This is a genomic window from Neisseria sp. P0001.S007 (assembly GCF_051963655.1).
Lineage (GTDB): Bacteria > Pseudomonadota > Gammaproteobacteria > Burkholderiales > Neisseriaceae > Neisseria > Neisseria subflava_A.
This window is the reverse complement of record NZ_JBQCUB010000001.1, coordinates 1-57,671: the sequence shown is the minus strand read 5'-3', so window position 1 is coordinate 57,671 and position 57,671 is coordinate 1. Positions and strand designations below refer to the sequence as shown.

Here is a 57,671-nt window from a genome sequence, read left to right as displayed (position 1 = left end):
ACGGTTTCATCTTTGCTGTCGTGAATATGGTTGAAAATCAGGCTGTGCAACCGGATGCCGTATTGTTTTAGCGCAGCGAAGCTGAGCAGGGTGTGGTTGATACTGCCAAGCCGTCCGCTGGTAACGAGGATGACGGGATAAGCCTGTTGCTGAATATAATCAATGGTTAACAGGTTTTCCGTCAGCGGAACCATCAATCCGCCCGCGCCTTCGACCAACACGATTTCATATTGCGCCGCCAGTTGCTGCGTGGCGGTACGGATTTTGTCCAAGTCCAAAGCCCTGCCGTCAAGACGGGCGGCGAGATGGGGCGAGGCTGGATAGCTGAAGATTTCGGGCATGGTCAGCCCTTGTTTGTCGGCTTCCTGCATGGGTATGCCCATGATTTTGCGGTGGACGGCGATGTCCTCAGCGATGTTTTGGCAACCGGTTTGCACGGGCTTTTGCGTGATCACGCTTCTGCCCTGCTGCAATAATTGTTTTGCCAACATGCCGGTGGCGACGGTTTTGCCGATGTCCGTATCAATGCCGCTGACGAAGTAAACGCCTTTCATTTGCTGTGTTCCTTCAAAATTTGTACGGTTTTGTCGGCAAGTTCGGTCAAGAGGTCGTCTGAAATAATGTAAGGTGGCATGAGATACACCAGCCTGCCGAAGGGGCGCACCCAAATGCCCTGCGCCACGCAATCCGCTTGAAAACGCACCATATCTACGCCTTTTTCCAGCTCAATTACCCCGATGGCACCCAAAATGCGCACATCTTTCACGCCGCGAATGTCCCATGCAGCTTTCAGACGGCCTTTTAAGATACTTTCAATGCGCCAGATATTTGCCTGCCAATCCTGAGACAAAAGCAGTTTGACCGAAGCGCAGGCAACGGCACATGCCAGCGGGTTTGCCATAAATGTCGGTCCGTGCATAAACACGCCCGCTTCGCCGCGCGAAATCGTTTCGGTGACTTTTTGCGAAGTGATTGCCGCCGCCAACGTCATATAGCCGCCGCTCAAGCCCTTGCCGATACACATAATATCCGGCACGACGTCCGCGTGTTCGCAGGCAAACATCTTACCCGTACGCCCGAATCCGGTGGCGATTTCGTCAAAAATCAACACGATATCAAATTCGTCGCACAAATCGCGCAAACCGCGAAGATACTGTGGATGATAAAAATACATACCGCCCGCGCCCTGCACGACCGGTTCCAAAATAAAGGCGGCGATATCCGCATGATGCGCTTCAAACAAGGCACGGACAGGCTGCAAATCGGCCTCGTCCCATTCATCGTCGAAACGGCTTTTCGGATTATCGACAAAATAACGCTGCGGCAACGCGCTGCCGAAAATATGGTGCATCCCCGTTTCCGGATCGCAGACGGACATCGCGTTCCAAGTATCGCCGTGATACCCGCGTCGTACCGTCGCAATATTCTGCTTCGCGGTCAAACCCCGCGCCTGCTGGTATTGCACCGCCATCTTCAGCGCAACTTCCACCGAAACCGAACCTGAATCCGCATAAAAAATACGGTCCAGCCCCTGTGGCAAAATCCCGACCAACAACTTGCCCAGCGCCACCGCAGGCTCATGCGTCAAACCACCAAACATCACATGCGACATTTGTTTAATCTGCGCCTCAACCGCCTGATTCAAAACGGGATGATTGTAGCCGTGTATTGCACACCACCAAGACGACATCCCATCAATCAGCCGCGTACCATCCGCCAATTCGATGTGTACACCCTCCGCTCGGTGCACCGGATAAACAGGCAACGGATCGGTCATGGAAGTATAGGGATGGAGCAGGTGGGCGCGGTCGAAATCGAGCAGGGAGGAATGTTCAGACATGTTTAAAACAATGGTTTGATCAGTTTCATTATTATATAACATATTTCCTATTTCAGACGGCACGTCTTCCGTACTGCATTAACGCCAATCCGCCCACCGCCGCCAAACAGCCGGCAACTAAGGAAACATGTAATGCCTCACCCAAAAACCAAGCGGAACACAAAATACCGAATACTGGCACCAAAGTAATGTACGCCGCCGCGCTGCCTGCGCCCAAAGTCTTTACACCTTCAAAATACCACGCATAGCTCAAGACCGTTGCGCCGACAGACAGGCCAATCAAAGCGAACCAACCCCTGCCGTCCATTTCGGCAAGCATACCAAACGGCAGGCCGTCTGAAATCAGCGCAGGCGGCAGCAACATCATTGCACCCAGCCAAGCGGTGGCCACGGTGACCGTCAGCGCATCAATCCCCCGCAACACCGCCCTGCCTATCATCGTATAAGTGACCAAGCAGCAAAGGCTGCAAAACACCAGCACTTCGCCCCACCCTATGCCGCCGCCCGACAAAAATGCCGCAATCTCGCCATGCGTGACCGCCCATATCGAGCCTGCCACTGCCAACAACATGCCCGACACAATCTTGCCATTGAGTTTTTCACCAAACAGCAAAGCCGCAAAAAACATCGTCAGCACTGGATTGAACGTAACCAACACCGTCGCCCTTGAAGCAGGAAGCCGCTGCAAACCCAGCATAGACAATACGGTAAAACCAAATACGCCGAATGCCGCCGCCAGTGCCAATCCAAGCCATTGTTTACGCGACAAAACCGCCAAAGTACGCAATCGATACCGTGCAAACAGCCAGCCCAAAAGCAAAATTGCCGCCGTCAAAAAGCGCAGCATACCGCCCGTTAAAGGCGGCAACGCCTGTCCCAGCATCCGCCCCATCGGCCAAGATGCGCCCCAAAACGCCGCCATGCCCAATAGTTTTAGATGGATTGCAAAATGTTTCATGGTGATGGATAACTTGAATAATTGGTTTAGAAAGCGTACAAGATCGGTTTGGAAGGATAAATTTCCTTAGCCGCCGATACTTGATGGAGTTTGCGCGGATAAAATACTACGCTGATCATTATGGAAACAAAGGCCGTCTGAAAGACTGAAATCCAGCTTTTTCAGACGGCCTTTACTGCTCAATCAATAAGGCTTACAACTCAATGCCTTTGAGTTTCGCCACGGTATTGATGTCTTTATCGCCGCGACCGGAGAGGTTAACCAAAATCACTTGGTCTTTGCTCATTTTCGGTGCGTTTTTCACCGCCCAAGCAACGGCATGGCTGGATTCCAGGGCAGGAATAATACCCTCAAAACGGCAGAGCAAGTCAAAGGCTTCAAGTGCTTCGTCATCTTTGGCAACGGTGTATTCAACGCGGTTAATGTCGTTCAAATGGCTGTGTTCCGGGCCGATGCCTGGGTAATCCAAGCCTGCGGAAACAGAGTGCGTACCCAAGACCTGACCGTTTTCGTCCTGCATCAAATAGCTGCGGAAACCGTGCAATACGCCGATAGGGGCTTTGCTGGTAATCGGTGCGGCGTGATCAGGCGTATCCACACCCAAACCGCCGGCTTCTACGCCGACCAAACGTACGTTTTCTTCTTCAATATAGGGATAGAACAAACCGATGGCGTTGGAGCCGCCACCCACGCAGGCAACGGCAACATCAGGTTGGCGGCCGATGGCTTCCAACATTTGTTCTTTGGCTTCATTGCCGATCACGCATTGGAAGTCGCGCACCATTTCGGGATACGGCGCGGGACCGGCGGCGGTGCCGATGATGTAGAACGTGTCGTCCACGCGGGCCACCCATTCGCGCATGGCTTCGTTCATCGCGTCTTTCAAAGTGCGGCTGCCGCTGTCGACGCTGACCACGTTTGCACCCAATAATTTCATGCGGAACACATTCGGCATTTGACGTTGGATATCGTCTGCGCCCATGTACACGTCGCAAGTCATGCCGAAGCGTGCGGCAACAGTTGCCGAAGCCACGCCGTGCTGACCCGCGCCGGTTTCGGCAATCACTCGTTTTTTGCCCATGCGGCGGGCGAGCAATGCCTGACCGATGGTGTTGTTGACTTTGTGTGCGCCGGTGTGGTTCAAATCTTCACGCTTCAGCCAGATTTGTGCGCCGCCCAAATGCTCGGACAATCTCGCGGCATGGTAAACAGGGCTGGGACGGCCGACATAATGTTTCAAATCATGGCGGAACTCTTCCCAAAATGAAGGATCTTCTTTCGCTGCTTTATAGGCTTCTGCCAATTCTTGCAAAGCAGGAATCAGGGTTTCGGAAACGTACAGGCCGCCGTGTTCGCCGAAAAAGCCGTTCTCGTCGGGAGCGTGATAATTTTTCATGGGATTTTTCCTTGTTCGTTTTATGGTTTCAGACGGCCTGATTCAGTACAAGGCCGTCTGAAAGTAAAATTGTCAGCAATTATAGCCGTTTTCCATTCATCTTGTCGGCAACTAATTGAATAATAATATCAGCAGACAAAATAGGAATAACAGCGTACAGCTCGATGTTGCAACTAATGCCGTACCCAACGGAGGCGCGATATATTGTTCTTCGTTTTTACTTCTCAGGCATAGTTTTAATACCAACATCCCCAACCACAGTGCCAGCAACCACCAACCCAAAAAGTTAAGCACAAGCAAAGCAATAATCAACTCATTGGTATTTATAGTGCTTACGTTCAAAAATATCCAATTAAGGCCGTTAACAGACATAATGACTGCAGATATTTGTATCACATACAAAAGCGTTCCGCCCAACAATACCCTAATGTGCCATTTTTTGGCCTTCAGCCACACTGAAACGACATTAACAAGCCACCACAAAGCCATAAACGCCATTAAAGAAATTTCATAACGGTCCATCGCCTTACTCCTGAAAAACAGTCAATCCAGCCATTTCAAAAAAAGCCCGATACGCCGCTGCTTTTTTCGCCAAACTCAAAGGATAGGCACGCGAAGTCGAAGGCAGGCGCGTCAGGGTCAACTCACGTCCAGCATAGGGAAACGGCACTGTTTCTCCGGTCTTCGGCATTTTCATGCCGTAGCCCTGAATCTCCAATAAAACTTCGGTTGCCTTGCCGCCGGTGGTGCAAAGATGGCGGCACTCGGGAATTTGCGCCAATACTGCTGCCAAATCGACGGTTTCTATCACTTTTAAAAACTTATCCGAAGCATTGCCATGTTCGCGTATTGCCTTTAATACGGTCGGACAGGATGCAATCCCCTTCTCACTCAAAAACGCTTTGATTTTATCTGCATCAAACGCTTTTTCGCCTTGCTTTTGAAAATGCGCCGCATCGCCGAAAAACACCAGCCCGTACACACGCCACATATCGTTTTGAAAATTCGGATAATGAAACTGCATCGCGTGTTTTTCTTCTTTAGGCGGAAACGTCCCCATCATCATGACCGTTGCCTGCGGCGGCAACAAGGCTGCGAAGGGGTGGGATTCAACGATTGGCTCTTGCATATATGTATTCCGGTTGCTTTGAATTCAAACAAAATTTCAGACGGCCTTTACTGCCTGAATAAACGCCGCCATTTTCTCCCTGCTCTTAATTCCGCCGGAGATTTCCACGCCACCGGACACATCCACCGCCGCAGCGCCACTGATTTTTACCGCTTCGGCAACGTTTTCCGCGGTCAATCCGCCGGCAAGTATCCACGGTTTGCCGATATTGCCATGCAACATGGTCCAGTCGAAACTTTGTCCCGTACCGCCGTATTCGGTCGGATGATAGGCATCAAACAGCAAGGCGCGGGCATTCGGAAATTTGGCACAGGCCGTCTGAATATCGGCAGCGGACTGCACACGCACGGCCTTCAAATACGGGCGGTCAAACCGACGGCAAAAATCATCGTCTTCATCGCCGTGAAACTGAATCACATCTATCGGCACCTGACGCAAAATCTCGCGGATGGTTTGCTCGTTTTCATTCACAAACAAGGCCACCACCGATACAAACGGCGGCAGATTTTTCACAATCGCCTGCGCCTGCTCAATACTCACTGCCCGTTTACTCTTGACGTAAAACACCAGCCCAATGGCATCCGCGCCCAATTCGGCCGCGGCCAGCGCGTCTTCAGGTCGGGTAATGCCGCAAATTTTGGTGCGTATGGTATTCATGGGGATTGCCTTTTTAAACAGATGGGTCGGATATTATATAAGTTTAAGGCCGTCTGAACATGAAATATCAGGTTCAGACGGCCTTAAACTTTAAAACAACCATCAGCCGATATTACTAATAACTTTGTAATTATTACCCTATTTTTAAACTGCCTATTTTTTCATCACAATTAATTTATTCTTTATTATCAAATATCAAACCAAACTATCCACAATTGGATTCACACAAAATTTGGATAATGCCCGTCAATGAAAAATATTAAGGCCGTCTGAAAAGTCTTTCAGACGGCCTTTTAGCTTTTTTACTCAAACGGTTTCTTCTGCCAATAAAACTTATCCTTTTTCAGACGGCCTTGAAATATATCGCCCTGTCCCAAAGCAAACACCAACGCGCCTGACAAATCCGTTCTCAACAAAGTAATGCCGTGCGCACGGACACGATTTTGTACGGCAACAGTCGGATGTTTGTAGGCATTGGCATAGCCGCTGGATGCCACGGCATATTGCGGCGAAACCGTATGCAAAAAGCTGCCCGACGAAGCCGTGCTGCTGCCGTGATGTCCCAATACCAACACTTGACTATACAGCGCATTGCCGTATTTCTCAATCAAACCGGCCTCGCCCTTCACGCTCAAATCGCCGGTTACCAACAAGGCTTTGCCGTTTGCCACGACACGCAATACGCAGCTTTGGTCATTATCTTCCTTGCCGGAATTTTCAGACGGCCTGAGCAACTCGAAATCTACGCCGTCCCATTGCCATTTGTCTTCTTGGCAAAACTCTGCATTCGGATAAAACTCAGGTTGTCCGGCAAGCAATTTATCGGTACCGACAGCCGCTACACTTTGAAAACCGCCGTCATGGTCAATATCATGGTGCGACAAAATCAGGCTGTCCAAACGGCGCACACCCATCGCATTCAAACTCGGCACAATACCTGTTTGCGCCACTTGCTCCGTTCCCGTATCAAACAAAAGATTGCGGTTGCGCGTTTGTATCAACACCGACAAACCTTGCCCTGCATCCATCACTGTAACTCTTGCCACTCCCTCCTCCAGCTTGGCAGGACGGTAAAACACAAAACCCAATAAAGCCAGACATGCCCAAGGTTTTAAGCCCATTCCTTTAGGTAGCAATAACAGCAAAGCTGCCATCATCGCCAACACCAGCAAAGGCACGGGCGCCGCTGCAACGGCAAATTCAGGCGATACCGTAGCCAGCCATAGCAAACCGCGTAAAGTATATTCCGCCAAAAATGCCGCTACCAACTGGACAAGTTCAAACGGGAAAACCGAACCCAGCAAAGCCAACGGCGTCAACACCCAAGAAAACCAAGGAATAGCCAGCGCATTAACCAACGGACTGAGCAAAGGTAACGAAGCAAACAAATAGCCCAGCAATACCACCGACAACACCGTTGCCGCCCATTGTCCCCGTACAGCCAACCGCCAGCCCGACTCTTTCAGACGGCCTGATGAAGTCCAAATCAAAGCAGCAACCAAACCGAAAGACAGCCAAGTTCCCACGCCCAATACTGCCAACGGGTCCAACAGCAAAACAACGGCCAAAGCCTGCCACCACGCCGTCCAGCCCGAGCCGCTACTGCCGCGCCACCATGCCCACGCAAACGCAGCCAACATCAACACACTGCGTTGCGTCGGTACAGAAAAACCTGCCAAAAGCGCATAAAACAAAGCACCGGCAACACCGCCGGCCAATATCCACACACGCGGTTTCGCCGGAATCCACGGCAAATAACGGAAAATTCGCTTAATCAGCCAGGCAAACAATACCGCCACCATCGTCACATGCAAGCCCGAAATACTGACCAAGTGTGTCAGCCCCAAAGGGCGGAATGCCTGCCACAAAGGCGGCCTCAACGCCGATTGCTCGCCAATACTCAAAGCACGCATCAGCCCTATGCCGTCTGAAAACTCAGGATATTTGTCCCCTGTTCTCTGCCAACTCCGGCTTACCGCATCACGCATATTAGCCAAACCGAAACCGCCGCCTTGCCGCACGAGTTTCCTGTCGCGCCCCAAAGTACCCATGCCGTCGATACCATTGGCCAAAGCCCATGTTTCACGATTCAACCCGCGCACATTTACTTCACCGATCACCGGCTTTACCCGCGCCGATACAGACCACCGACTGCCTACCGCCCAATCACGCCGCTGATAATCCGACAACATCAAATCAAAAGCCTGCCCACGATCATCCCAAGCCCTTGCCGTAAACTGCACACGCCGTCCATCATCACGCGGCATATCTGCCACTTCAACCGTCAAAACTTTAGCCGATACCTCCCCCACAGGCCATTGCTTAGACAAAGCCAGTTGAGTTTTCCACACGCCAAACGCCATGCCCACACAAACGGCCAGCACCAACCAAGCCACAGCAAATCTTCGACACAACGCAAGCGCGCCAATAATTACAGCCAACCAAACCCACCATGGCGGCAAAAACGGCAACGCAAATGAAAGCACTACACCCACCACCCAAGCAGGCAACACAAACCGCCACGCCATGACCGTTTTCCCTTAAATTATGATTATTAGATATATAATAATAAATGCTTTTAGTAGATTATGACAAATGCCAACCAGCATTAGCAGATAAAAAAAGAGGTTCAAATCATTTCAAAACCGATAAACGCAAAAAAGCGCAATCTGAAACAGATTGCGCTTTTTTATAAACTGGCACGCCCACGGGGAATCGAACCCCGGTTACCGCCGTGAAAGGGCGATGTCCTAACCGCTAGACGATGGGCGCAGATAAATCTTGTGGCGCACCCGGAGCGATTCGAACGCCCGACCCTCTGGTTCGTAGCCAGATACTCTATCCAACTGAGCTACGGGTGCATCAAGAAAGATTTGGATTATAAAGAGAGGGCTATTTACTGTCAAGCGTTTTATTTGGAAAACTTGCAGACAGCGTGTAAAATGCGCATTTGCTATTGAATTTACAGAGAATAAAATGTCAGATTTCGCACGCTGGCCGCTCTTATCCGAAGCATTTTCCCGTTTGGGACGGCCTGTGGTCGTGGTGGATTTGGAGACGACCGGTGGAAATTTCTATCAAGACAGGATAACGGAAGTCGCCCTTGTTCGTTTTGATCAAGGACGCGCCACACATTACGAGCAATTGGTTAATCCTTGCCGCAGCATTCCCGAATTTGTTGCCAGGCTGACCGGAATTCATGATGAAACGGTGAAAAACGCGCCTGTCTTTACCGATATTGCAGCCGATTTGTTGCCGCTATTGCAAGGTGCAGTGGTTGTTGCCCACAACAGCCGCTTTGACTACACCTTCCTACGCCACGAGTTTGCCCGTATCCATACTGACTTTGCCGCACCCTCGCTCTGTACGGTTCAACTGTCTCGTCGCCTGTATCCTGAGTTTTACAAACACAGCCTCGACAGCATTATCGAACGCACCGGCATTCAGACGGCCAACCGCCACCGCGCCATGACCGATGTTGCCGCATTATGTGATTATCTCGAATTAAGTCTGGCAGAAAAAAATCATCAACAATGGGACGAACACGTCCGTGTATTGATGAATCCGAAAATGTTGCCCACTTGGCTGCCTGATTCGCTTGCCCAACAGCTCTATGCCCTGCCCGACAGTTACGGCGTATTGGTTTGGTTTGACCATTTCGGCAAAGCCCAAGCCATTGAAGCACATGAACGCACATACAGTGAAACCGCTACCCTGCTGCACAGCAAAAAACTGCCGCCGCACATCAAAGCCGCAGCCTTCATCCGTTTTATTCCGGCAGTCGGGCAGCTCCATACATTATGGCTCAAAGCCCAAACCATGCAGGAATACCAACTGATGCCGTCTGAAAAGTCCACATCGTTTTCCACCGTCCGCTTTATTGCTGACGAACACGGCAGCCTTCAAGCACGCATTGTCTTGTTAAACAGCGGCACCAGAAATTGGCGTCCATACGGTTTGTTTGCCCACAAAAAAGCAGCCAAACGCGCCTTGACGCAATGGTCGCAAGAACACAGGCTCTGCCCGGATTCGCTCAACATTTTGCCGACCAGCTACGCAAAGGGCGAACCCTGCCCAGTTGAGGCCGTCGGAAAATGCAACGGCAACTGTCGCCAGCCAAATGGTATCAAACATCAAAACCAACGCATTACCGAGCTGGCCGCCCTACTCCCTGTAACCGATTGGGGTAAAGCGCACGAAATTGAAATTACCGAAACCGACCCCCTGACCGGAAACAGCATTACCCTGCTCTGCGCCGGCGGCGCGTTGGCATTGCCTGATGGAAGCTGGTATTTCGACAGCAGTCTGCCTCTCGTGATTAAAAACAAATTCAGGCAAGACAAAGAAAATATCCGTTTGATTGCTTAAAACAAGGCCGTCTGAAAACCAAATTTTCAGACGACCTATTGTGAATAACTTTCCGCTTTATTCTCAAAATAAAACTCTGCCTAAATTTTAATCAGAACTTATTTTTATAATAGCAATCAAATACTAAACCGATTTATACACAAGCTGTTCACACAATTTTCAATGAAAGCTGTGTATACCCAGCCCAACGAGTAAACCATGAACAACCCTGAAATCATCTTCTTTGACATCGACGACACCCTCTACCGCAAATACACGGATACCCTGCGTCCCTCAGTTGCCCAAGCCATGCGCGCATTAAAAGCCAAAGGCATTTTGACTGCCATTGCCACCGGCCGTCCAGAAGCCGCCATTCCCGCCAAAGTCAAAGCCTTGATTCAAGAATGCGGTATCGACATGCTCGTTACCATCAACGGCCAATATATTTCCTTTCGCGGCAAACCCCTGCAAAGTTACCCCTTGGATATTGCCGACATCGAAACCGCCATCAACCTGCTTGAACAACACAAAATAGACTACGCCTTTGTCAACAACCAAGAAATTGCCGTTTCCTCCCATTCGCCGCGCGTTGTCGAAGGCTTATCGCATATCCTGCCCAACTTTTTAACCGACAAAGAATATTTCCGCAAACAACCTGTCTATCAAATGTTGGTCTTTGTGGATAAGGAAGAAGAAAAAATCCTGCACCCACTAACCCAGCAACAAGGCTTCAAATCCGTTCGCTGGCATGAATATGCTGTGGATCTGCTGCGCAAAGAAGGTTCAAAAGCACGCGGCATCGCCCACGCAGTGGAAAAACTGGGCATTGATATGAGCAAAGTAATGGCATTCGGTGACAGCTTCAACGACTTGGAAATGCTGTCAACCGTCGGCTTTGGTGTTGCCATGGGCAATGGCGAAGAAGCTGCCAAAGCGGCCGCACAATTCGTCTGCCCAAGTGTCGATGAAGACGGCGTATTGCGCGGCTTGCAAGAATTGGGCATCATTTAAAACATCAAATCAAAAGGCCGTCTGAACATTTTCAGACGGCCTTGTTCTACCTATAAACTTCTTGCCTACTTCGGCAATACCAAAAAGCTAATCAGCAACTCTTTAAATACGAATCCAAACACACCCAAGCCCAAAACCAAGAAGAGCATGGCGATGCCGAATTTGCCGGCTTTGGATTCTTTACCCAAGTTCCAAACAATAAAGCCCAAAAAGATAATCAGGCCGCTCAGTAGGATTTTCATTGCCCATGAGGCGAATTCTGCTTCAGTCATATTCTTTCCTTGTATGGTTCAGATGTGTGTCCGTAAATTTCAGACGGCCTTACCGCAACAGGCCGTCTGAAATATCTTTTTTGAACTTATTTGTTCAAGACTTGTTTCAAATCTTCAATCAAATCGTCAACGTATTCCAAGCCGACAGACAGACGCACCAAGCCCGGGCGGATATTGGCGGCAAGTTTTTCTTCAGGCTGCATACGGCCGTGGGTCGTTGTCCACGGATGAGTGATGGTTGAGCGCACGTCGCCGAGGTTGGCAGTACGGGAGAAAAGCTCGACGCCATCCACGATTTTCCATGCTTCTTCTTGGTCTGCAACTTCAAAACCTACCACAATACCGCCGCCATTTTGCTGTTTGCGGATCAGTTCGGCTTGCGGATGGTCGGGCAAACCGGTGTAGTACACAGCTTGGACTTGCGGCTGCTCTTTCAACCATTGTGCAATTTTCAGCGCATTGTCGTATTGTTTTTCCATACGCAGCGACAGAGTTTCCACACCGCTCAACAGCTGCCATGCGTTAAACGGAGACATCGCCAAACCGCAAGAGTTGCAATACATGGCAACTTGTGTCATCAATTCTTCCGAACCGGCCAACACGCCGCCCATCACGCGGCCGTGACCGTCAATCGCTTTGGTTGCGGAAGAAACAGAAATATCCGCACCGTGTTTCAAAGGCTGCGAACCGGCTGGCGACAAGAGGCTATTGTCCACCACCAAAAGCGCGCCGATGCTGTGCGCCAGTTCAGCCAGCGCTTCCAAATCGGCAACTTCGCCCAAAGGGTTGGACGGAGTTTCCAAGAAAAACAGTTTGGTATTGGGCTTGATTGCCGCTTTCCATTCATCTACATCAACCGGCGATACATGGCTGACTTCGATGCCGAACTTGGTAACGATGTTGTTGATGAAACCGACGGTCGTGCCGAACAGGCTGCGGCTGGAAACAACGTGGTCGCCTGCTTGCAAGAAGGTAAAAAACGCCGCCTGAATTGCAGACATACCGGTCGAAGTGGCTACCGCGCGCTCTGCGCCTTCCAATGCGGCAATGCGTTTTTCAAAAGCGGCAGTAGTCGGATTGGCTGTACGGGTATAGGTAAAGCCTTTAATTTTTTTGGAAAACAAATCTGCCGCATGTTGCGCGCTTTCCCACATGAAGCTGCTGGTCAAAAACAGCGCCTGATTGTGTTCGCGATATTCGGTCTGCTCTTTGCCGCCCCGGATGGCCAGCGTTTGCGGATGAAGTTTTTTGTTCATTTATTCTCCAATCTACTGTGTATTCCAATGGACGGAACAATATTTTCCGTCTGTTTAACTTGTTAACATTTTGCGCCGATTTCTACCATCTTTCAAGCCGAAGGCCGTGTTTCGGGCCGTCTGAAAAAACAGGAAAACCGTTTTTACTGATAAAGGCGGCCATCGTGTTTCAACCAGCCGTCAGTATGCCGGCCTGACGGGTCATGGTGCGTCCAATGGATAACGCCGCCCTGCTCTGACCATTCGTATTCGCCGTAAAATGCTACTTTATCGCCTTTTTCCAACCCCTTAATCTTATCGGCAAGGTCGATATTGTGTGCCACCAAAAGCGTCTGGCCGCTGGAGAGCTTCAAGATAAAGCGTTGGTGGCGCGTGCCTTTGTTATCATCCGGCAGGGTTTTCCATACCGTGCCCTCGCCCTCAACCTGAATATCGCTTTGTTCGTTTTCAAACGCCTGTTTCAAAACCGCTTCGGCTGATTCCTTGTCCGAACCGATTTGCTGCTGAGCCGTATCGGCGTTTTTTCTACCCGAATTATTTTGTTTTTGAACGGCTTCTATTTTCTGCCGATCCTGCGATTGTAGCGGCTGCTTGTTTTGCATTTTTTGATAGGCAAATACGGCAACCAGAGCAATCAGCAATACAATGATTTTGTTTTTATTCATAACAATCTCAAAAAAAATGCCCGATTCTGCATCGGGCATATCAACTATTTAGAAAGGATATTTATCACGAAAACGTGAGCCGCTATTATACACGCTTCGTAAAATTTTAAGGGAAATTTACGCCGAAGGCCGTCTGAAACTTTTCAGACGGCCTGGATACTCAACGGCGGTATTTCATTTCAGTCTTCATATCGTCCAAAATACGTTTGACGTTATGTTCCAATACATCTTCCACCAAGCCCGGCGCCTGCTCGTTCAGCATTTGCTGCAACTGGTAAGTGAACAAGGCCATTTGTTTTTGTACGGCAATCCGAATCATGCCGTTGACCGCATCAGCCACATGGGGACGCAAACGCTTAATCAGACGCTCGGTCAAATCTTTTTCAGAAACGCAGAATACTTGCCGACGGCCGATCGCTTGCGGGTTCAATACATTGATATGGACATTGATGGCCGGTTCTTGTTCAAGGCCGTCTGAAACCGCCTCTTCAGCCGCTTCCGCATCATCATTTTCCGGTTTTTCAGTTTCTTCCACTTCAGGCACATCAAAATCTACGGCACCTGATTTCGGATTCAGTCTGACGGTACGCGTTGATTCAATGTGACGCTCTGAAGCCGCGGCCTGCAATGCCGATTGCGCGCTCAACCAGTTGTCCTGCAAAACCACCATCGCATCGGTTTCCACTGCTTCGCCCTCGTCGGCAAGGGCAGTATTGTGTTCCAACTGCCAGCGGTACAAATACTCTTCCAATACTTTTTCACGATTGTCGGCATCCAATTTATATTCTTTTTTAGACACGGTTTTGGGCGCAGCATCGACAGCTTCGTCCGATTTTTTGACCAATGGCGCATGAGTCGGCGCGGTATTGAATTGTCGTGCCTGACGCAATCTTTCCAGGCGTTTTTCCCAATTCAGGTCTTCTTCCTCGAGGACTGCGGGGTCAAGACGGTTGTTTTCCATAATAATCTCGTTTTTTCATTTTTATTGTGAACCGCATTCAAACCTAAAATCACTTGAAATACGGCCGATGGTTGGACATATCCGGCAAGCCGGCGCAAGCGTCACATTTTAATATTAATTCGCTATATAATCACTATTTTATTTAATACTCAAGGATACATCATGAGCAGCATCGAACAACGCCTCGAATATCTGGAAGAGGCCAACGACGCTTTGCGTATGCAAAACCACGTCCTCGCCACCGCACTCAAAGGCCTTATCCGCTCCCTGCCCCCCGACATGGCTAACGATGCCGTAGAATCCATCCAGCTTGCCTTTGAAGACGCGTTGGCGGAATTGAGCTATGAAGACAGCCCGCACACCGACCTCTTCCATGACGTAACCTACGCATTTTTCCGAGAAAAAGACCACTGATTTCGGCTAGTTTGTTCACAAAATTATGCTAAACTAAGATTTTATCCGTTAACATTTTATTAAGAAAGCACATATCATGAACATAAAAAAATGGCTGGCCACCGCCCTCGCTTGTTCCGCCCTTGCCCTGACTGCCTGCGGCGGTCAAAGCAACAATGCCTCTGCTCCTGCCGATAAAGTGTACCGTGTCGGCTCCAACGCCGAGTTTGCCCCATTCGAATCTTTGGATTCTGCCGGCAAAGTAGAAGGTTTTGACGTAGATTTGATGAATGCCATGGCTAAAGCCGGCAACTTCAAAGTCGAATTCAAACACCAGCCATGGGAAAGCCTCTTCCCTTCTCTGAACAACGGCGACGTGGACATCGTAATGTCCGGCGTAACCATCACTGACGACCGCAAACAAAGCATGCTCTTCAGCGATCCATACTTTGAAATCACCCAAGTTGTCCTCGTTCCAAAAGGCAAAAAAGTGGCTTCTTCCGAAGACCTGAAAAACATGGCCAAAGTCGGCGTGGTAACCGGCTACACCGGCGACTTCTCCGTTTCCAAACTCTTGGGCAACGACAATCCGAAAATCGCCCGCTTTGAAAGCGTTCCCCTGATTATCAAAGAATTGGAAAACGGCGGTCTGGATTCAGTAGTCAGCGACAGCGCGGTTATTGCCAACTATGTGAAAAACAACCCAACCAAAGGCTTGGATTTCATTTCCCTGCCCGACTTCACCATCGAAAACTACGGTATCGCTGCACGCAAAGGCGACGAAGCAACCATCAAAATGTTGAACGATGCGCTGAAAAAAGTACGCGAAAGTGGCGAATACGACAAAATTTACGCCAAATACTTTGCTAAAGAAGGCGAAAAAACCGAAGCAGCCAAATAATCCGGTTTGACTTCCTAAACTCAAGGCCGTCTGAAAATTTTTCAGACGGCCTTTAATCTGGTTAACGCCATTAAACGCAATCATCCCTTATAATCCGCTTGTTTTTATATTTCAAATAAAAGACACGCCACGATCAAACCTATCATCCTCAGCCTCGCTGCCGCAACTGCTTTGGCCGCCTGTTCCACTTATGAAAAACAAGAATCTCCTAAGGTCGGAGCAGCCAATCCGGCTTCTGAATTCTGCATCAAACAAGGCGGAAAATCCGAAATCAAAAAAGATAAAGACGGTGGCGAATACAGCGTGTGCCACTTGCCTGACGGTACCGTTGTCGAAGAATGGGAACATTTCCGTCAACATAACAAATAATTACTCAATCATAGAAAAGGCCGTCTGAACCCTAGTTTCAGACGGCCTTTTCTTTTAAACAGCGATTATTTTACTTCCAATTTGGTCACGCCACCCATATACGGTTGCAACGCAGCAGGAACATTAATGCTGCCGTCGGCATTTTGATGGTTTTCCAAAACGGCCACCAAAGTACGGCCGACTGCCAAGCCTGAGCCGTTCAAAGTATGCACCAAACGGTTTTTACCGTTTTCATCTTTGAAACGCGCCTTCATGCGGCGAGCTTGGAAATCTTCGCAGTTGGAGCAGCTGGAAATTTCACGGTAGGTATTTTGCGCTGGAACCCAAACTTCCAAGTCGTAGGTTTTGGTTGCGCCGAAGCCCATGTCGCCGGTACACAAAGTGATCACGCGGTATGGCAGTTCCAACGCTTTCAAAATATTTTCAGCGTGGCCGACCATTTCTTCCAGCGCTTCGTATGATTTTTCCGGATGAACGATTTGCACCATTTCCACTTTGTCGAATTGGTGCTGGCGAATCAAACCGCGCACGTCTTTACCGTATGCGCCCGCTTCGGAGCGGAAACATGGGGAATGCGCAGTCAATTTCAACGGCAAATCACTGCCGGCCACGATGCTGTCGGCAACAGTATTAGTCAGCGTTACTTCGGCGGTCGGAATCAGATATTGCGTTTTCTTACTCTCATCACCGCCGCGGGTAACGTGGAACAAATCTTCTGCAAATTTAGGCAGTTGGCCTGTGCCCTGCAGGGTCAGATCATCTACAATGTAAGGCGTGTAATGTTCGGTATAGCCGTGTTTCAGCGTGTGCGTATCAAGCATGAATTGTGCCAGTGCGCGGTGCAGGCGGGCGATTTGACCTTTCATGACGGTAAAGCGCGCGCCGGAAAGTTTCGCACCGCCTTCGAAATCCAAGCCCAAAGGCTCGCCCAAATCAACATGGTCTTTGATTTCAAAGTCAAATTCGCGCGGCGTGCCAACTTTGCGGACCTCAACGTTTTCAGTTTCGTCTTTACCGACAGGCACACTTTCGTGCGGCAGGTTCGGAATGCTCAGCAGCCAAGCATCCAATTCTTTCTGAACGGCATCCAAATCAGCGGCAGCCTGCTCCAAATCCACTTTGATTTGGGCAACCTGATCCATCGCAGCTTGAGCCTCTTCGTGTTTGCCTTGACCTTTCAACGCACCGATTTGTTTGGAAATACTGTTGCGCGAAGCCTGCAACTCTTCTGTTTTCACTTGAACGGCTTTGCGTTGCTCTTCCAAAGCGTTGAAACGCGCGGTATCAAACTCATAACCGCGGGCGGCCAAACGTTCGGCGACTGCGGCGGTATTGCTGCGGAGCAATTGGATGTCTAACATTGTTTTCTCTCGTTAAGATTCAGAATGGCATTATTGTAAACCAATTTAAAGATATTTTCACAGCGACAGGCCGTCTGAAAACAAAAAACGCCCCTGCAAAAAGCAGGAGCGTTTTTTTAAGAATTCTGGCACGCCCACGGGGATTCGAACCCCGGTTGCCGCCGTGAAAGGGCAGTGTCCTAGGCCTCTAGACGATGGGCGCGTAACCGAAGCGCGAACTATACAGAAACCCTTTTCTTCTGTCAACGCCTTTACTACATTTTTAAAGATACTGCCGATTTCCGTATGTTATTTTCCCTGTATAATGCCGGTTTTAATAAAAAGGAAAACTCGCCATGTGGTTTAAGCAAATCAGTTTTTATCCGCTCAACAAAGACAAGTTGCCCGAATTGGAAGTCCTTGCCGACAAATTGGCGCAATCCGAATTTGCCCATTGTCAGGGTTTGGACTGGTTTAGCGAAGGCTTTGCCACGCCGGTTTCCTTTTCTCCCGAGCTGGTTTTCCCTGCCGATTACACTTGGCGCGTTGCTCTGAAAAAAGAAGAAAAAGTCCTGCCTGCCGGCGTGATCCGCGATATTTTGGATGAAAAGGTTTTGGAAATCCAAAACAACGAAGCGCGCAATGTCGGCCGCAAAGAAAAACAAGAGCTGAAAGAACAGATTACTGACGACCTGCTGCCCCGTGCCTTTACGCGCAGCAGACGCACACAGGCGATTTTCGACACGCGCCACGGGTATCTTTTGGTCAACAATGCCGCATCTGCCAAAGCGGAAAATATCCTGACCAAACTGCGCGAAGCCTTGGGCGGTTTGGAAGCAGCCCTGCCCAACACCAAACAATCGCCCTCCTCCCTGATGACCAGCTGGCTGCTGCAAGGCCATTGCGAAGGCGGTTTTGAATTAGACAGCGACTGCGAACTCAAAGGCGTAGGCGATGTTGTTCCGGTCGTCAAAGTTTCCAAACAAGACCTGACCGCCGATGAAGTGGTACAACACGTCAAAAATGGCAAAACCGTTACCCAGCTGGGCTTGGTATGGCGCGAACAAATCGCGTTCATCCTCACCCAAGACTTTACGCTCAAACGCATCCAGTATCTGGACGTTTTGCAAGAAGAAGCCGAAAGCAACGGCGACGATGCAGCCAGCCTCGCCTTTGCCTCACAAATCCTGATGACCGAAGCCATCAGCACCATGTTGGAAGAACTGGTTTCTTATTTAGGCGGCTGGCAAGAGTAATTTTTCAGACGGCCTTTCGATTGGGAATATCAAAGGCCGTCTGAAATATAAATAGAAGTATCAGAAAGGATGTCATGATGTTGGGCGCAGTCATTGGCGATATTGCCGGATCACGATTCGAGTTTGACAACTACCGTCACACCGATTTTGACATTTGCAGCCCCGACAGCAACTTTACCGATGACACGATTTGCACTGTTGCCATTGCCGACTGGGTTTTACAAGGCTGCAACGATCATTTGGCCTCTATTTTACAAGGCTGGTGCAGGGCATATCCCTGTCCAAAAGGCGCATATGGCGGCCGCTTCTCACAATGGATAGAATGGAAAGATCCAGAACCTTATAATAGCTGGGGCAACGGCTCGGCCATGCGTGTTTCTGCCGTTGGCTGGGCATTTGCCACATTGGAAGAAACCCTGCATTTTGCCGAACAATCCGCCGCCGTAACGCACAACCACCCGGAAGGCATTAAAGGTGCGCAAGCCGTAGCTGCCGCCATCTTTTGGGCGCGTACCGGTATGGGCAAAGCGCAAATCAAAGAAAACATTACGCAACAATTCGGCTATGATTTGAGCCAAAGTTGCGACCAAATCCGCCCGCATTATCATTTCAACGAAAGCTGTCAAGAAACCGTACCTCAAGCAGTTACCGCCTTTCTTGAAAGCGATGATTTTGAACACGCCATCCGACTAGCGGTTTCCCTAGGCGGCGACAGCGATACCTTGGCAGCCATTACCGGCAGTATTGCCGAAGCCTACCATGGTATCCCTGCATCCATGTGCGAACACGCTTTAGCCATATTGCCACGCCGTATTGCTGAAACCCTGCTGACTTTTGAATCCCAATATCAGGCCGTCTGAAACCGCCTGCAAAAAGGAATAAATGATGAAATACCTCGCCCTACTCCCTATCGCCTTAATGCTGGGTACGCCTGCCATTGCCGAAACCATCAATCCTTATCAGGAAAAAGGTTGCGCTTATGATGGCGATGTCGGCAAAGACGGCAAACCGTCCGGCAAAGGTACATGGAAATGCCAAGACGGCCGCAGCTATGTCGGCTCATTTAAAAACGGCAAATTTGACGGCAAAGGCGCATATACCGTTTCCGGGAACGGCGAAACCTTTATCGAACCTTTCTCCTCCAACAGCGCCAAATTACGCAATATGACGCTGGAGGGCGTGTTCAAAAAAGGCAGGGCGCACGGAAACTTTACCGCCTCCCAAAACGGCACACCCGTCTTCATCATGAAATGCGAAGACGGTATGATTAAAGAAGTCAAACTGGCTAAGAAATCTGCTTCCAAAACCAAATAAACAGACTTTCAGACGGCCTTATCCAGCTTTTAGGCCGTCTGAAACATCAATTAACAAGCCAGCCTAAAGGCTGTTGTATTGATTTCAAAGAATTTCCAAACAACCCTTACCCCAGGACAACCACCATGAGCATTAAATCCGACAAATGGATACGCCGCATGGCCGAAGAACACGGCATGATTGAGCCGTTCGAGCCCAATCAAATCAAAGAGGCCAACGGCCAACGCATCATTTCCTACGGCACATCCAGCTACGGCTACGACATCCGTTGTGCCAACGAATTTAAAATTTTTACCAATATCAACAGCACCATCGTCGACCCGAAAAACTTCGACCCGAAAAACTTCGTTACAGTCGAAGACGACTGCTGCATCATTCCGCCCAACTCCTTTGCACTGGCGCGCACAGTCGAATATTTCCGCATCCCGCGCAACGTCCTGACCGTCTGCCTGGGCAAATCCACCTACGCACGCTGCGGCATTATCGTCAACGTTACCCCATTCGAACCTGAGTGGGAAGGCTACGTTACGCTTGAGTTTTCCAACACCACCCCCCTGCCTGCCAAAATTTATGCAGGCGAAGGCGTGGCCCAAGTCTTGTTCTTTGAAAGCGATGAAGTCTGCGAAACTTCATACAAAGACCGCAACGGCAAATACATGGGACAAACCGGTGTTACCCTGCCTAAGACTTAATGTACAAAATAAAAAAAGGCCGTCTGAAGTTTCAGACGGCCTTTTATCATTTAATTTAGAAACGGCGTTTCAGCTTGCAAGCCTGCAAGATATGAACGGCGAGTTCTTCCACTGATTTATCCGTTGTATTGGTAAACGGTACTCCGTGGCGTTTGAACATATTTTGCGCATCGGCAATCTCGCTGCGGCAAGTATCGATTTTGGCATAGGTCGAGTTAGGACGGCGTTCATGACGGATAGCCTGCAGACGCTCAGGCTGAATGGTCAAGCCGAACAGCTTGTCTTTATAAGGCTTGACCATACGCGGCAAATCGGTCGATTCCAAATCATCGGGAATCAATGGATAGTTTGCGGCACGGATACCGTATTGCAGGGCCAGATAGAGACAGGTCGGCGTTTTGCCCGAACGGGACACGCCCATCAAAATCACATCCGCTTCCTGCAGGTTTTTATCGCTGACGCCGTCATCATGATTCAGTGAAAAATTGACCGCCTCCATACGCGCATCATAGCGTTGGGTATTGCCGATACTGTGGTGCCCCTGCTGGGCGGCAACCGCCTCCGTATTGAGTTCCTTTTCCAAAAGACCGAGAAAGGTTTCAAAGAAATTAATATGGAACGCATTGGCTTTCTTGATGATTTCACGGATTTCGTCATTGACCACACTGACAAAAGCAATCGGGCGCACGCCGAATTTTTCAGCTGACTGGTTGACTTTGTCTACAACAGCACGCGCTTTTTCAGGCGTATCGATAAACGGATAGGTATGGCGTTTGAACTCAACATTGCCAAATTGGTTCAGCAAGGCTTCACCGATATTTTCAGCGGTCAGGCCGGTTCGGTCGGAAATATAAAAGACTTGGCGTGGATCAGTCATAATGAATCCTCTTGAAGGTAACGTTTCAGACGGCAATCATAGCAGTTACAACCTTTGCAATAAAGCGATTCCCGACAAATTACACAGGATTACAACAAATTTGAACAATTTTTAAATTGGCACAAAATTTTATTTTTTTCTATTTTGTAGAATTTTATTCTAAAATTGTAAAATAAATCTTGTTTATCAAATTTATTAACTTATTTTGTTTTCCATATTTAACAAGAAGATAACACGTAAAAACATGAATCTGATATTCACATTTCAGAAGGCTACACGCCTGAAAAGCACAATATCACAGACGAATTTGTGATTTTTAAAAAGATAAAACACATGACAGCCATCAAACGAATGGCTACAATAAGCAGGCGGATTTGTTTCTTTTTTAACATTTTTTGGATTGGATTGGACACACAAATGGCCGAAAACTACGTTATTTGGTTTGAAAACCTGCGTATGACTGACGTTGAGCGAGTGGGCGGTAAAAATGCCTCTTTGGGCGAAATGATCAGCCAACTGACTGAAAAAGGCGTGCGCGTTCCCGGCGGTTTTGCAACCACAGCCGAAGCTTATCGTGCTTTCCTGGCTCACAATGGTCTGAGCGAGCGTATTTCCGAAGCCCTGAAACAACTGGATGTTGAAGACGTTGCCGAGTTGGCGCGCGTGGGTAAAGAAATCCGTCAATGGATTTTGAATACTCCGTTCCCTGACCAGCTGGATGCTGAAATCGAAACAGCTTGGAACAAAATGGTTGCCGATGCCGGCGGTGCGGACATTTCCGTTGCCGTACGTTCTTCCGCAACAGCAGAAGACCTGCCGGATGCTTCTTTCGCCGGCCAACAAGAAACCTTCCTGAATATCAACGGCTTGGATAACGTTAAAGAAGCAATGCACCATGTATTCGCTTCCCTGTACAACGACCGTGCCATTTCTTACCGTGTCCACAAAGGCTTCGAACACGACATCGTTGCCCTTTCTGCCGGCGTACAACGCATGGTGCGCTCTGACAGCGGTGCATCCGGTGTGATGTTTACCATCGATACCGAATCCGGTTATGACCAAGTCGTTTTCGTTACCTCTTCTTACGGCCTGGGCGAAAACGTCGTACAAGGCGCGGTAAACCCTGACGAATTCTATGTATTCAAACCTACTTTGAAAGCAGGCAAACCGGCTATCCTGCGCAAAACCATGGGTTCGAAACAAATCAAAATGATCTTTACCGACAAAGCCGAAGCCGGTAAATCTGTAACCAACGTTGATGTACCTGCAGAAGACCGTCAACGCTTCTCCATTACTGACGCCGAAGTAACCGAGTTGGCTCATTACGCGCTGACTATCGAAAAACACTACGGCCGCCCAATGGACATCGAATGGGGCCGCGACGGCTTGGATGGCAAACTCTACATCCTGCAAGCGCGTCCTGAAACCGTGAAATCTCAAGAAGACGGCAGCCGCAACCTGCGCCGCTTCTCTATCAACGGCGAAAAAGTTGTCTTGTGCGAAGGCCGAGCCATCGGTCAAAAAGTGGGCCAAGGTAAAGTTCGCTTGGTGAAAGATGCTTCCGAGATGGATTCCGTTGAAGCAGGCGACGTACTCGTTACCGACATGACCGACCCTGATTGGGAACCGGTAATGAAACGTGCTTCTGCCATCGTGACCAACCGTGGCGGCCGTACTTGCCACGCAGCGATTATCGCGCGTGAATTAGGTATTCCGGCTGTTGTAGGCTGCGGCGACGCAACCGATCTGCTTTCAGACGGCCAAGAAGTTACCGTATCTTGTGCCGAAGGCGATACCGGCTTCATCTACTCCGGCCTGTTGGACGTACAAATTACCGATGTTGCTTTGGACAACATGCCTAAAGCCCCTGTCAAAGTGATGATGAACGTTGGTAACCCTGAATTGGCATTCAGCTTCGCCAACCTGCCTAGCGAAGGCATCGGCTTGGCACGTATGGAATTCATCATCAACCGCCAAATCGGTATCCATCCTAAAGCCTTGTTGGAATTTGACAAACAAGACGACGAATTGAAAGCGGAAATTACCCGCCGCATCGCCGGCTATGCCTCCCCTGTCGACTTCTATGTCGATAAAATCGCAGAAGGCGTGGCAACTTTGGCTGCTTCGGTTTACCCACGCAAAACCATCGTCCGTATGTCTGACTTCAAATCCAACGAGTACGCCAACTTGGTGGGTGGCAGCATCTACGAACCGCACGAAGAAAACCCAATGTTGGGCTTCCGCGGCGCGGCGCGTTATGTCGCTGACAGCTTCAAAGACTGCTTCGCACTCGAGTGCAAAGCCTTGAAACGCGTCCGTGACGAAATGGGTCTGACCAACGTCGAAATCATGATTCCATTCGTCCGCACTTTGGGTGAAGCCGAAGCTGTTGTCAAAGCCCTGAAAGAAAACGGTTTGGAACGCGGCAAAAACGGCCTGCGCCTGATCATGATGTGCGAGTTGCCAAGCAACGCTGTATTGGCAGAACAATTCCTGCAATACTTCGACGGCTTCTCCATCGGCTCTAACGACATGACCCAGCTGACCCTCGGCCTCGACCGTGACAGTGGCTTGGTATCCGACTCCTTTGACGAACGCAATCCTGCCGTTAAAGTGATGTTGCACTTGGCAATCTCTGCCTGCCGCAAACAAAACAAATACGTCGGTATTTGCGGTCAAGGCCCGTCAGACCATCCGGACTTTGCCAAATGGCTGGTTCAAGAAGGTATCGAAAGCGTATCGCTCAACCCTGATACCGTGATTGAAACTTGGCTGTATCTGGCTAACGAATTGAACAAATAAGTTCGATGAGACAAAAATCCCCTGCCCGTTTATCTCGGCAGGGGATTTTTATTGCCTTATTCAATGCCGTCTGAAAGAACTTTCACGTTCTTTTACCTTTTCAAAAAAGTCCCTTTTCATCAAAAAGATATAAAAATATTCAACCATATCTACAAATTCTCAATGGTACTATATTGCCTTTCCGCATTTTATCCCATGCCTTTTGAGTGAACCTTTTTTCACTCTTCCTATCTATCATATACAGTATAACGATACATTTAGAAACAACCCATGAATACAACCTTTATTTCCACCTTTCAGACGGCCTTGAAACGTCTGGCACTCATCAGCACCATTGCCGTCTTAGCAGCCTGCGCCGGCAACAATACCTCTTCCAACCGCGCCGTACCCGACGGCTACTACAAAGTCCGCCCCGGCGATACCCTGACCCAAATCGCCAAACGCTACGGACAAAACGTCAATACACTGGTTGCATGGAACAATCTTCCCAACGCCTCACAAATCGAAGTCGGTCAAGTATTGCGCGTCCGCCGTCATGTTGCCTCCCGCAATACTGCTACGCAGCAACGCCAAGCAACCGCCGTTACCCCGATCAATCGGTTAAGCTTGCAATGGCCAACCGATAACGCCTCATCCTCCATTATCCAACGCTACAACGGCACAACCAGCAAAGGCATAGATATTGCAGGCACACAAGGCCAACAAATCCGTTCTGCCGCAGCCGGTACCGTTATCTACGTTGGCGAAGAAGTTCGCGGCTACGGCAAGCTGATTTTAATCAGCCACAACGACTACACCATTACCGCCTATGCCCACAACGACACGCTTTTGGTACAAAAAGATCAAAAAGTCCAAGCAGGCCAAGTTATCGCCACCATGGGTAGCAGCGATACAGACAGCGTCAAGCTTCATTTTGAAGTTCGTCTAAACGGCAAAGCAGTCGATCCTCTGCCTTATTTGACCAGAACAAATTAATGCCCAATCAAAAGGCCGTCTGAAATAACAGTATTTCAGACGGCCTTTTGATTATCTTGCTATAACAGCTATTTCAACAAAATCTTTTCCTATTTAACTTATGTTGATTGAGTGTAAACGCCGTTATACAATAACAACTCTTTTTAACATTCCATTTCAGGTACCCTACTATGTCTCCTAACCGTATCCTTGCAACCGCATTCTTGTTTGCATCTGCATTTGCCAGCGCGGATGTCCATATTGATGAAAGCATTCCTTACCGCGACAAAGAAGAAATCGATACCCGTATTGTTTCCGAGTGTTTAGAAGTGGGCAGCATCATGTCCAAATCTTTGCAAGAAACTGCAGCCAAAAGCGATGTAACGGTTGTCCGTGACGGTAAAAAACAAGGCACATACGCAGATATCGCCATTACTTCGGCCATGAGTGCAGGCAATGCCTTTATCGGTCACGCCAAAGGTATGGCTGTTTCAGCCACTTTGTATGTTGACGGTAAACAAGTTGGCAAAAAAACCTTTACCCGCAATTCTTCCGGCGGTATGTTTGGCGCTTATAAAAGCTCTTGTGCCGTCTTGAACCGTACTTCCAAAGTATTGGGTTCTGACATTGCCCAATGGGTTGTCCGCGAACAAAAAAACGCTCAAGATAAATAATTTATCGAACTAAAAAGGCCGTCTGAAAGTATTTTCAGACGGCCTTTTTTCATGCCTTCATTAACAACAGCGTCCGCCGTTGCTACCGCAACGGCGTTTGCGGCAGTAGTCTTGGAATTGCAGCTCGGTCATGACCGGCGCATTGGGATTATGTTTGCGCTGGCGGGCAACGTAGTTTTCATAATCTGGGACACCGGCCATCAAGTTTGCTGTCAACTTGATGGTTTTCCACCAAGATGCGAGCTTATGCTTCATGCTGAGCCTCCGGCTGTTTACCGTCGCGGTACACTGCTGGAATTTCTTTAGCAGTTGGCCAGCCGACTTTGCGGGCTTTCATGGCGGTACGGAAACCGTACACGGCTACAATCACGACAACTGCCAGGAACAAAGCGGTCAGACCGGCATTGATTTGGTCGTTGAAGATGATTTGTGACATTTCGCCAATGTCTTTAGCAGGAGCAAGGACTTCGCCTGAAGCCAAGGCATCGCGGTATTTGCCTGCGTGAGCCAAGAAGCTGACGCGCGGATCGCTGTGGAACAGTTTTTGCAAACCGGCATAGCAGGTTACAAACAATACGCCGAAAGCAGGAACCAAAGTTACCCAAACATAGCGGTCGCGTTTCATTTTCACCAATACAACGGTACACATAATCAACGCTACACCTGCAAGCATTTGGTTGGCGATACCGAACAACGGCCAGAGCGAGTTGATACCACCCAGAGGGTCGGTTACGCCGGTATAGAGGAAGTAACCCCACAATGCCACGGCAAAGAATGTTGCAACCAAGTTGGCAGGGATAGAGTCGGTATTACCGAATGGTTTGTAGAAGATACTGCCCAAGTCTTGAATCATGAAACGGGCAACGCGTGTACCTGCGTCAACCGCGGTCAAGATGAACAAGGCTTCAAACAGCAAGGCAAAGTGATACCAGAACGCCATCATGGCTTCGCCCGGAATCAGACGGCTCATGATGTGTGCCATACCGACTGCAAGGGTTGGTGCGCCACCTGCACGGGACAGAATGGTGTTTTCGCCCACTTCTTTAGCAGTATGTAACAGAGTTGCGGCATCAACAGAGAAATTCAGTTTAGTGGTGATGACTTCGGCAGCTGTGTTGGCATCTGTACCAATCAGCGCGGCCGGGCTGTTCATCGCGAAGTACACGCCTGGATCAAGCGAAGCGGCAGCAGCCAGAGCCATAATGGCCACAAAGCTTTCCATAATCATGCCACCGTAACCGATCATGCGGACGTGGGTTTCGTTTTCCACCATTTTTGGCGTAGTACCTGAAGAAATCAGCGCATGGAAGCCTGAAACCGCACCACAAGCGATGGTAATGAACAAGAATGGGAACAATGCACCAGAGAATACTGGGCCTGAACCGTCAATAAAGTGGGTAACTGCAGGCATTTGCAGAGTCGGGTTAACAATAACGATACCCAAAGCCAAAGCTGCAATCGTACCGATTTTCAGGAAGGTAGACAGATAGTCGCGCGGAGTCAGCAAGAGCCAAACCGGCAATACGGAAGCCACGAAACCGTAAATCATAATCGCCCAAGTCAGCTGAATGCCATCAAGGTCGAACCAATGGCCGAAGGAGCTGTGGGCAACATCTTCACCGTAAATCACAGCCAACATCAGCAAAATAAAGCCGACGATGGAAATCTCGCCAATTTTGCCCGGACGGATGTAACGGGTGTAGATACCCATAAACAGGGCAATCGGCATAGTCGCTGCGATGGTGAACGTACCCCAAGGGCTGTGAACCAATGCTTTCACAACGATCAGCGCCAACACCGCCATAATGATGACCATAATCATCAAAATACCGATGGATGCAATCACGCCTGGGACGGTACCGAGTTCTTGTTTCACGATATCGCCCAAAGATTTACCATCACGGCGCATAGAAACAAACAGTACCATCATATCCTGTACGGCACCGGCAAATACCACGCCGAAGATAATCCACAAAGTACCGGGCAGATAACCCATTTGAGCTGCCAATACAGGACCAACCAAAGGGCCTGCGCCGGCAATAGCGGCAAAGTGGTGGCCGAACAGTACGCCTTTATGTGTGGGAACATAGTCCAAGCCGTCATTGTGGCGTTCTGCCGGAGTCAGACGGTTAGGATCAAGCTGCATCACACGGTTGGCAATGTAAAGACTGTAGAAACGGTAGGCAATGCAGTATACCGAAATGGCGGCCGTAACCATCCAAATCGCACTGACTTGCTCGCCACGGCTGAGAGCTAAAGTAGTAAAGGAGGCCAAGCCTACCAAAACCACAATGCCCCAGATCAAAAATGATTTGAGCGATTTCATTGATTTATCCTTAAAACGTGATGCACTAAGGCTTGCTTTAGCGACAAACTGCCTTAATGCGCTTCAGAAAGACCAGTCATTATAGTCTTCATGATTTCATGAGTGAAATGTCATTTCAACCCCAATTCGACTGAAAACAAAATGATTAGTTCGTTCGTAAGGTTAACACAAACAGACAATATACCCTTCATTTTTTACTTCAAAACCAAATATTCCTTAACATATAGCAAACGAAAGGCCGTCTGAAAATCCAAATATTCAGTTTTCAGACGGCCTGACAAACGGTCAATGCTATAATCCGATATTCCCATTTCTCTATATTGCCATACCATGCAAAACAACGATTCCGAAACCATGCGCCTCTCCAAACGCATGGCGCAATTAGGCTTATGCTCGCGCCGCGAGGCAGACAGCTACATTGAGCAAGGCTGGGTCAAAGTAAACGGCCAAACCGCCGTACTCGGTCAAAAAGTAACCGAGCGCGACCGTATCGACCTCAACAAACAAGCCCATGAAAAACAAGCCGCGCGCGTAACCATCCTTCTGAACAAACCCGTCGGCTACGTCAGCGCGCAGGCAGAAAAAGGCTATAAATCCGCCGCCGAACTCATTACCGCCGAAAACCACTGGGAAGGCGACGACAGTCGTATCCCTTTCAGCGAAAAACACAAATTCGGCTTAGCCCCTGCCGGCCGCCTGGATATCGACTCCGTCGGATTGTTGGTACTCACTCAGGACGGCCGCATTGCCAAACAACTGATTGGCGAAAACAGCAGCAGCGAAAAAGAATACCTCGTCCGCGTCCGCGGCAAACTGGACGACAAAGGCCTTGCCCTGCTCAACCACGGCTTGAGTTTGGACGGAGAAAAATTGCGTCCCGCCAAAGTCGAATGGCAAAACGAAGACCAGTTGCGCTTTATTTTGCGACAAGGCAAAAAACGACAAATCCGCCGCATGTGCGAACTGGTCGGCCTGCGCGTCGTCGGTTTGAAACGCATCCGCATGGGCAAAGTCAAACTCGGCAGACTGCCACCGGGCAAATGGCGTTATTTACGCGCTGACGAATCGTTTTAATTGCAGATAACAAAAAGGCCGTCTGAAAACACATTTCAGACGGCCTGATCTTTTACTGCTTACTCGATATAAGTAAACTTCGCACGTTTGATATTGCAGAGGATTTCGTACGGAATCATACCGGCAACTTCGGAAACTTCATTGATATTAATCACATCACCCCAAAGCTCGACTTCCGCGCCCAAGCCCTCTTTCGAGGCTTCCAGTTCAACCGTAATCATATCCATAGATACCCTGCCGATAATACGGCTGCGTTTGCCATCCACCGCTACAGGAGAATTAGTAGAAGCGCGACGCGGATAACCGTCGGCATAGCCGCAGGCAATCAAACCGACACGGGTAGATTTGCTGGTGTAGAACGTTGCGCCGTAACCAATCGGAGAATGCGGCTGCAACACGCGCTCGCCGAAAACGCGGGAAGTCAGGCGCATAACTGGTTTCAAACGCTCATCCACGCCGCCGAAAGGCGAAATACCATATAAGGCCAGACCGGCACGTCCCCAATCGCGGTGCGCTTCAGGCACGTTCAAAATCGCGGCGGAATTGGCTAAGCTCTCTTCGCCTTCCAAGCCTTCACACGCCAAGTCAAACGCTTCAATCTGCATTTCGGTCATGCCGTTTTCCGGCTCGTCCGCGCAGGCAAAATGGCTGAATTTCACAATATTTTCAACCGATTCGGATTGTTTCAATGCAGTATAGGCCGCGGCATAGTTATGCGGAAAGAAACCGGCACGGTGCATACCTGAGTCCATTTTCAGCCATACAGTTGTCGGATGTTGCCACTCATGATGCACAAACGCCTCCAGCTGCCATTGACTGCCGATTGCCGGCCACAAATCATAACGGTCAACATCCGCATACTCCGCAGCATCAAATACGCCTTCCAACAAAACAATCGGATTTTTAATGCCGTTTTGACGCAGTTCCACGCCTTCATCTACCGTTGCTACCGCAAAGCCGTCGGCAATATCTGCCAACGCGTGTGCACATCTGACCGCGCCATGCCCGTAAGCATCGGCCTTAATCACAGCCAACAATTTATTGCCGTGCAACTCTTTGAGAAAACGATAATTTTGACGTAAATTATCCAAACGGATTTGCGCATTGAGCGGACGCATAATGTATTCCTCTTATCGGCATTCCGTTTCAGACGGCCTGCCCCATTACTTTGAAGTAAATATTATAGGTCAAAAACTACACAGGATTCCATGAAATCCACAAGAATAATCTATTCATAATTTAGACCTCATGCGCGCCTTTAGGCATTTATGCTTCTTCTCAGCCTGTTTTAAGGTTATGATTCAATCCAAATGAAAACGACAGACATCAAGGCCATGAAAGAACTCGACAAAACCGACTTAAAAATTCTCAAGCTCCTACAACAAAACGCACGTATCCCCATGACCGAATTGGCTGAAAAAGTCGGCCTCTCCACCACGCCGGTAACCGAACGCGTCCGCCGCTTGGAACGCGACAACCTCATTACCGGCTATCACGCCCATCTGAATCCTCATGCTTTAGGTCAAAGCCTCTTGGTCTTTGTCGAGCTGAAACTGCGCTCCAAATCCGGCAATATTTTTGAAGACTTCAAACGCGAAGTGCTAAAAATTCCGCAAATTTTGGAATGCCACTTGGTCTCCGGCGAATACGACTACCTTATCAAAGTCCGCCTGCCCAATATGTCCGCCTATCGCGATATGCTCGGCAATATCCTGCTGCAACTGCCGGCTGCGTCCGAAAGCCGCAGCTATGTTGTCATGGAAGAAGTCAAAGAAGAAGTAGTATTAGACATCTAATTCTATTCAACCAATAAAGGCCTCCTGAAAGATTACAACATTCAGACGGCCTTTATTTTAAATAGGCAAAAAAAAATGCACACATTCGACAGAATGCGTGCCAAGTCTACAAAGGAGAAATAGAGGAGAAACTATTAACTGACTACTCGAACCAGCTAACGAAACGAATTATGCAACAAGAGATTCAACCGCGCAAGTATTTTTCTTGTAAAGTTTCTTAATTATTCAATTTACAAATTTTAAATGTAATCATGTTTCAATATAGATAAAAAAATGCGCATACCGTCTCGATATGCGCCAAGTCTACAAAGGAGAAATAGAGGAGAAAAATCAAGCTGCATCAAGCAACTCAACGGCGCGAATTATCCTAGCCTTCTACCCTCCTGTCAACTGTTTTCCCATCTATTTTCAAGTATTTTGCTAAAAAACAACAAATCCGCTATTCCCCTCTTTTTCTTGCTATTTTCGCCCATATATAAAGAGAATTTAGGGCCGTCTGAAACATATATTGCCACTAAAGATAAACGGCTCCATACTCACACATTCATCGTCCATATCAACCCAACCCAAAGACCATGACCACCCCACTCTCCCTTGCCGTTGTCGGCCATACCAACACAGGCAAAACCTCGCTCTTACGTACGCTTTTGCGCGACAGCACCTTCGGCGAAGTGAAAAACGCGCCATCCACCACGCGCCATGTCGAAGAAGCCCTTATCAACGACAGCGACGACAGCTTGGTTTACCTCTACGACACCCCTGGCCTTGAAGATGCAGGTGGCGTGTTGGACTGGCTGGAAATCCACACATCCGCACGCGATGACGGTATTGAACGCATCCAGCAATTCCTCAGCAATCATGAAGCACATCACGAATTCAACCAAGAGGCCAAAGTGCTGCGCCAAGTCATGCAAAGCGATATGGCCATGTACGTCATCGATGCGCGGGAACCCGTCCTTGACAAATACAAAGACGAGCTGACCATTTTGTCTTGGTGCGCCAAGCCCATCATGCCCGTGTTCAACTTTACCCAAAATCAAGACCTGACCGCTTGGACCAATATGCTCGCCCGCAGAAACCTGCATGTTTACGCCGGTTTCGATACCGTTGCCTTCGACTTTGAAGGCGAAATCCGATTGTGGGACAACCTCGCCACCATGTTACCTAAGCGCGACATCCTCGACCGTCTCATCAATATGCGCCGGCGCGAGTGGCAACGGCTGGATACGGAAGCGCGCCGTGAAATTGCCGATTTTCTGCTGGATGCCGCCGCATTTACCCAAGAAATTGCCGAAAACGACGACCCTGCCCCGACTTTGGAAGTCATGCAATCGGAAATCCGCCAACTTGAGCGGCAAATGCAACAACGCCTGTTCACACTTTACCGCTTCTATCACGACGAGGTCAGCAGCGACAGTACATGGATGCCCAAAGCCTTCAAACAAGATCCGTTTGACAGCGAATTGCTCAAACATTACGGCATTCGTACCGGTACCGGCGCAACCGCAGGCGCACTCATCGGCCTAGGCTTGGACATTGCCACGCTTGGCGGCTCGCTTGGTTTGGGTACCGCCATCGGCGGACTGTTGGGCGGCATTTTGCCCAATGCCCAAGACATCACCGACAAAATCAACGGCCGACAAACCCTGCATACCGATCCGGAAACCCTTACCCTGCTCGCCGCACGCGCACTGGATTTGTTGCACGTCTTGCAAACGCGCGGCCATGCGGCTCAATCTCATATCGAGCTAAAAGAACGCAAAGCGCCATGGAATGCTGCTAAATTGCCAAGCGAACTCAACAAAGCGCGCAGCAACCGCAAATGGTCTTCACTCAACACACACCAGCCCGAAGCCAGCCGTAACGAACGCGCAGCCCATGTCGCCACTTTAAGCGAGAAATTAAAAGCTTAGAATTGCCGCATAACAAAAAGGCCGTCTGAAACCCAAATGTTTCAGACGGCCTTTTAATCTTAGCAAATACTTATTCAGCAGCTTTAGTCTCACGTTTCAAACCGCCGCCAAGTGCTTTATACAAGTCGGCAAGGTTTTCCAGACGGGTCAGCTGATTGGCTAAAAGAGCAGTATCCGCGCTATAACTGCTGCGTTCGGCGTCCAGCAAATCCAATGCGCTAGATACGCCATGTTTGTAGCGCAGGCTGATGAGGCGCAGGCTGTCGTTGTAGGCGCGACTTTGTTTGCTCAAAGCGGCATAGCTTTTATCCAGCTGTTCGCGTGCAACCAACGCATTGGAAACGTCTTTGAATGCGGATTGAACAGCAGCTTCATAAGCAACGATTTGTGCCTGTTGGCGCAGTTTGGCTACGTCAAGATTGGCTTTGTTTGTGCCCCAGTCAAAGATAGGCAGAGTGATGGACGGTGCAAAAGCCCAAATACCCGTGCCGCTCTTAAACAGGCCGCTCAACTCGCCGGAAGCCGTACCAACCGAACCGGTCAGGCTGATGCGTGGGAAAAACGCTGCACGAGCCGCACCGATATTGGCATTGGCTTGTTTGAGCGCGTGTTCGGCCGCACGGATATCCGGACGGTTGAGCAACACGTCCGAACTCAAACCAGCAGGCAGTTTGGTCAATTTGAACTGCTTGCTCAAAGGCAAACCGGCGGGCAAGTCTTCGGGCAAAGGTTGATTAATCAGCATAGCCAAGGAATTGCGCGCTTGCTCGCGGTTTTTCACTGCGGATGCGTAATCGGCTTTGGCCGATTCGATCAGGGCTTCCTGTTGGCGCAAATCAACGGCGGAAATCACACCGGCCTTATGACGCAATTGCGAGAGCTTGTAAGTCGCTTCACGGGTTTGCAATACGCGTTGTGCCAATGCCATGGTTTCTTCAGCGTAGCGTTCGTTAAAGTAGGCTTTGGCAACGGTAGAAATCAAGGTCAGATGCGCGGCATCGCGGTTGGCGGCCACATTGAAATAACCTTGCAACGCGGCTTCGCTGGTACTGCGGACACGGCCGAAAAGGTCAAGCTCATAAGAAGCCGCGCCCAAACCCACGCTGTATTGGCTGCTGACGCTGCCGCCGCTCAAGCTGCCTTGACGCGAACCTGTACCGCTGGCATTGACGGTTGGCAACAAATTATTACGCGCAATCATATATTGCTTGCGGTAGATTTCCGCATTCAGCGCGGCTGTACGCAAATCGGTATTGCGTTCCAATGCGATGTCGATCAGGCGGTGAAGGCGCGGATCGGCAAAGTAATCTTGCCAACCCAATTCAGCGGCACGGATACCGTCGTCAACGGTGTCGTATTTAAACGTATCGGCAACGGCAACTTGAGGCTGCTCATATTTGGGCATCATGGTACAGGCCGATAAAGCCACGGCGGCGGCAACGGCGGTCAGTACAGGTTTGAATGTAATCTTCTTCATTTTAGAATCCTTTAGCATTTTGAGGCCGTCTGAAAAGTTTTCAGACGGCCTTTGCTTTAGTGCTTGTCTGAATCGTGTTTACCGTCTTCAATCATGCCGGCTTCAGCGGCGTGTTTGGCGACCATCTCATGCTCGTGTGCAGTTTCTTTAAAGAATTTGCGCACAACCACATAGAACAAAGGCACAAGGAACACAGACAGAATCGTACCGATCAACATACCCCAGAACACGGTCGTACCAATCGCACGTTGGCTGGCGGAGCTGGCACCGCTGGCAACATAGAGTGGTACCACGCCCAAGATGAAGGCGAACGAGGTCATGATAATCGGACGGAAACGCAGGTGTGCGGCGGCAAGCGCAGCTTCAAGCGCGCTCTTGCCTTGCGCTTGCAGGTCTTTGGCAAATTCGATAATCAAAATCGCGTTTTTCGCACTCAAACCCATCACCGTAACGAAACCGACTTGGAAGTAGATATCGTTGGCATATGCCGGAATACTGCCCAGCAGTGCTTCAAACATGTTACGGCCGGTTACGCCTAATGCCGCGCCAATCAAGCCCAACGGAATCACAAGGATAACCGCCAACGGGATAGACCAGCTTTCGTACAAAGCAGCCAATACCAAGAATACAGCGGCAGCGGCCAATGCGTACAACACGACAGTTTGCGAGCCGCCTTTAGCCTCTTCACGAGACTGACCGCCCCATTCCAAACTGTAACCGCCACCCATTTCATCAACCATTTGCTGTACCGCAGCCATGGCCTGACCGGAAGATACGCCATTAACAGGCGAGCCGGAAAGCTCCATTGCCGGATAACCATTGAAGCGGACGCTTTGTTCCATACCGTTTTCCCAAGAAACAGTAGCAATGGTAGAAAGCGGTACGGCAACGCCGGATTTGTTCGGCACGGTCAGGTTCAGAATATCGGCAGGCTGCATACGGGCACTCGCATCAGCTTGTACCATTACGCGTTGCAGACGGCCTTGATTCGGGAAGTCGTTTACATAAGACGAACCCAAAGCAGAAGCCAAAGCAGTACGGATATCAGAGAACGAAATACCTTGTGCGGCTGCTGCGGCACGATTGATGTCGATTTTCAACTGCGGCGCATCTTCCAAACCGCTCGCACGAACGGTACTTGGGTTAAACAAACCGCTTTTGCGCATTTTGTCAATCAACTCATTGCGCTTGGCCAACAATGCAGCATGGCCGCTGTTGTTACGGTCTTGCAGGTAAATCGTCAAGCCGGAGCCTGTACCCAATTCCATAATGGCAGGAGGCACAATCGCCAAACCGAAACCGTCTTTCAGCGTAGCCATCATCATACCGGTCAACTTACCGGAAATAGAAGTCGCATCGCTGCCCGGAGCAGTACGTTCGCTCCAGTCTTTCAGAATGACAAAGCCCAAAGCCATGTTTTGACCGGAGCCTGAAAAACTGAAGCCGGAAACGGTAATGATGTTCTCAATCTCAGGTATAGATTTTGCCAGCTGAGTGATTTGAGCCAAAGTTGCATCGGTACGCTCTTTGGTCGCACCGGCAGGCAGCTGCACGCTCAACATCAAGTTACCTTGGTCTTCAGACGGCAAGAAGGAAGTCGGCAGACGCATAAATAGGAATACGCCCACAACAGTCAAACCAATATAGACAACCATCATGCGCAAAGTCTTACGCAAGACTTTGGCAACCCAACCTTCGTAGCCGTGTGTCCAGTTGTCGAATTTCTTGTTAAACCAACCGAAGAAACCTTTTTTCTCTTCGTGATGACCATTCTGAATCGGCTTGAGCATGATGGCACACAATGCCGGAGTCAGCGTCAAAGCAAGGAATGCGGAGAAGCCGATCGATGCCGCCATGGTCAGGGCAAACTGTTTGTAAATGTTACCGGTTGCACCGCTAAACATTGCCAGCGGCACAAATACGGACATCAACACGGCAGTAATACCGATCACCGCGCCGGAAATCTGACTCATCGCTTTTTTGGTTGCAGCCTTAGGCGGCAGACCTTCGTTCGCCATAATACGCTCAACGTTTTCAACAACCACAATCGCGTCATCGACCACAATACCGATCACCAATACCATCGCAAACATGGTCAATACGTTAATCGACATACCCATGTATGAGATGAAGGCAAAACCGCCCAACAGGGAAATCGGCACAACAATGGTCGGAATCAATGTATAGCGGATGTTTTGCAGGAAGAGATACATCACCAAGAATACCAATACGATGGCTTCCAAAAGCGTATGGATCACTTTCTCAATCGAAATTTCCACAAATTTGGAAGTATCGTAAGGAACTTTCCAGCTCATGCCGTCTGGAAAATACTTCTGCAAAACCGCCATTTTTTCTTTTACGGCAGTCGCCGTTGCCAAAGCGTTACCGCTGTTGGACAACATCACTGCCATACCGGTGGTATTCACACCGTTCAGACGAGTAGAGGAAGAATAGTCCTGCATACCCAAGCTGACTTTGGCAACGTCTTTCAGATAGACGTTCGAGCCGTCGGTATTGGATACCAAAATGATGTTGCCGAACTCTTCAGCAGTGCTCAGCTGACCTTGCGCTGTAACGGTTGCCGAAATGGTCTGTCCCGGCACAGCAGGCAGAGAACCGATAGAGCCTGCAGAAATTTGAATATTTTGTGTCGCAAGCGCATTGGTTACCGTTGCAAAAGACAGGTTGTAGTTTTGCAGTTTTTTCGGGTCAACCCAAATACGCATGGCGCGTTGCGCACCAAACAATTGTACCTGCCCTACCCCGTCGATACGCTGCAGTTCAGGAATGATATTGCGCTGGGCGTAATCGTTCATTTCCTCAATGGATTGCTTTTCAGAAGAAAGCATGACCACTTGCAAGAAGTTGGAACGCGCTTTAGATACGGTTACACCATATTGCTGTACGGTAGACGGCAATGTGGACAACACTTCCGACAATTTGTTCTGCACGTCTACCTGCGCCAAATCTTCATTGGTTTCCGGTGTAAACGTCAGACTGACGCTGCCGCTGCCGCTGGAATTGGCAGAAGTCGTCATATAGTCCAAACCTTCCACACCGTACATATTACGTTCGATAACGGCCAGTACGCTGTCTTCCATTACCTGAGCAGAAGCGCCCGGATAAGTAGCGCGCAAAGTAATGGTCGGTGCAGCAACGGACGGATATTGGGAAATCGGCAGTTTTTGAATGCCGAAAATACCCGCTGCGATGATAAAAATCGCAATAACCCATGCAAAAATGGGGCGGTCAATAAAAAACTTAGACATTCATGCGTTCCTTATTTGGCTTCAGATGCAGCTTTAGCTTCAGGCTTGGCCTCGGATGCAGCCTGGCCGTCTGAAACTGCCGGTGTTGCTGCCGCAGCGCTTGCCGGCGGCGTCCATTCTTTCGGCGTTACCTGTTTAGCACCCGACATAGCGGCAATGCTGATGCCTTCAACAATCACTTTGTCGCCGTCTTTCAGGCCGTCTGTAATAACCCAATTGGTACCTTGCTGTTGGGCAATGGTCACGACACGCGCTTCCATTTCGCTCTTGTCATTCACTACCATCACAGTATCTTGCGAACCGCGGGTAACTGCTTGTTGCGGCACTACAAATGCATTATCCACAGCCACTTGTTCCATCAATACGCGCACATACAAGCCCGGCATCAAGATATTTCTGTCGTTAGGAATGGCGGCGCGCAAGGTAATTTGACCAGTCGTTTCGTTGACAGTCGGATCTGCAAACAGCAGACGGCCTTTTTCAGGGTAAACCGTACCATCGTCAAATTTGATGTCCACTGCAATCGCGCCGTTTGCCGCCAACAATTTGCCTTCGGCAACCTGTTGACGCAGTTTCATGACCTCACTCGCAGACTGGGTAACATTGACATACATCGGATTGGTTTGTTGGATGGTGGCCAAAACAGTGGTATCGCCGGAATTCAGCAGCGTACCTTCAGAAACTTTAGATTGACCGATAAAGCCGGAAATCGGCGCAGTAATGCGGGAGCGGTTCAGGCTGATACCGGCAGATTTGATGGCTGCTTGTGCAGATTTGACGCCTGCCTCTGCTGAACGCTTGGCCGTTACGGCCGCATCATATTCTTGTTGGCTGATGGCATCGGCGGCAACCAGCGGTTTATAGCGGGCTAAGTCGGCATTCGCTTTAGCCAAAGTAGCTTGCGCACTTGCCAACTGGGCGCGTGCGCTTTCTAAATTTGCTTCATAAGTTGAGCTGTCGATTTGGTACAAAGGCTGACCGGCTTGAACATAGCTGCCCTCTTGGAACAGTCGTTTTTGCAAAATACCGCCGACTTGGGCGCGAACTTCGGCAGTACGCAATGATTCCAGACGGCCCGGCAACTCGGTTGTCAATGCAACGGTTTCCGGATGCACAGTAACCACACGGACTTCAGGCGCAGGTTGTTTTTGCTGTTGCTGACTGCCTTGCGCCTGTTGGCCGGCTGCTTTTTCATTGCCTTTACCGCAAGCGGAAAGCGCCAACGCAGTAGCTGCTGCAATTGCCGCGACACGCATCATTTTAGAAGCATAAAGAGCCATAATTTTCCTATCTCTATGATAAATAAGGGTTTGACTAATTAAAAATTGATTACTTTAATCTCATATTTCACAAACAGAAATTGCCTGCTTTTATGAAAAACAGGCTGATTATATAGTGTTGAGAAAAACTATCAAGTATTGAATTAAATTATACATACATTCTTGAATGTTCAGAAGTAATTTTTTATAATCCAAACCATAAATTTACATTTCCTACAAAACAACTATGAGAAGAACCAAAACCGAAGCCTTAAAAACCAAAGAATATCTCATGCTTGCCGCATTGGATACGTTTTATCAGAAAGGCATTGCCCGCACCTCGCTCAACGAAATCGCCCAAGCCGCAGGCGTAACGCGCGGCGCGCTGTATTGGCATTTCAAAAACAAAGAAGATTTGTTTGACGCCTTGTTCCAACGGATTTGCGACGACATCGAAAGCTGCATAAAAGAAGACTCGAACAATAATAACGAACAGGCTTGGTCAAGCTTCCGACTGACCCTGACCCGTTTTTTCGAGCGCCTGCAACACAACGAGCTTCACTATAAATTCCACAGCATTTTGTTTTTAAAATGCGAACACACCGAGCAAAACGAGGCGGTTATTGTCATCGCTAAAAAACACCAATCGCTATGGCGTGAAAAAATCGTTGCTGTCCTGACTGATGCGGTACAACAAAAAGCGTTGGCGGATAATTTAGATATCGATATGGCAGTCATCTTCATCAAGTCTTCATTAGACGGCTTGATTTGGCGCTGGCTTTCTTCAGGTCAAGGCTTCGATTTGGCGCAAACTGCCCCACGCATGATTGAAATCATCATTGATACATTGGAAAACCATCCGCAATTAAGAAAACAATCATAAACATCAAAAATAAAAGGCCGTCTGAAACATTAAAAGTTTCAGACGGCCTTTTGGTTCAAACCTAATTAACGCGTTACCGGTTTATAACGGATACGTTTCGGTTTCGCACCCTCTTCGCCCAAACGGCGTTTCTTGTCGACTTCGTATTCCTGATAGTTGCCGTCAAAAAACACCCATTTAGAGTCGCCTTCACAAGCCAGAATATGCGTAGCGATGCGGTCGAGGAACCAGCGGTCGTGCGAAATCACCATCACGCTGCCGGCAAATTCCAACAATGCGTCTTCCAACGCGCGCAGAGTTTCCACATCGAGATCGTTGGACGGTTCGTCCAACAGCAACACATTGCCGCCGCTCAACAAAGTTTTTGCCAAGTGCAGACGGCCGCGTTCGCCGCCCGACAATTGACCTGCAATTTTGCTTTGGTCGCTGCCTTTGAAGTTGAAGCGTCCCAAATATTGGCGGGCGGGAATTTCAAACTGACCAACCTGCAAAATGTCGCGGCCTTCGGCGATGTTGTCGAACACAGTTTTGTCGTTTTGCAAACCTTCGCGGCTTTGGTCAATCAGACTCATTTTCACGGTTTGCCCGATTTTCACTTCGCCAGAATCAGGCTGCTCTTTGCCTGAAATCATTTTGAACAGCGTCGATTTACCCGCGCCGTTCGGACCAATGATGCCGACAATCGCGCCCGCAGGCACTTTGAAGCTCAAATCGTCAATCAGCATTTTATCGCCGAACGATTTGGAAACGTTTACAAATTCAATCACTTCATTACCCAAACGCTCGGCGACGGGAATGAAGATTTCCTGCGTTTCATTGCGTTTTTGGTATTCGTAGTTGCTCATTTCCTCAAAACGCGCCAAACGCGCTTTAGACTTGGCTTGGCGGCCTTTAGCATTTTGGCGCACCCATTCCAATTCCTGCTTCATCGCTTTCACGCGCGCAGCTTCGGATTTCGCCTCGTTTTCCAAACGTTTTTCTTTCTGCTCCAGCCAAGACGAGTAATTGCCTTTCCACGGAATACCGTGCCCTCGGTCGAGTTCCAAAATCCATTCAGCGGCGTTGTCGAGGAAGTAGCGGTCGTGCGTTACCGCAACCACCGTGCCCGGGAAGCGCACCAAGAATTGCTCCAGCCATTCCACCGATTCCGCGTCCAAGTGGTTGGTCGGCTCGTCCAGCAACAGCATATCGGGCTTGCTCAATAAAAGTTTGCACAAAGCCACACGGCGTTTTTCACCACCGGACAGATTGCCGATTTTGGCATCCCAATCAGGCAGGCGCAGCGCGTCGGCAGCGATTTCCAATTCGTGTTCCGCACCGCCGCCGGTAGATGAACCAGCCGCAATAATCGCTTCCAAGCGACCTTGTTCTTCCGCCAACGCGTCAAAATCCGCATCAGGATTGGCATACTCGGCATACACTTCTTCCAAGCGTTTCTGCGCGGCAGCCACTTCGCCCAAACCGCTTTCTACTTCCTCGCGCACAGTTTTCTCAGGATCAAGCTCAGGCTCTTGCGGCAGGTAGCCGATTTTAATGCCGCCCATTGGCACGGCTTCGCCCTCAAATTCTTTATCCACGCCCGCCATAATCCGCAGTACAGTAGATTTACCCGCACCGTTCAAACCGAGCAAACCGATTTTTGCACCGGGGAAAAATGAAAGGGAAATGTCTTTAATAATGGTTTTTTGCGGCGGCACAACCTTGCTCACGCGCAGCATAGAATAGACGTATTGTTGGGACATAGTTTTCTCGTTTCCGTCAAACAAATTTCAGACGGCCCATTTTAACCTATTGCCCCAATACTTGCTTGTTCAAATGCCGTCTGAAAATAGAAATAAGCATCAAAATATACACCGCGCCGAACCGATACCCTCATTGCCCGACGGTATCAATGCCAAACCGCAAAAAATTTGATTTAAGCCAGTTTATCCTTGAACTGGCATTGCCAATATCCGGCGCGCTTCATAAAATGCACCTATATCCTTGAAAGTACGCACACAAACAATAACAACAGAGAACACCACACCAAGGAACCTTTCAGATTTCTCAATAAAAATACTTTTCAAAAAAAGGATTTACCTCATGTCGGAAAATACGCAAAAAACAGCAAAACAAGGTTTGCCATCACTGGCAAAAAGTACGATTTGGATGCTGAGCTTCGGCTATCTCGGCGTTCAGACGGCCTTTACCCTGCAAAGCTCACAAATGAGCCGAATTTTTCAAACTTTAGGCGCTGACCCGCATAATTTGGGCTGGTTTTTCATTTTGCCCCCATTGGCCGGTATGTTGGTTCAACCGATTGTGGGCTACTACTCAGACCGCACTTGGATGCCGCGCTTGGGCGGCCGTCGTCTGCCCTATCTGCTTTACGGCACGCTGATTGCGGTCATCGTCATGATTCTGATGCCGAACTCGGGCAGCTTCGGTTTTGGCTACGCTTCCTTGGCGGCTTTGTCGTTTGGCGCGCTGATGATTGCGCTGTTGGACGTATCCTCCAATATGGCAATGCAGCCGTTTAAGATGATGGTCGGCGATATGGTCAACGAGGAGCAAAAAGGCTACGCCTACGGCATTCAAAGTTTCTTAGCAAATACGGGCGCGGTTGTGGCGGCGATTCTGCCGTTTGTGTTTGCGTATATCGGTTTGGCGAACACGGCCGAAAAAGGCGTCGTGCCGCAGACCGTGGTCGTAGCATTCTATGTGGGCGCAGCCTTACTGATTATTACCAGTGCGTTCACCATCTTCAAAGTCAAAGAGTATGATCCGGAAACCTACGCCCGCTACCACGGCATCGACGTGGCTGCGAATCAGGAAAAAGCCAACTGGTTCGAACTCTTAAAAACCGCACCTAAAGCGTTTTGGACGGTGACTTTGGTGCAATTCTTCTGCTGGTTCGCCTTCCAATATATGTGGACTTACTCAGCAGGCGCGATTGCAGAAAACGTTTGGCAGACAACCGATGCTTCTTCCGTAGGCTATCAGGAAGCGGGCAACTGGTACGGCGTTTTAGCTGCGGTGCAATCCATTGCTGCCGTTATCTGCTCGTTTATTCTGGCAAAAGTACCGAATAAATACCATAAAGCCGGTTATTTCGGTTGCTTGGCTTTGGGTGCACTCGGTTTCTTCTCCGTTTTCTTCATCAGCAATCAATACGCACTGGTGTTGTCTTATACCTTAATCGGTATTGCGTGGGCCGGTATCATTACCTATCCTTTGACGATTGTGACCAATGCCCTCTCAGGCAAACACATGGGTACTTATTTGGGTCTGTTTAACGGCTCTATCTGTATGCCTCAAATCGTCGCCTCCCTGCTGAGCTTTATCCTCTTCCCTATGCTGGGCAGCCATCAAGCAACCATGTTCTTGGTTGCAGGCGCAGTCTTGCTGCTTGGAGCCTTCTCAGTATGTCTGATTAAAGAGACCCACGGCGAATAATCCATCAATACCATCGGCAAAGGCCGTCTGAAACCTTTGCCGAACTTACAATTTTAATAACAGGAGCTTCATAAATGTATACAAGAATCATGGAAATCAGCCCTTGGACGCTGCGTTCAGCAAAACTGGAAAAAGAACACAAACGGCTGCAAGAGAGCCTGACCAGCTTGGGCAACGGCTATATGGGTATGCGCGGCAGCTTTGAAGAAACCTACTCCGCCGACAGCCACTTGGGCACCTACATCGCCGGCGTGTGGTTCCCCGACAAAACCCGCGTCGGCTGGTGGAAAAACGGCTATCCTAAATATTTCGGCAAAACCATCAACGCACTTAATTTCAGCAAAGTCAAAATCTTTGTCGATGGACAAGAGGTCGACTTGGCGCAAAACGACGTTGCCGACTTCTCCGTCGAACTCGATATGCAACACGGCGTGTTGCGCCGCTCGTTCACCGTATTCGGCGTGCGTTTTGATGTGTGCAAATTCCTGTCCGTCGCGCAAAAAGAGCTGGCTCTCATCCGCTGGGAAGCCGTATCCGTTGACGGCAAAACCCACCAAGTCCGCATTGATTCGATCATCGACGCCGACGTGAAAAACGAAGACTCCAACTACGAAGAAAAATTCTGGCAGGTATTGGACAAAGGCGTTTCAGACGACCGCTCCTACATTGCCACCCAAACCGTTGCCAACCCTTTCGGCGTGGAACAATTCATCGTCAACGCCGAGCAAACCTTCACTGGCAGCTTTAAAGCCCTCGGCGGCAGCCAAACCGATTGGCAGGTCTCCAATTCTTTCGAGGCCGAAGTCGGCGGCACGCCCGAAACCTTTGAAAAACGCGTGATTGTTACCACCAGCCGCGATTATCAGGGCTTGGAAGCAGTGAAAGCCGCAGGCCGCGCCTTGTCGGAAAAAATCGCAGGCGTTGCGTTTGAAACCTTGCTGGAGGCGCACAAAGCAGGCTGGCTGCACCGCTGGGAAATTGCCGACGTGGTCATCGAAGGCAGCGACGAAGCGCAGCAGGGCATCCGCTTCAACCTGTTCCAACTGTTCTCCACCTACTACGGCGAAGACGCGCGCCTGAACATCGGCCCCAAAGGCTTTACCGGCGAAAAATACGGCGGCGCGACCTATTGGGACACCGAAGCCTATGCCGTGCCGCTTTACCTCGCACTGGCTGAACCCGAAGTTACCCGCAACCTGCTGCAATACCGCCGCAACCAACTGCCGCAGGCGCAACATAACGCGCGCGAACAGGGCTTGGCGGGCGCACTCTATCCGATGGTAACGTTTACAGGCATTGAGTGCCACAACGAATGGGAAATCACCTTCGAGGAAATCCACCGCAACGGCGCGATTCCTTACGCCATCTACAACTACACCAACTACACCGGCGACGAAAGCTATCTTGCCAAAGAAGGCTTGGAAGTCTTGGTCGAAGTATCCCGCTTCTGGGCGGACCGCGTCCACTTCTCCAAACGCAACGGCAAATACATGATTCACGGCGTAACCGGTCCGAACGAATACGAAAACAACATCAACAACAACTGGTACACCAACACCCTTGCCGCATGGGTATTGGATTACACCAGAGAAGCCTTGGCGAAATACCCGCGTCCGGATTTGAACGTGAGCGCCGCCGAGTTGGAAAAATGGGCGGACATCAGCGCGAATATGTACCGTCCGCATGACGAAGAACTCGGCGTATTCGTCCAACACGACGGCTTCCTCGACAAAGACATCCGCCCCGTGTCCGCGCTTTCGCCCGACGATTTGCCGCTCAACCAGAAATGGTCGTGGGACAAAATCCTGCGTTCGCCCTTCATCAAACAGGCGGACGTATTGCAAGGCATCTACTTCTTCGGCGACCATTTCAATATCGACGAAAAACGCCGCAACTTCGACTTCTACGAACCGATGACCGTGCACGAAAGCTCGCTGTCGCCGTGTATCCACGCCATCCTCGCCGCCGAACTGGGCAAAGAAGAAAAAGCCGTGGAAATGTACCAGCGCACCGCCCGCCTGGACTTGGACAACTACAACAACGACACCGAAGACGGCCTGCACATCACCTCCATGACCGGCTCGTGGCTCGCCATCGTCCAAGGTTTCGCCCAAATGAAAACCTGGGGCGGCAAACTCAGCTTCGCACCGTTCCTGCCGAGTGCGTGGACAGGCTACGCCTTCCACATCAACTACCGAGGCCGTCTGATTAAAGTCGCCGTCGGCAAAGAAAACGTGGTCTTCACCCTGCTCAAAGGCGAGCCGTTCGATTTGCAGGTGTATGGCAAAGACATCACGCTCAACGGCAGCCACACCGTTGCATTGGAAAAATAAGGAGGGCGCAAAATGACTTTTACCGCAGTCTTATTTGACCTCGACGGCGTCATCACCGACACCGCCGAATACCACTACCGCGCATGGAAAAAGCTCGCCGAAGAACTGGGCATCAGCATCGACCGCAAGTTTAACGAGCAGCTCAAAGGCGTGTCGCGCGACGATTCGCTCAAACGCATCCTTGCTCACGGCGGCAAAACCGTCGGCGAAGCCGAGTTCGCCGAACTGACCCGCCGCAAAAACGACAACTACTTGGAGATGATTCAGGCAGTCAAACCCGAAGACGTGTACCCCGGCATTTTGCCGCTGCTGGAAGCATTGAAAGCAAACGGCAAAAAAATCGCCCTCGCGTCCGCCAGTAAAAACAGTCCGTTTCTGCTGGAACGCATGGGGCTGACCCACTTCTTTGACGCCGTCGCCGACCCTGCCGCCGTCGCGCATTCCAAACCCGCACCCGACATCTTCCTCGCAGCAGCCGAGGGCGTGGGTGCGGATATCCGCCAATGTATCGGCATTGAAGACGCCGCCGCCGGCGTCGCCGCCATCAAAGCCTCCGGCGCCTTGCCCATCGGCGTGGGCAAAGCCGAAGACTTGGGCAGCGACATCGCGCTGGTGTCCGGCACCGCCGAGCTGACCTACGCCTACCTGCAAAACGTGTGGGCACAGTCGGGCAGGTAAAATACTAAGGAAGTAAAAAGGCCGTCTGAAAACTGGATTTCAGACGGCCTTTATTCTAAAAGTTTCCAGACGACGTTTGAGGTCTTCTGAAAGTTTGAAACAGTGGTGAGAACGACAGACAACGCGTGCGTGCGTACCGCACACACCCTACACCTCGATTTTAAAGTTTGTGTTGCCGCAGGTAGGGTGTGTGGCGCAGCCACGCACGCGGTTGGTGGGGATACAGGCTACGGCTTGCTACGGCTTGATCAGGCTTTGTTGTCTATCAACTTCAGCTTTACTCAATGCAACTAATGTATCAGATATGCAAAAAATAGCATACACCGTCATTAAGAAATGAAGAAACCAAATTTCTGAATAATAATTGTATTTATATTTAAATAAATAATTTCCGAATATTCCATTATACCAGTTTTCCACGTATGGTTTAAAAAATATAGCTATTAGCGTAAAAAGTAAACCATATAGGATGGTAATAATAAGATTAATAACTTGCTGGCGACTAAGGTCTAATTTATAAACTATGCGAAGTTTAATATAATTATAAATACCCGTCAAACCTGCACTTAATATTAACAACGGAAATGCATCGTTATTAACAAAACTAAAGTCATAGGTTTTAAAAGAATAAAGAGAATAAAATAATACTGACAAAAACAGCATGATGACTTGTATATATATATCTATACTTAACCATTTATAAATTTCTATTTGCTGATTAGTCATCGATTTATTTTTTAAGAAAAATAAATTACTCGTTAATAACAAGAATAAAATTATTATAAATGATAAGATCATAAATGAAAGGGTGCAAAACTGTATTTTTTCTGAACTTAGAAAACCTGGAAATATTACATTTAAAATCAAAAAAACAACAATAAAAGAAATAAAATACTTATTATGCATAATCAAATCCTAAGTTTCAAATTTTCATTCAGATCCAAACTACTCTACCCCAAACAACAAATTCTCTTTAATCCCCCGAATTCTATCCCGCAACACAGCAGCTTCTTCAAACTGCAAATCCCTAGCCGCCTGTTGCATGGCTTTTTCCAATTTGGCAATTTCTTTAATCGCGTCTTCTTCGTTGTGAATCTCGCCGACTTTAACCTTATTTTTACCTTTCAGACGGCCTTTAATATTTCCAATCAACCCAACGTTACCATCTCAATCTGCTCCATACTTCTACCCAGGAAGCGTTCGCCGATGGTGCGGAAACGCAGTGGGATGTCGCTGACGTAGAAGCGGTAATCCGGGTCGTCGTTTTCTGTATTCAGCAAACCTGCTTGTGCTAAGGCTTTGGCGGTGGCTTCGGCGGTGGTGATGGCGGAATCGACCAAGGTGACGTTTTGCGCTTCGCGGCCGATAAGCGGTTTGAGCAGTGGGAAGTGGGTACAACCCAACACCAGCGTGTCGATGTCGTCGGCCAAGAGCGGCTTCAGGTATTCGCGCACGGTCAGGCGGGTGACTTCGTGATCGAGCCAGCCCTCTTCTACCAATGGCACAAGCAGGGGCGCGGCTTGCGTGCGCACCAGCGTGTCGTTGTTTTTCGAATGGATGGCGCGCGCGTAGGCATTGCTGTTGACGGTGGTATTGGTCGCAATAATGCCGATTCGGTTGTTTTTGGTGGTTTGCAAAGCGGCTTCCGCACCGGCAGAGATGACGTCCAATACGGGCATATTGCCTGCTTTTTGGCGGATTTTCTGTCCAGCAACGGCGGCGATGGTGTTGCACGCGATAACCAGTGCTTTGACATCGTTTTCCAGCAGGAAATCGACAATCTGCATGGCGAAGGTTTCGATGGTGGCGCGGGATTTGGTGCCATATGGAACGCGTGCGGTATCGCCGAAATAGATGATGTTTTCCATCGGCAGGCGTTCCATCAGGGCGCGGACGTTGGTCAAGCCGCCGACGCCGGAATCGAATACGCCGATGGGGCGTTGTTTGCTGGTACTCATGGTTAATTTCTTCAATATAGTGTTGAGGCCGTCTGAAACCGTTTTTCAGACGGCCTGAAGGTTAAACATATTCTTTTTTATCGTTTTCCATCCAAGCCTGATGCGAGCAAATCCACAACAGTACGATACCGCACACGGTCGAGCTCAACATCATACCGGCCATCACCAAAGCGGAACCATTATGCAGCCAAGTCGTTGCCATGCCGACCGATGCGCCGATAAGGGATTGGAACACGCCCAAGACGGCATTTGCACTGCCGCCCTCTGCGCTGAAATAGCTCATAAAGCAGGCCTGAGTGTTCGCACCGACCAAGCCTTGCGTACCGACTGAAAACATCACACATGGTACCAAAGCCCACAAAGGCGGCAGAGACAGCGACAATACCAAAACCGTCATCAGCAGATTGGCGGCAAATTGGACGATAATGCCCCATTTGAGGATGTTTTGCGGATGCGTACCGGTTTTCAAACGCCATGCGGTAACGCGGTTAAACGACATCATGGTAATGATATTAAGCGCAAATATCCAAGCATATTGGTTTGGTGAAACATGATACAGGTGTTGGTAAACGAACGACGATTCGGTCAAAAAGGCAAACATCGAACCAAAACTGAAAGCTTGGAAAAACAGATAGCCCATCGCAGCTCGCGTTTTCAAAACGCGTTTAAACCTGCCTGCCACCACGCCGAACACGTCCATGCTGATTTTACCTTTTTGGTGCGGCTTGGGCAGGAAATACCACATCAACCCCCAAAGCAGCAGCGAATAGCAGGCCAGAAAGCCGAAAATCATGCGCCAACCGCCCAAATTCTGCAAGCCGGCACCAATCATCGGCGCCATCAGCGGCACAATCATCAGAATGATGCCGATTAAGGCAAACATCTGCGCGGCTTTGCGTCCGGAATAATAATCGCGCACCATCGCGCCGGAAATCACCACGGTCATCCCCGCACCAAACGCCTGCAAAGCACGCAAGTTCAACAGCTGCTCGACATTATTCACCATCGTCAAACCGATAACGGCGGCAAAGTAAATGCTCAAGCCCACCAAGGCGACAGGTTTGCGGCCTTTAATATCCGAAATCGAACCGCCGACCACCTGACCAAACGCCACGCCAAACATAAAAAAGCTCAGGCTTTGCTCAATACGGTGGATGTCCGAACCCAGCGACTTCGCCATTTCGGGAATCGCAGGCAGATAGGCATCGACAGAAAACGGCATCAGCGCGACCAACATCGCCATCAGCACGGCCATAATTTTTTCGCCCAAAGGGGCTTGTTGTGCAGTCATTCCGACTTTCGCTTTCGTAAAAAATATTCAAAAAACAAAGAAAACAACCGCCTTGTCAGACGGTTGCGGATTGGATGGAATTATAGCAGATTTCAACCTTGTCCAATCACTGCAAAAAAACCTTTGCAAAACTTAAGGCCGTCTGAAACTTTGCTTGGTTGAACCCCCTCGCCGCAAACGTTAAAATGCTTGTTTTTTTAAGACAACAAATTGTTTCACATCACGGATCCTAAGGAATAATCATGACTACATTTCAAATTGCGCGTGCCGACGGGAAAACGCTCGAAATCCAAGGTAAAATGGCCAACCGCCACGGCTTGATCGCCGGTGCGACCGGTACGGGGAAAACCGTTACACTGCGCCGCATGGCAGAAGCCTTCAGCAGCGAAAGCGTCCCTGTATTCTTGGTCGATGTCAAAGGCGATTTGTCGGGCATCGCGCAAGCCGGTGCCAACAGCGGCAAAGTGGGCGAACGCATCGCCGAGTTTGATTTGGGCGAGCAATGGCTGCAAAGTTTCCCCGTGCGCTTTTGGGATGTTTACGGCGAAACCGGTATTCCCGTACGTGTCACCGTTTCAGAAATGGGCCCGCTGCTGCTGGCGCGTTTGATGAACCTGAACGATACGCAGGAAGGCCTGCTCAACCTCGTGTTCAAAGTTGCCGACGACAGAGGCTGGCACATTCTGGACTTAAAAGACCTGCGCAGCATGTTGAAACACGTTTCCGACCACGCTTCGGAATACCGCACGCAATACGGCAACGTTTCTGCCACCAGTATCGGCGCGATTCAACGCCAACTGCTGACTTTGGAAAACGAAGGTGCAGAAAAATTCTTCGGCGAACCTTCCCTCAACCTGCAAGACTGGATGCAAACCGACAACGGCAAAGGTATCATCAACATCCTTAATTCCGAAAAACTGATGTGCTCGCCGCGTATGTACAGCGCGTTTTTGCTGTGGATGCTGGCAGAATTGTTTGAAACCCTGCCCGAAGTCGGCGATTTGGACAAACCCAAATTCGTGATGTTCTTCGACGAAGCGCATTTGATGTTCGACAATGCCGCCAATGCGCTGGTCGAACAAATCGAACAAGTCGTGCGCCTGATCCGTTCCAAAGGCGTGGGCGTATATTTCGTCACCCAAAACCCGCTTGACTTGCCCGATACCATTCTCGGACAGCTCGGCAACCGCGTGCAACACGCCCTGCGCGCCTTCACACCGCGCGACCAAAAAGCAGTCAAAGCCGCTGCCGAAACCTTCCGCAGCAACCCAAACATCAAAGTTGCCGAAGCGATTGCCGAACTCGGCGTCGGCGAAGCCCTCGTTTCCTTCCTTGATGAAAAAGGTATGCCCGAGCCGGTAGAGCGCGCCCTTATTCTGCCGCCGCAATCTTCCTTAACCCCGCTTGCCGCAGAAGAGCGCAACCGCTTGTTCCAAAACGATGATTTGTATCCAACCTATAAAGACATAGTGGACAACTACTCCGCTTTTGAAGCATTGGCCGAAGCAGACAGCCAGGCTGCCGCTGAAAAAGAAGCCGCAAATGCCGCCAAAGAGCAGGAAAAAGCACAAAAAGCTGCAGAAAAAGAGGCTGCCAATGCCGATCCCGGCATCCTTGGCGGACTGATCGGCGGTTTGAGCGGCGGACGCAAAAAATCCGGCCAAGGTTTGGGCTACAACGTTGCCGACGCCATCGGCAGCCAAATCAACCGCCAAGTAACCAACGCCATTTCACGCAGCGTAATGGGCATTATCAAAAATATGTTCAAATAATCAGCCTGCAAATATAAAAGGCCGTCTGAAAATCAATTTCAGACGGCCTTTTTTTATTTATCAATCCAATCAGTTTTTCATCGATTGAACCGGAGCCGGGATTCTACCGCCTCGGTTGACAAACACTTCGCATGAGCCTTCTTTGACCGGCATTACAGGCGCGTAGCCCAGCAGGCCGCCGAACTCGACGCTGTCGCCGACGGTTTTGCCGGTTACCGGAATAATGCGCACGGCAGTGGTTTTGCTGTTGATCATGCCGATGGCAGCTTCGTCGGCGATGATGCCGGAAATGGTATGAGCAGGCGTGTCGCCGGGGATGGCAATCATGTCCAAACCAACGGAGCAGACGGCGGTCATAGCTTCGAGTTTATCCAGTGTCAGCACTCCGGCTTCGGCTGCGGCAATCATGCCCTCGTCTTCCGAAACAGGGATAAACGCGCCACTCAAACCGCCGACCGCGCTGGAAGCCATCATGCCGCCTTTTTTCACAGCATCATTCAGCAAGGCCAAAGCCGCCGTCGTGCCGTGCGTACCGCAGACGCTCAAACCCATTTCTTCAAGAATGCGCGCCACCGAGTCGCCGACGGCAGGGGTTGGTGCCAACGATAAATCAAGAATACCAAACGGAATATTCAACATTTTTGAGGCTTCGCGGCCGATAAGTTCGCCCACGCGGGTAATTTTGAAAGCAGTTTTCTTCACTACTTCCGCAACTTCGGTCAATGTCGTTGCATCTGAATTTTCCAACGCGGCTTTTACGACACCCGGGCCGGAAACGCCGACATTGATAACGGCATCCGCTTCGCCCGAACCGTGAAACGCGCCCGCCATAAACGGGTTATCTTCCACTGCATTACAGAACACGACGATTTTGGCGCAACCGAAACCTTCGGGCGTGATTTCAGCCGTGCGTTTGATGGTTTCGCCTGCCAGCTTGACCGCATCCATATTGATACCGGCACGCGTGCTGCCGATATTGATGGAGCTACACACGATATCAGTAGTCTTCATCGCTTCGGGAATGGAACGGATCAGCACTTCGTCCGAAGGCGACATGCCTTTTTGCACCAACGCGGAAAAGCCGCCGATAAAGGACACGCCTATCGCTTTGGCAGCCTTATCCAAAGTTTGCGCCACGCTGACATAGGAATCGGCATGGGTGGCCGCGGCGATTTGGGCAATCGGTGTGACGGAAATACGCTGATTCACAATCGGTACGCCGTATTTGGCAGACAGATATTTTGCCGTCGCCACCAAGTCTTTGCCAACAGTGGTGATTTTATTGTAAATGTTTTGGTTCAACACATTGATATCGCTGCTGATGCAGTCGTGCAAATCAATGCCGATGGTAATGGTGCGCACGTCAAAATTCTGGTCGGCCACCATTTTGACGGTTTCTAAAATCTCGCCGGATTGAATACTCATGGCTCTCCCTCCGACTTAAATACGGTGCATGGCTTGGAAAATTTCTTCGTTTTGCATACGGATATCAAGCGCGAGTTTTTTGCTCTCTTCCGCAAACAAATCCAAAACCTCTTGACGCGATTTGGTGCATTTTGAAGTGTCCACCAAAATAATCATGGTAAAAAAATCATCCATCAGCTGTTGGCTGATGTTGAGAATATTGATTTGGTTTTCCGCTAAAATTTTGGAAACGTCGTACACAATGCCCACACGGTCTTTACCGATGACGGTGATGACTGAATTGTTCATAACGCTGTTTCTCCTCATAGGATATTTGAAAAGTGTTGACAATTATAACACTCAGGCCGTCTGAAAAACTGTTTCAGACGGCCTGAGTATTCAAATTTCAATTTTGATTATCGCCCTGCTTTCAAAGCCTGCCACAAGCGAACGCTGAGTTTGCTCGCATCGGTTGACTTAGGGGAGACGATGAAGCTTTTTTCCATCAATTCTTTACTTGGGAAAATCGATTCGTCAGAAGTGTATTTTTCATCCATCAAATCACGCGCCGGACGGCTGGCAGGAGCATAAGTCACATAGTTGCCGTTTTTGGCCGCTGTTTCCGGATTGAGCGTGTGATTGATGTATTTATGTGCATTGGCCACATTTTGCGCATCACGCGGAATCATCAGCGAATCCACCCAAATACCGACGCCGCTTTTCGGCGCCAATACTTCGACTTCGACGCCGTTTCCTGCTTCTTTGGCACGGGTTTTGGCAATATTGAGGTCGCCGCCGTAGCCTACCGATACGCAAAGATTACCGGCCGCCATATCATCGATATAGCCCGACGAGGTAAAGCGTTTGATGTAGGGACGCACTTTTTTCATCATATCGACTGCGGCTTTGATGTCGTCAGGGTTTTCGCTGTTCGGATCTTTGCCCAAATAATGCAAAGCCAAAGGAATCTGCTCGATGGCGCTGTCGAAATAGCTGATGCCGCAGGATTTCAGTTTTTGGGTATATTCAGGGTTAAACACCAAATCCCATTCGTTTTCAGGCAGCTTGTCCGTACCCAAAGCCTTTTGAACCTGCTGCTTGTTAATCGCCAGCGTATTGATGCCCCAGAAATAAGGGACGGCATATTCGTTGCCCGGATCGACGGTTTCCATCATTTTCAACAAATCGGGATCGATATTGGCGTAATCGGGAATTTGCGATTTGTCGATTTTTTGATACGCGCCTGCTTTAATCTGGCGGCCGACATTGGCAATAGACGGCGCAACCAGGTCATAACCCGACTTACCGGTCAGCAGCTTGGCTTCCAGCGCTTCGTTGCTGTCGTAGTAATCGTAGCGGACGTTGATATGCGTTTTGTTTTCAAACGCAGACAGCGTGGCAGGATCGACATAATCCGACCAGTTGTAGATATTAAGTTTATCCGTTTGAGAGGAAGAAGTTTGAGTTTGAGATGCGGAAGATTCTGCGGCGGTTTCTTTTCCACCGCTACACGCAGTCAAGACGAGGCTCAAGATTGCCGCCGCCATCAAAGATTTTTTCATGGTTTCAGACCTTTTGTTCGGGGGTAAAAATATTGCAGCGGTGGCGGATGCCACTTACAAAAGGGAAACTGTGGGGGCGGCCGGCATATGTCCTTTGCCCTTGATTCAGCAAGGTTTGCATTAAACGGCAAAAAGCTTTTGAATGCAAGACCTTAAAGCAGAAAAAATTCTCCCTTTTCAGACGGCCTGAAGCTATGGTTTTATTCATAAACAACATTTTTTCAGAAACAGTTTCATGCCGTCTGGAAAAAACTGTGGGCTTATTCAGACGGCCTCAAGATTTGTCAAAACCGCCCAATTTGTGGGAAAATTGCACGATTGAATTTAATGAAGGGCGACACCGTGTTAGACAGAGAAGGCTATCGCCCCAATGTCGGTATTATCCTGATTAACGAACGTAACGAAGTCTTTTGGGGCAAACGCGTACGCGAACATTCATGGCAGTTTCCGCAAGGCGGCATCAAGCCGGGCGAAAGTCCTGAGACCGCCATGTACCGGGAATTGTACGAAGAAGTCGGCCTGTTGCCGCAACACATCAAAATCGTTGGCCGTACGCGCGACTGGTTGCGTTATGACGTGCCCAGCCACTGGGTTCGGCGCGAATGGCGCGGTTCGTATCGCGGACAAAAACAGATTTGGTATCTTTTGCGTTTGGTCGGCCGCGACAGCGACGTCAACCTCCGTGCCTGCCATCATCCTGAATTTGACGGCTGGCGCTGGCACCAATACTGGGCGCCGGTTGACGAAGTCATCGACTTCAAGCGCGGCGTGTATTTGGACGCATTGACCGAACTCTCCCGTTTCTTGCGCGGCATAGAAAGCTATGAAGACTTTATCCGGCGCAATCCAATAGAAAACCTATAACCCAAACGCTTTCAGGCCGTCTGAAAGCGTTGTTTTTCATCCTTTCTGACGGCCTTTACATTATTCCTATGGCTAAAAACAATCAATACAGCGAATCCAGCATTACCGTCCTCAAAGGCTTGGAGCCGGTCAAAGAACGTCCCGGCATGTACACCCGTACCGACAGCCCGACCCATATCTGTCAGGAAGTGATTGATAACGCGGCGGACGAGGCGTTGGGTGGTTTCGCGACTGCAATCGACGTGCAAATTCATGAAGACGGTTCGCTTTCCGTCCGTGATAACGGCCGCGGCATTCCCGTCGGCCTGCACCCTGAAGAAGGCGTACCCGTAGTCGAACTCGTGTTCACCCGTCTGCACGCAGGCGGCAAGTTCAACAAAAAAGACGGCGGTAGCGCCTATGCCTTTTCAGGCGGCCTGCACGGCGTGGGCGTATCCGTAACCAACGCCCTTTCCACCCGCCTTGAAGTAACGGTCAAACGCGAAGGCAAAATCCACCGCATCGTCTTTTCCGGTGGCGACGTCATTGAGCCATTGACTGAAGTGGGCAAATGCGCCGTCAAAGACAGCGGTACCGAAGTGCGCGTGTGGCCCGACGGCAAATATTTTGAAAGCCCGAATTACAGCATTCCCGAACTCGAACGCCTGCTGCGCGCCAAAGCCGTACTACTGCCGGGCGTACGCGTTTCCCTGACCCGTCCGGTCAAAGGCGAAGACGAAGTGCACACCCAAACTTGGCACTATCCAGACGGCCTAAAAAGCTATCTGACCGACCTCATTGCCGATGCGCAAGAAGCCGTGCCTATCTTCTCCTGTGAAAACTACATTTCAGACGGCCACAACGGCGATTTCAGCATTGGTGAAGGCGCAGCATTTGCCCTGACTTGGCTGGAAGAAGGCTCATGCGCCAACGAAAGCTATGTCAACCTCATCCCTACCCCATTGGGCGGGACACATGAAGCAGGCTTGAAACAAGCCGTGTTCAACGCAGTCAACAACTTCATCAATCTGCACAATCTCTTGCCGCGAGGCGTGAAAGTGCAAAGCGACGACGTGTTCAGCAAAACCGCCTTCGTCCTCTCCGCCCGTGTTCTCGACCCTCAGTTCCAAGGTCAAACCAAAGACAAACTGACCAACCGCGATGCACTGAAACTCGTTGCCACCGTATCGGGCGACCCTTTGGAATTGTGGCTGAACCAAAACGTGGACTACGGCAAAAAAATTGCCGAACTCGCCATCCGTCAGGCACAAGCACGGATGCGTTCGGTTAAAAAAATCGAAAAGAAAAAAGGCAGCGGCGTCGCTGTCCTGCCCGGCAAGCTAACCGACTGCGAAAGCGAAGACATCCGCGAAAACGAACTCTTCCTCGTCGAAGGTGATTCCGCCGGCGGCTCAGCCAAACTTGCCCGCGATAAAGCCACACAGGCCATCCTGCCCCTGCGCGGCAAAGTGCTCAACAGCTTCGAAGTCCACCCCGATCAGCTCTTCGGCAACGCCGAAATCCATGATATTTCCGTTGCCATCGGCGTTGATCCGCATGGCATCAACGACAATCCCGATTTAAGCGGCCTGCGCTACGGCAAAATCGCCATCTTATCCGATGCCGACGTGGACGGCTCGCATATTCAAGTTTTGCTGTTGACCCTGTTCTACCGCCACTTCCCGAAACTGGTCGCCGACGGACACATCTACGTCGCCCAACCGCCGCTGTTCCGCGTCGATGTCAACGCACAAGGCAAAAGCAAACCCGCCCGCAAATTCTACGCCCTCGACCAAAACGAACTCGACAGCATTTTGGAGCGACTACAAAAAGAAGGCGTTAAAGAAACTGCTTATTCCATCAGCCGGTTCAAAGGCTTGGGCGAGATGAACCCCGATCAGCTCAAAGACACCACCATGCACCCCGACACCCGCCGTCTGTTGCAGGTACAAATCCCAGAAGGTGCAGATGACGAAACACGCGACATCTTCGTTAAACTGATGGGCAAAGGCGAAGCCGCCGCCCGCCGCGCATGGATGGAAAAAGAAGGCGATACGGCAGAATTGGATATTTAATCCATTGTTTTAATAGACTAAAGGCCGTCTGAAACTTTAAAAGTTTCAGACGGCCTTTTTTCAATCATCAGAAATTAAGATTAAACAGTATTTCAATATCCTGTTACTTACCTGTTTCTATTTTTGCAGCTGAATTGTGTGTTTAAGACAAATAAAAAAGCACTGATATTATCAGTGCTTTTTAAATAATGGCGCGGCGGACGGGGCTCGAACCCGCGACCCCCGGCGTGACAGGCCGGTACTCTAACCAACTGAGCTA

Annotated in this window: 49 protein-coding genes, 3 tRNA genes and 1 pseudogene (1 of these 53 running past the window's edge); 23 read left to right on the top strand and 30 right to left on the bottom strand. The window is 49.7% G+C overall.

What is annotated here, in order from left to right; genetic code table 11:
• From bioD to ACTHRE_RS00220, 10 genes are all read right to left on the bottom strand, one after another.
• Positions 1-554 carry the 5' portion of a dethiobiotin synthase gene (gene bioD, locus ACTHRE_RS00265; RefSeq protein ID WP_285071036.1) on the bottom strand. The gene continues 103 nt to the left of window position 1, outside the view, so the window shows 554 of its 657 coding nt (coding positions 1-554); its start codon is at positions 552-554; its stop codon lies beyond the left edge, outside the window.
• On the bottom strand, positions 551-1,840 hold the full coding sequence (gene bioA / locus ACTHRE_RS00260) for an adenosylmethionine--8-amino-7-oxononanoate transaminase (RefSeq protein ID WP_377073157.1): 1,290 nt from the start codon (positions 1,838-1,840) through the stop codon (positions 551-553). The genes bioD and bioA overlap by 4 nt, the downstream gene beginning before the upstream one ends.
• 52 nt (positions 1,841-1,892) lie before the next feature.
• A complete protein-coding gene (locus ACTHRE_RS00255; protein ID WP_377073159.1) occupies positions 1,893-2,798 on the bottom strand; it encodes a DMT family transporter in 906 nt (301 codons plus the stop codon).
• 193 nt (positions 2,799-2,991) lie between these two features.
• Positions 2,992-4,194 (bottom strand): tryptophan synthase subunit beta, encoded by a 1,203-nt coding sequence (gene trpB, locus ACTHRE_RS00250; RefSeq protein ID WP_107848694.1) that lies wholly within the window; start codon positions 4,192-4,194, stop codon positions 2,992-2,994.
• Positions 4,195-4,305: 111 nt separating this feature from the next.
• Positions 4,306-4,716 (bottom strand): hypothetical protein, encoded by a 411-nt coding sequence (locus ACTHRE_RS00245; RefSeq protein ID WP_377073161.1) that lies wholly within the window; start codon positions 4,714-4,716, stop codon positions 4,306-4,308.
• Between the two features lie 4 nt (positions 4,717-4,720).
• A complete protein-coding gene (locus tag ACTHRE_RS00240; protein ID WP_377073162.1) occupies positions 4,721-5,323 on the bottom strand; it encodes a DNA glycosylase in 603 nt (200 codons plus the stop codon).
• A 36-nt stretch (positions 5,324-5,359) separates the two neighbouring features.
• Positions 5,360-5,980: a phosphoribosylanthranilate isomerase gene (locus ACTHRE_RS00235; RefSeq protein WP_314597436.1), complete on the bottom strand. Its 621-nt coding sequence runs from the start codon at positions 5,978-5,980 to the stop codon at positions 5,360-5,362.
• A 302-nt stretch (positions 5,981-6,282) separates the two neighbouring features.
• On the bottom strand, positions 6,283-8,508 hold the full coding sequence (locus tag ACTHRE_RS00230) for a DNA internalization-related competence protein ComEC/Rec2 (protein WP_377073165.1): 2,226 nt from the start codon (positions 8,506-8,508) through the stop codon (positions 6,283-6,285).
• Between the two features lie 169 nt (positions 8,509-8,677).
• Positions 8,678-8,752: transfer RNA gene (locus ACTHRE_RS00225), tRNA-Glu, on the bottom strand.
• Between the two features lie 12 nt (positions 8,753-8,764).
• Positions 8,765-8,841, bottom strand: a tRNA-Arg gene (locus ACTHRE_RS00220).
• A gap of 115 nt (positions 8,842-8,956) precedes the next feature.
• Here ACTHRE_RS00220 and ACTHRE_RS00215 point away from each other — a divergent pair.
• Both ACTHRE_RS00215 and ACTHRE_RS00210 read left to right on the top strand, forming a co-directional pair.
• The gene (locus ACTHRE_RS00215) at positions 8,957-10,348 is read left to right on the top strand and encodes a 3'-5' exonuclease family protein (RefSeq protein WP_377073167.1); all 1,392 of its coding nucleotides are present in this window, start codon (positions 8,957-8,959) and stop codon (positions 10,346-10,348) included.
• Between the two features lie 198 nt (positions 10,349-10,546).
• Positions 10,547-11,338, top strand: a complete 792-nt coding sequence (locus ACTHRE_RS00210) for a Cof-type HAD-IIB family hydrolase (protein WP_377073169.1) — start codon at positions 10,547-10,549, stop codon at positions 11,336-11,338.
• A 65-nt stretch (positions 11,339-11,403) separates the two neighbouring features.
• On the opposite strand, the gene ACTHRE_RS00205 is transcribed toward ACTHRE_RS00210, so the two are convergent.
• The 4 genes from ACTHRE_RS00205 to ACTHRE_RS00190 form a co-directional block, all read right to left on the bottom strand.
• Complete coding sequence (locus tag ACTHRE_RS00205; protein ID WP_003680520.1) at positions 11,404-11,610, bottom strand: DUF2788 domain-containing protein; 207 nt, start codon at positions 11,608-11,610, stop codon at positions 11,404-11,406.
• Between the two features lie 86 nt (positions 11,611-11,696).
• Positions 11,697-12,866 (bottom strand): O-succinylhomoserine sulfhydrylase, encoded by a 1,170-nt coding sequence (gene metZ, locus ACTHRE_RS00200; protein ID WP_377073171.1) that lies wholly within the window; start codon positions 12,864-12,866, stop codon positions 11,697-11,699.
• Positions 12,867-13,009: 143 nt separating this feature from the next.
• The gene (locus ACTHRE_RS00195; RefSeq protein WP_377073172.1) at positions 13,010-13,570 is read right to left on the bottom strand and encodes a DUF3465 domain-containing protein; all 561 of its coding nucleotides are present in this window, start codon (positions 13,568-13,570) and stop codon (positions 13,010-13,012) included.
• A 121-nt stretch (positions 13,571-13,691) separates the two neighbouring features.
• The gene (locus tag ACTHRE_RS00190) at positions 13,692-14,492 is read right to left on the bottom strand and encodes a hypothetical protein (protein ID WP_377073174.1); all 801 of its coding nucleotides are present in this window, start codon (positions 14,490-14,492) and stop codon (positions 13,692-13,694) included.
• Between the two features lie 162 nt (positions 14,493-14,654).
• Here ACTHRE_RS00190 and ACTHRE_RS00185 point away from each other — a divergent pair, with 162 nt between their 5' ends.
• The 3 genes from ACTHRE_RS00185 to ACTHRE_RS00175 all read left to right on the top strand — a co-directional run bounded on the left by ACTHRE_RS00185 (position 14,655) and on the right by ACTHRE_RS00175 (position 16,155).
• Positions 14,655-14,906: an NGO1151 family protein gene (locus ACTHRE_RS00185; protein ID WP_377073176.1), complete on the top strand. Its 252-nt coding sequence runs from the start codon at positions 14,655-14,657 to the stop codon at positions 14,904-14,906.
• Between the two features lie 76 nt (positions 14,907-14,982).
• The gene (locus tag ACTHRE_RS00180; RefSeq protein ID WP_070615391.1) at positions 14,983-15,786 is read left to right on the top strand and encodes a basic amino acid ABC transporter substrate-binding protein; all 804 of its coding nucleotides are present in this window, start codon (positions 14,983-14,985) and stop codon (positions 15,784-15,786) included.
• Between the two features lie 132 nt (positions 15,787-15,918).
• Positions 15,919-16,155 carry a putative hemolysin gene (locus ACTHRE_RS00175; RefSeq protein WP_377073268.1) on the top strand — a complete coding sequence of 79 codons (237 nt, stop codon included), beginning with the start codon at positions 15,919-15,921 and terminating at the stop codon, positions 16,153-16,155.
• Between the two features lie 65 nt (positions 16,156-16,220).
• On the opposite strand, the gene serS is transcribed toward ACTHRE_RS00175, so the two are convergent.
• Together serS and ACTHRE_RS00165 are read right to left on the bottom strand one after the other, a co-directional pair.
• Positions 16,221-17,516 (bottom strand): serine--tRNA ligase, encoded by a 1,296-nt coding sequence (serS, locus tag ACTHRE_RS00170; RefSeq protein ID WP_377073178.1) that lies wholly within the window; start codon positions 17,514-17,516, stop codon positions 16,221-16,223.
• Positions 17,517-17,642: 126 nt separating this feature from the next.
• A tRNA-Glu gene (locus ACTHRE_RS00165) sits at positions 17,643-17,718 on the bottom strand.
• 133 nt (positions 17,719-17,851) lie between these two features.
• Between ACTHRE_RS00165 and ACTHRE_RS00160 the strand changes: the two genes are divergently transcribed.
• The 4 genes from ACTHRE_RS00160 to dcd all read left to right on the top strand — a co-directional run bounded on the left by ACTHRE_RS00160 (position 17,852) and on the right by dcd (position 20,757).
• A complete protein-coding gene (locus ACTHRE_RS00160; RefSeq protein WP_377073180.1) occupies positions 17,852-18,751 on the top strand; it encodes a recombination-associated protein RdgC in 900 nt (299 codons plus the stop codon).
• Between the two features lie 77 nt (positions 18,752-18,828).
• Positions 18,829-19,611, top strand: coding sequence for an ADP-ribosylglycohydrolase family protein (locus tag ACTHRE_RS00155; protein WP_070646740.1), 783 nt, complete (start codon positions 18,829-18,831; stop codon positions 19,609-19,611).
• A gap of 22 nt (positions 19,612-19,633) precedes the next feature.
• Positions 19,634-20,065, top strand: a complete 432-nt coding sequence (locus tag ACTHRE_RS00150) for a hypothetical protein (protein ID WP_377073182.1) — start codon at positions 19,634-19,636, stop codon at positions 20,063-20,065.
• Positions 20,066-20,190: 125 nt separating this feature from the next.
• The gene (dcd, locus tag ACTHRE_RS00145; protein WP_003680541.1) at positions 20,191-20,757 is read left to right on the top strand and encodes a dCTP deaminase; all 567 of its coding nucleotides are present in this window, start codon (positions 20,191-20,193) and stop codon (positions 20,755-20,757) included.
• A gap of 55 nt (positions 20,758-20,812) precedes the next feature.
• Here dcd and ppsR read toward each other — a convergent pair whose 3' ends face one another.
• Positions 20,813-21,634: a posphoenolpyruvate synthetase regulatory kinase/phosphorylase PpsR gene (gene ppsR / locus ACTHRE_RS00140; RefSeq protein WP_003684897.1), complete on the bottom strand. Its 822-nt coding sequence runs from the start codon at positions 21,632-21,634 to the stop codon at positions 20,813-20,815.
• 417 nt (positions 21,635-22,051) lie between these two features.
• Here ppsR and ppsA point away from each other — a divergent pair, with 417 nt between their 5' ends.
• From ppsA to ACTHRE_RS00125, 3 genes are all read left to right on the top strand, one after another.
• Positions 22,052-24,436, top strand: coding sequence for a phosphoenolpyruvate synthase (gene ppsA / locus ACTHRE_RS00135; protein WP_440344791.1), 2,385 nt, complete (start codon positions 22,052-22,054; stop codon positions 24,434-24,436).
• A gap of 270 nt (positions 24,437-24,706) precedes the next feature.
• Positions 24,707-25,411 carry a peptidoglycan DD-metalloendopeptidase family protein gene (locus ACTHRE_RS00130; RefSeq protein WP_036491300.1) on the top strand — a complete coding sequence of 235 codons (705 nt, stop codon included), beginning with the start codon at positions 24,707-24,709 and terminating at the stop codon, positions 25,409-25,411.
• A 170-nt stretch (positions 25,412-25,581) separates the two neighbouring features.
• Positions 25,582-26,064: a hypothetical protein gene (locus ACTHRE_RS00125; protein ID WP_003747439.1), complete on the top strand. Its 483-nt coding sequence runs from the start codon at positions 25,582-25,584 to the stop codon at positions 26,062-26,064.
• A gap of 60 nt (positions 26,065-26,124) precedes the next feature.
• Here ACTHRE_RS00125 and ACTHRE_RS00120 read toward each other — a convergent pair whose 3' ends face one another.
• Both ACTHRE_RS00120 and ACTHRE_RS00115 read right to left on the bottom strand, forming a co-directional pair.
• Positions 26,125-26,319 (bottom strand): YbdD/YjiX family protein, encoded by a 195-nt coding sequence (locus ACTHRE_RS00120; RefSeq protein ID WP_049343946.1) that lies wholly within the window; start codon positions 26,317-26,319, stop codon positions 26,125-26,127.
• Complete coding sequence (locus ACTHRE_RS00115; protein ID WP_377073187.1) at positions 26,309-28,390, bottom strand: carbon starvation CstA family protein; 2,082 nt, start codon at positions 28,388-28,390, stop codon at positions 26,309-26,311. Before ACTHRE_RS00115 ends, ACTHRE_RS00120 begins: the two co-directional genes overlap by 11 nt.
• 330 nt (positions 28,391-28,720) lie before the next feature.
• Here ACTHRE_RS00115 and ACTHRE_RS00110 point away from each other — a divergent pair, with 330 nt between their 5' ends.
• Entirely contained in the window at positions 28,721-29,464 is a 744-nt protein-coding gene (locus ACTHRE_RS00110) for a pseudouridine synthase (protein WP_004520512.1), read from the top strand.
• Positions 29,465-29,523: 59 nt separating this feature from the next.
• Here the strand turns inward: ACTHRE_RS00110 and alr are convergent, their stop codons facing one another.
• Positions 29,524-30,582 carry an alanine racemase gene (alr, locus tag ACTHRE_RS00105; protein ID WP_377073189.1) on the bottom strand — a complete coding sequence of 353 codons (1,059 nt, stop codon included), beginning with the start codon at positions 30,580-30,582 and terminating at the stop codon, positions 29,524-29,526.
• Between the two features lie 216 nt (positions 30,583-30,798).
• Between alr and ACTHRE_RS00100 the strand changes: the two genes are divergently transcribed.
• A complete protein-coding gene (locus ACTHRE_RS00100) occupies positions 30,799-31,260 on the top strand; it encodes a winged helix-turn-helix transcriptional regulator (RefSeq protein WP_079453694.1) in 462 nt (153 codons plus the stop codon).
• Between the two features lie 575 nt (positions 31,261-31,835).
• On the top strand, positions 31,836-33,173 hold the full coding sequence (locus tag ACTHRE_RS00095) for a GTPase/DUF3482 domain-containing protein (protein WP_440344793.1): 1,338 nt from the start codon (positions 31,836-31,838) through the stop codon (positions 33,171-33,173).
• Positions 33,174-33,243: 70 nt separating this feature from the next.
• Here ACTHRE_RS00095 and ACTHRE_RS00090 read toward each other — a convergent pair whose 3' ends face one another.
• The 3 genes from ACTHRE_RS00090 to ACTHRE_RS00080 are packed head-to-tail and all read right to left on the bottom strand — an operon-like array spanning position 33,244 to position 39,199.
• Positions 33,244-34,650 (bottom strand): efflux transporter outer membrane subunit, encoded by a 1,407-nt coding sequence (locus tag ACTHRE_RS00090; protein WP_128581710.1) that lies wholly within the window; start codon positions 34,648-34,650, stop codon positions 33,244-33,246.
• A 56-nt stretch (positions 34,651-34,706) separates the two neighbouring features.
• Positions 34,707-37,919 (bottom strand): efflux RND transporter permease subunit, encoded by a 3,213-nt coding sequence (locus tag ACTHRE_RS00085; RefSeq protein ID WP_440344794.1) that lies wholly within the window; start codon positions 37,917-37,919, stop codon positions 34,707-34,709.
• Between the two features lie 11 nt (positions 37,920-37,930).
• Positions 37,931-39,199 carry an efflux RND transporter periplasmic adaptor subunit gene (locus ACTHRE_RS00080; RefSeq protein WP_440344795.1) on the bottom strand — a complete coding sequence of 423 codons (1,269 nt, stop codon included), beginning with the start codon at positions 39,197-39,199 and terminating at the stop codon, positions 37,931-37,933.
• Positions 39,200-39,425: 226 nt separating this feature from the next.
• Here ACTHRE_RS00080 and mtrR point away from each other — a divergent pair, with 226 nt between their 5' ends.
• Positions 39,426-40,061, top strand: coding sequence for a multidrug efflux system transcriptional repressor MtrR (gene mtrR, locus ACTHRE_RS00075; RefSeq protein WP_440344796.1), 636 nt, complete (start codon positions 39,426-39,428; stop codon positions 40,059-40,061).
• A 65-nt stretch (positions 40,062-40,126) separates the two neighbouring features.
• On the opposite strand, the gene ettA is transcribed toward mtrR, so the two are convergent.
• Complete coding sequence (gene ettA / locus ACTHRE_RS00070) at positions 40,127-41,803, bottom strand: energy-dependent translational throttle protein EttA (RefSeq protein WP_440344797.1); 1,677 nt, start codon at positions 41,801-41,803, stop codon at positions 40,127-40,129.
• Positions 41,804-42,143: 340 nt separating this feature from the next.
• Between ettA and ACTHRE_RS00065 the strand changes: the two genes are divergently transcribed.
• From ACTHRE_RS00065 to ACTHRE_RS00050, 4 genes are all read left to right on the top strand, one after another.
• Positions 42,144-43,496 (top strand): SLC45 family MFS transporter, encoded by a 1,353-nt coding sequence (locus ACTHRE_RS00065; protein ID WP_440344798.1) that lies wholly within the window; start codon positions 42,144-42,146, stop codon positions 43,494-43,496.
• Between the two features lie 74 nt (positions 43,497-43,570).
• Entirely contained in the window at positions 43,571-45,829 is a 2,259-nt protein-coding gene (locus ACTHRE_RS00060; protein ID WP_440344799.1) for a glycoside hydrolase family 65 protein, read from the top strand.
• A 12-nt stretch (positions 45,830-45,841) separates the two neighbouring features.
• Positions 45,842-46,507 carry a beta-phosphoglucomutase gene (gene pgmB / locus ACTHRE_RS00055; protein ID WP_440344800.1) on the top strand — a complete coding sequence of 222 codons (666 nt, stop codon included), beginning with the start codon at positions 45,842-45,844 and terminating at the stop codon, positions 46,505-46,507.
• A 129-nt stretch (positions 46,508-46,636) separates the two neighbouring features.
• Positions 46,637-46,801 carry a hypothetical protein gene (locus ACTHRE_RS00050; protein ID WP_440345259.1) on the top strand — a complete coding sequence of 55 codons (165 nt, stop codon included), beginning with the start codon at positions 46,637-46,639 and terminating at the stop codon, positions 46,799-46,801.
• A 651-nt stretch (positions 46,802-47,452) separates the two neighbouring features.
• Here the strand turns inward: ACTHRE_RS00050 and ACTHRE_RS00045 are convergent.
• The 3 genes and pseudogenes from ACTHRE_RS00045 to ACTHRE_RS00035 all read right to left on the bottom strand — a co-directional run.
• Positions 47,453-47,644, bottom strand: a pseudogene (locus ACTHRE_RS00045) (UvrB/UvrC motif-containing protein); the annotation flags it as partial.
• 11 nt (positions 47,645-47,655) lie between these two features.
• Positions 47,656-48,465 carry a glutamate racemase gene (murI, locus tag ACTHRE_RS00040; RefSeq protein WP_440344802.1) on the bottom strand — a complete coding sequence of 270 codons (810 nt, stop codon included), beginning with the start codon at positions 48,463-48,465 and terminating at the stop codon, positions 47,656-47,658.
• Between the two features lie 61 nt (positions 48,466-48,526).
• Complete coding sequence (locus ACTHRE_RS00035) at positions 48,527-49,756, bottom strand: multidrug effflux MFS transporter (protein ID WP_440344803.1); 1,230 nt, start codon at positions 49,754-49,756, stop codon at positions 48,527-48,529.
• Between the two features lie 242 nt (positions 49,757-49,998).
• Here ACTHRE_RS00035 and ACTHRE_RS00030 point away from each other — a divergent pair, with 242 nt between their 5' ends.
• Positions 49,999-51,528, top strand: a complete 1,530-nt coding sequence (locus tag ACTHRE_RS00030; protein ID WP_440344804.1) for a helicase HerA-like domain-containing protein — start codon at positions 49,999-50,001, stop codon at positions 51,526-51,528.
• 69 nt (positions 51,529-51,597) lie between these two features.
• Here the strand turns inward: ACTHRE_RS00030 and ACTHRE_RS00025 are convergent, their stop codons facing one another.
• The 3 genes from ACTHRE_RS00025 to ACTHRE_RS00015 form a co-directional block, all read right to left on the bottom strand.
• Positions 51,598-52,953 carry a PFL family protein gene (locus ACTHRE_RS00025; RefSeq protein WP_070646724.1) on the bottom strand — a complete coding sequence of 452 codons (1,356 nt, stop codon included), beginning with the start codon at positions 52,951-52,953 and terminating at the stop codon, positions 51,598-51,600.
• A 15-nt stretch (positions 52,954-52,968) separates the two neighbouring features.
• Positions 52,969-53,241: an ACT domain-containing protein gene (locus tag ACTHRE_RS00020; RefSeq protein ID WP_003680574.1), complete on the bottom strand. Its 273-nt coding sequence runs from the start codon at positions 53,239-53,241 to the stop codon at positions 52,969-52,971.
• A gap of 107 nt (positions 53,242-53,348) precedes the next feature.
• A complete protein-coding gene (locus ACTHRE_RS00015) occupies positions 53,349-54,494 on the bottom strand; it encodes a polyamine ABC transporter substrate-binding protein (RefSeq protein ID WP_377073201.1) in 1,146 nt (381 codons plus the stop codon).
• 327 nt (positions 54,495-54,821) lie between these two features.
• On the opposite strand from ACTHRE_RS00015, the gene ACTHRE_RS00010 reads away from it, so the two are divergent.
• Positions 54,822-55,358 (top strand): RNA pyrophosphohydrolase, encoded by a 537-nt coding sequence (locus tag ACTHRE_RS00010; protein ID WP_004520487.1) that lies wholly within the window; start codon positions 54,822-54,824, stop codon positions 55,356-55,358.
• A 68-nt stretch (positions 55,359-55,426) separates the two neighbouring features.
• Positions 55,427-57,412, top strand: a complete 1,986-nt coding sequence (gene parE, locus ACTHRE_RS00005; protein ID WP_377073203.1) for a DNA topoisomerase IV subunit B — start codon at positions 55,427-55,429, stop codon at positions 57,410-57,412.
• The last annotated feature ends 259 nt before the right edge of the window (positions 57,413-57,671 follow it).

Bases quoted from the DNA above. Each gene is read 5' to 3' on its own strand.
- ACTHRE_RS00190 (WP_377073174.1), bottom strand. From the start codon at position 14,492: ATGGAAAACAACCGTCTTGACCCCGCAGTCCTCGAGGAAGAAGACCTG.
- ACTHRE_RS00240 (WP_377073162.1), bottom strand. From the start codon at position 5,323: ATGCAAGAGCCAATCGTTGAATCCCACCCCTTCGCAGCCTTGTTGCCG.
- ACTHRE_RS00120 (WP_049343946.1), bottom strand. From the start codon at position 26,319: ATGAAGCATAAGCTCGCATCTTGGTGGAAAACCATCAAGTTGACAGCA.
- ettA (WP_440344797.1), bottom strand. From the start codon at position 41,803: ATGTCCCAACAATACGTCTATTCTATGCTGCGCGTGAGCAAGGTTGTG.
- trpB (WP_107848694.1), bottom strand. From the start codon at position 4,194: ATGAAAAATTATCACGCTCCCGACGAGAACGGCTTTTTCGGCGAACAC.
- ACTHRE_RS00230 (WP_377073165.1), bottom strand. From the start codon at position 8,508: ATGGCGTGGCGGTTTGTGTTGCCTGCTTGGGTGGTGGGTGTAGTGCTT.
- serS (WP_377073178.1), bottom strand. From the start codon at position 17,516: ATGTTAGACATCCAATTGCTCCGCAGCAATACCGCCGCAGTCGCCGAA.
- ppsA (WP_440344791.1), top strand. From the start codon at position 22,052: ATGGCCGAAAACTACGTTATTTGGTTTGAAAACCTGCGTATGACTGAC.
- ACTHRE_RS00150 (WP_377073182.1), top strand. From the start codon at position 19,634: ATGATGAAATACCTCGCCCTACTCCCTATCGCCTTAATGCTGGGTACG.
- ACTHRE_RS00125 (WP_003747439.1), top strand. From the start codon at position 25,582: ATGTCTCCTAACCGTATCCTTGCAACCGCATTCTTGTTTGCATCTGCA.
- ACTHRE_RS00130 (WP_036491300.1), top strand. From the start codon at position 24,707: ATGAATACAACCTTTATTTCCACCTTTCAGACGGCCTTGAAACGTCTG.
- ACTHRE_RS00205 (WP_003680520.1), bottom strand. From the start codon at position 11,610: ATGACTGAAGCAGAATTCGCCTCATGGGCAATGAAAATCCTACTGAGC.
- ACTHRE_RS00015 (WP_377073201.1), bottom strand. From the start codon at position 54,494: ATGAAAAAATCTTTGATGGCGGCGGCAATCTTGAGCCTCGTCTTGACT.
- ACTHRE_RS00025 (WP_070646724.1), bottom strand. From the start codon at position 52,953: ATGAGTATTCAATCCGGCGAGATTTTAGAAACCGTCAAAATGGTGGCC.
- ACTHRE_RS00085 (WP_440344794.1), bottom strand. From the start codon at position 37,919: ATGTCTAAGTTTTTTATTGACCGCCCCATTTTTGCATGGGTTATTGCG.
- pgmB (WP_440344800.1), top strand. From the start codon at position 45,842: ATGACTTTTACCGCAGTCTTATTTGACCTCGACGGCGTCATCACCGAC.
- ACTHRE_RS00035 (WP_440344803.1), bottom strand. From the start codon at position 49,756: ATGACTGCACAACAAGCCCCTTTGGGCGAAAAAATTATGGCCGTGCTG.
- ACTHRE_RS00235 (WP_314597436.1), bottom strand. From the start codon at position 5,980: ATGAATACCATACGCACCAAAATTTGCGGCATTACCCGACCTGAAGAC.
- bioA (WP_377073157.1), bottom strand. From the start codon at position 1,840: ATGTCTGAACATTCCTCCCTGCTCGATTTCGACCGCGCCCACCTGCTC.
- ACTHRE_RS00185 (WP_377073176.1), top strand. From the start codon at position 14,655: ATGAGCAGCATCGAACAACGCCTCGAATATCTGGAAGAGGCCAACGAC.
- ACTHRE_RS00195 (WP_377073172.1), bottom strand. From the start codon at position 13,570: ATGCCCGATGCAGAATCGGGCATTTTTTTTGAGATTGTTATGAATAAA.
- ppsR (WP_003684897.1), bottom strand. From the start codon at position 21,634: ATGACTGATCCACGCCAAGTCTTTTATATTTCCGACCGAACCGGCCTG.
- ACTHRE_RS00065 (WP_440344798.1), top strand. From the start codon at position 42,144: ATGTCGGAAAATACGCAAAAAACAGCAAAACAAGGTTTGCCATCACTG.
- mtrR (WP_440344796.1), top strand. From the start codon at position 39,426: ATGAGAAGAACCAAAACCGAAGCCTTAAAAACCAAAGAATATCTCATG.
- ACTHRE_RS00115 (WP_377073187.1), bottom strand. From the start codon at position 28,390: ATGAAATCGCTCAAATCATTTTTGATCTGGGGCATTGTGGTTTTGGTA.
- ACTHRE_RS00180 (WP_070615391.1), top strand. From the start codon at position 14,983: ATGAACATAAAAAAATGGCTGGCCACCGCCCTCGCTTGTTCCGCCCTT.
- ACTHRE_RS00255 (WP_377073159.1), bottom strand. From the start codon at position 2,798: ATGAAACATTTTGCAATCCATCTAAAACTATTGGGCATGGCGGCGTTT.
- ACTHRE_RS00245 (WP_377073161.1), bottom strand. From the start codon at position 4,716: ATGGACCGTTATGAAATTTCTTTAATGGCGTTTATGGCTTTGTGGTGG.
- ACTHRE_RS00210 (WP_377073169.1), top strand. From the start codon at position 10,547: ATGAACAACCCTGAAATCATCTTCTTTGACATCGACGACACCCTCTAC.
- dcd (WP_003680541.1), top strand. From the start codon at position 20,191: ATGAGCATTAAATCCGACAAATGGATACGCCGCATGGCCGAAGAACAC.
- ACTHRE_RS00080 (WP_440344795.1), bottom strand. From the start codon at position 39,199: ATGGCTCTTTATGCTTCTAAAATGATGCGTGTCGCGGCAATTGCAGCA.
- ACTHRE_RS00060 (WP_440344799.1), top strand. From the start codon at position 43,571: ATGTATACAAGAATCATGGAAATCAGCCCTTGGACGCTGCGTTCAGCA.
- ACTHRE_RS00100 (WP_079453694.1), top strand. From the start codon at position 30,799: ATGAAAGAACTCGACAAAACCGACTTAAAAATTCTCAAGCTCCTACAA.
- ACTHRE_RS00095 (WP_440344793.1), top strand. From the start codon at position 31,836: ATGACCACCCCACTCTCCCTTGCCGTTGTCGGCCATACCAACACAGGC.
- ACTHRE_RS00110 (WP_004520512.1), top strand. From the start codon at position 28,721: ATGCAAAACAACGATTCCGAAACCATGCGCCTCTCCAAACGCATGGCG.
- ACTHRE_RS00030 (WP_440344804.1), top strand. From the start codon at position 49,999: ATGACTACATTTCAAATTGCGCGTGCCGACGGGAAAACGCTCGAAATC.
- ACTHRE_RS00020 (WP_003680574.1), bottom strand. From the start codon at position 53,241: ATGAACAATTCAGTCATCACCGTCATCGGTAAAGACCGTGTGGGCATT.
- ACTHRE_RS00090 (WP_128581710.1), bottom strand. From the start codon at position 34,650: ATGAAGAAGATTACATTCAAACCTGTACTGACCGCCGTTGCCGCCGCC.
- alr (WP_377073189.1), bottom strand. From the start codon at position 30,582: ATGCGTCCGCTCAATGCGCAAATCCGTTTGGATAATTTACGTCAAAAT.
- ACTHRE_RS00160 (WP_377073180.1), top strand. From the start codon at position 17,852: ATGTGGTTTAAGCAAATCAGTTTTTATCCGCTCAACAAAGACAAGTTG.
- metZ (WP_377073171.1), bottom strand. From the start codon at position 12,866: ATGAACAAAAAACTTCATCCGCAAACGCTGGCCATCCGGGGCGGCAAA.
- ACTHRE_RS00155 (WP_070646740.1), top strand. From the start codon at position 18,829: ATGTTGGGCGCAGTCATTGGCGATATTGCCGGATCACGATTCGAGTTT.
- parE (WP_377073203.1), top strand. From the start codon at position 55,427: ATGGCTAAAAACAATCAATACAGCGAATCCAGCATTACCGTCCTCAAA.
- ACTHRE_RS00010 (WP_004520487.1), top strand. From the start codon at position 54,822: ATGAAGGGCGACACCGTGTTAGACAGAGAAGGCTATCGCCCCAATGTC.
- ACTHRE_RS00215 (WP_377073167.1), top strand. From the start codon at position 8,957: ATGTCAGATTTCGCACGCTGGCCGCTCTTATCCGAAGCATTTTCCCGT.
- murI (WP_440344802.1), bottom strand. From the start codon at position 48,465: ATGAGTACCAGCAAACAACGCCCCATCGGCGTATTCGATTCCGGCGTC.